Annotated in this window: 54 protein-coding genes (2 of these 54 cut by a window edge); 29 read left to right on the top strand and 25 right to left on the bottom strand. The window is 68.8% G+C overall.

The features are described from left to right. Window positions 1-1214 carry the 3' portion of a M23 family metallopeptidase gene (locus EJL01_RS10585; RefSeq protein WP_125107623.1) on the top strand. It extends 202 nt beyond the left edge of the window, so only the last 1214 of its 1416 coding nucleotides appear in the window; its start codon lies beyond the left edge, outside the window; its stop codon occupies window positions 1212-1214. An 87-nt stretch (window positions 1215-1301) separates the two neighbouring features. Here the strand turns inward: EJL01_RS10585 and EJL01_RS10580 are convergent, their stop codons facing one another. Continuing rightward, the gene (locus EJL01_RS10580; RefSeq protein WP_125107622.1) at window positions 1302-1790 is read right to left on the bottom strand and encodes an inorganic diphosphatase; all 489 of its coding nucleotides are present in this window, start codon (window positions 1788-1790) and stop codon (window positions 1302-1304) included. 174 nt (window positions 1791-1964) lie between these two features. On the opposite strand from EJL01_RS10580, the gene tilS reads away from it, so the two are divergent. Continuing rightward, entirely contained in the window at window positions 1965-2984 is a 1020-nt protein-coding gene (gene tilS, locus EJL01_RS10575; protein WP_125107621.1) for a tRNA lysidine(34) synthetase TilS, read from the top strand. A 21-nt stretch (window positions 2985-3005) separates the two neighbouring features. Beyond that, window positions 3006-3635, top strand: coding sequence for a hypoxanthine phosphoribosyltransferase (hpt, locus tag EJL01_RS10570; protein WP_125107620.1), 630 nt, complete (start codon window positions 3006-3008; stop codon window positions 3633-3635). A 21-nt stretch (window positions 3636-3656) separates the two neighbouring features. On the opposite strand, the gene yccX is transcribed toward hpt, so the two are convergent. Next, window positions 3657-3932 (bottom strand): acylphosphatase, encoded by a 276-nt coding sequence (gene yccX / locus EJL01_RS10565; protein WP_125107619.1) that lies wholly within the window; start codon window positions 3930-3932, stop codon window positions 3657-3659. Window positions 3933-4036: 104 nt separating this feature from the next. Between yccX and EJL01_RS10560 the strand changes: the two genes are divergently transcribed. Continuing rightward, complete coding sequence (locus EJL01_RS10560) at window positions 4037-4288, top strand: hypothetical protein (RefSeq protein ID WP_125107618.1); 252 nt, start codon at window positions 4037-4039, stop codon at window positions 4286-4288. An 88-nt stretch (window positions 4289-4376) separates the two neighbouring features. Here the strand turns inward: EJL01_RS10560 and EJL01_RS10555 are convergent, their stop codons facing one another. Continuing rightward, a complete protein-coding gene (locus tag EJL01_RS10555) occupies window positions 4377-5930 on the bottom strand; it encodes a PTS ascorbate transporter subunit IIC (protein ID WP_125107617.1) in 1554 nt (517 codons plus the stop codon). A gap of 94 nt (window positions 5931-6024) precedes the next feature. Next, the gene (locus EJL01_RS10550; protein WP_125107616.1) at window positions 6025-6843 is read right to left on the bottom strand and encodes a PTS sugar transporter subunit IIA; all 819 of its coding nucleotides are present in this window, start codon (window positions 6841-6843) and stop codon (window positions 6025-6027) included. Between the two features lie 187 nt (window positions 6844-7030). Here EJL01_RS10550 and EJL01_RS10545 point away from each other — a divergent pair, with 187 nt between their 5' ends. Then, a complete protein-coding gene (locus tag EJL01_RS10545; protein WP_125107615.1) occupies window positions 7031-7324 on the top strand; it encodes a YciI family protein in 294 nt (97 codons plus the stop codon). Between the two features lie 54 nt (window positions 7325-7378). Here EJL01_RS10545 and EJL01_RS10540 read toward each other — a convergent pair whose 3' ends face one another. Together EJL01_RS10540 and EJL01_RS10535 are read right to left on the bottom strand one after the other, a co-directional pair. Then, the gene (locus EJL01_RS10540) at window positions 7379-8575 is read right to left on the bottom strand and encodes an MFS transporter (RefSeq protein WP_125107614.1); all 1197 of its coding nucleotides are present in this window, start codon (window positions 8573-8575) and stop codon (window positions 7379-7381) included. A gap of 108 nt (window positions 8576-8683) precedes the next feature. Continuing rightward, window positions 8684-9727, bottom strand: a complete 1044-nt coding sequence (locus EJL01_RS10535; RefSeq protein ID WP_125107613.1) for an FUSC family protein — start codon at window positions 9725-9727, stop codon at window positions 8684-8686. Window positions 9728-9793: 66 nt separating this feature from the next. Between EJL01_RS10535 and EJL01_RS10530 the strand changes: the two genes are divergently transcribed. Beyond that, window positions 9794-10651: an aminotransferase class IV gene (locus EJL01_RS10530; RefSeq protein WP_164509802.1), complete on the top strand. Its 858-nt coding sequence runs from the start codon at window positions 9794-9796 to the stop codon at window positions 10649-10651. 67 nt (window positions 10652-10718) lie between these two features. Here the strand turns inward: EJL01_RS10530 and EJL01_RS10525 are convergent, their stop codons facing one another. Further along, window positions 10719-14672, bottom strand: coding sequence for a DUF7937 domain-containing protein (locus tag EJL01_RS10525; RefSeq protein ID WP_125107611.1), 3954 nt, complete (start codon window positions 14670-14672; stop codon window positions 10719-10721). Between the two features lie 273 nt (window positions 14673-14945). On the opposite strand from EJL01_RS10525, the gene EJL01_RS10520 reads away from it, so the two are divergent. The 3 genes from EJL01_RS10520 to EJL01_RS10510 all read left to right on the top strand — a co-directional run bounded on the left by EJL01_RS10520 (window position 14946) and on the right by EJL01_RS10510 (window position 19257). Beyond that, a complete protein-coding gene (locus tag EJL01_RS10520; protein WP_125107610.1) occupies window positions 14946-15245 on the top strand; it encodes a rhodanese-like domain-containing protein in 300 nt (99 codons plus the stop codon). Between the two features lie 89 nt (window positions 15246-15334). Continuing rightward, window positions 15335-17143 (top strand): DNA helicase RecQ, encoded by a 1809-nt coding sequence (recQ, locus tag EJL01_RS10515; protein WP_125107609.1) that lies wholly within the window; start codon window positions 15335-15337, stop codon window positions 17141-17143. Between the two features lie 632 nt (window positions 17144-17775). Further along, window positions 17776-19257: an HNH endonuclease signature motif containing protein gene (locus EJL01_RS10510; RefSeq protein ID WP_125107608.1), complete on the top strand. Its 1482-nt coding sequence runs from the start codon at window positions 17776-17778 to the stop codon at window positions 19255-19257. A 59-nt stretch (window positions 19258-19316) separates the two neighbouring features. Here EJL01_RS10510 and EJL01_RS10505 read toward each other — a convergent pair whose 3' ends face one another. From EJL01_RS10505 to EJL01_RS10480, 6 genes are all read right to left on the bottom strand, one after another. Continuing rightward, window positions 19317-19703 (bottom strand): hypothetical protein, encoded by a 387-nt coding sequence (locus EJL01_RS10505; RefSeq protein WP_125107607.1) that lies wholly within the window; start codon window positions 19701-19703, stop codon window positions 19317-19319. A gap of 6 nt (window positions 19704-19709) precedes the next feature. Beyond that, window positions 19710-20594 carry a KPN_02809 family neutral zinc metallopeptidase gene (gene ypfJ / locus EJL01_RS10500; protein WP_125107606.1) on the bottom strand — a complete coding sequence of 295 codons (885 nt, stop codon included), beginning with the start codon at window positions 20592-20594 and terminating at the stop codon, window positions 19710-19712. A gap of 47 nt (window positions 20595-20641) precedes the next feature. After that, window positions 20642-22726 (bottom strand): acyl-CoA dehydrogenase family protein, encoded by a 2085-nt coding sequence (locus EJL01_RS10495; RefSeq protein WP_125107605.1) that lies wholly within the window; start codon window positions 22724-22726, stop codon window positions 20642-20644. Between the two features lie 216 nt (window positions 22727-22942). Continuing rightward, window positions 22943-24136, bottom strand: a complete 1194-nt coding sequence (locus tag EJL01_RS10490; RefSeq protein ID WP_125107604.1) for an ABC transporter permease — start codon at window positions 24134-24136, stop codon at window positions 22943-22945. Further along, on the bottom strand, window positions 24136-25032 hold the full coding sequence (locus EJL01_RS10485; RefSeq protein ID WP_125108030.1) for an ABC transporter ATP-binding protein: 897 nt from the start codon (window positions 25030-25032) through the stop codon (window positions 24136-24138). Before EJL01_RS10485 ends, EJL01_RS10490 begins: the two co-directional genes overlap by 1 nt. 43 nt (window positions 25033-25075) lie before the next feature. After that, on the bottom strand, window positions 25076-25471 hold the full coding sequence (locus EJL01_RS10480; RefSeq protein ID WP_125107603.1) for a response regulator: 396 nt from the start codon (window positions 25469-25471) through the stop codon (window positions 25076-25078). 159 nt (window positions 25472-25630) lie between these two features. Between EJL01_RS10480 and EJL01_RS10475 the strand changes: the two genes are divergently transcribed. The 3 genes from EJL01_RS10475 to EJL01_RS10465 are packed head-to-tail and all read left to right on the top strand — an operon-like array spanning window position 25631 to window position 28625. Then, on the top strand, window positions 25631-26188 hold the full coding sequence (locus EJL01_RS10475) for an ECF transporter S component (RefSeq protein ID WP_125107602.1): 558 nt from the start codon (window positions 25631-25633) through the stop codon (window positions 26186-26188). Continuing rightward, entirely contained in the window at window positions 26185-27858 is a 1674-nt protein-coding gene (locus EJL01_RS10470; RefSeq protein WP_125107601.1) for an ABC transporter ATP-binding protein, read from the top strand. Before EJL01_RS10475 ends, EJL01_RS10470 begins: the two co-directional genes overlap by 4 nt. Continuing rightward, window positions 27855-28625 carry an energy-coupling factor transporter transmembrane component T family protein gene (locus EJL01_RS10465; RefSeq protein ID WP_125107600.1) on the top strand — a complete coding sequence of 257 codons (771 nt, stop codon included), beginning with the start codon at window positions 27855-27857 and terminating at the stop codon, window positions 28623-28625. The genes EJL01_RS10470 and EJL01_RS10465 overlap by 4 nt, the downstream gene beginning before the upstream one ends. A 64-nt stretch (window positions 28626-28689) precedes the next feature. Here EJL01_RS10465 and EJL01_RS10460 read toward each other — a convergent pair whose 3' ends face one another. From EJL01_RS10460 to EJL01_RS10450, 3 genes are all read right to left on the bottom strand, one after another. Beyond that, window positions 28690-31989 (bottom strand): lamin tail domain-containing protein, encoded by a 3300-nt coding sequence (locus EJL01_RS10460; RefSeq protein WP_125107599.1) that lies wholly within the window; start codon window positions 31987-31989, stop codon window positions 28690-28692. A gap of 110 nt (window positions 31990-32099) precedes the next feature. Continuing rightward, window positions 32100-33485: a DEAD/DEAH box helicase gene (locus tag EJL01_RS10455; protein WP_125107598.1), complete on the bottom strand. Its 1386-nt coding sequence runs from the start codon at window positions 33483-33485 to the stop codon at window positions 32100-32102. Window positions 33486-33523: 38 nt separating this feature from the next. Further along, window positions 33524-36694 (bottom strand): efflux RND transporter permease subunit, encoded by a 3171-nt coding sequence (locus EJL01_RS10450; RefSeq protein ID WP_125107597.1) that lies wholly within the window; start codon window positions 36692-36694, stop codon window positions 33524-33526. A 56-nt stretch (window positions 36695-36750) separates the two neighbouring features. On the opposite strand from EJL01_RS10450, the gene EJL01_RS10445 reads away from it, so the two are divergent. From EJL01_RS10445 to EJL01_RS10425, 5 genes are read left to right on the top strand one after another with little or no spacing between them, the layout of a single operon-like run. Next, window positions 36751-38007 carry a GNAT family N-acetyltransferase gene (locus EJL01_RS10445; protein WP_125107596.1) on the top strand — a complete coding sequence of 419 codons (1257 nt, stop codon included), beginning with the start codon at window positions 36751-36753 and terminating at the stop codon, window positions 38005-38007. A 32-nt stretch (window positions 38008-38039) separates the two neighbouring features. After that, complete coding sequence (locus EJL01_RS10440) at window positions 38040-39017, top strand: DUF4097 family beta strand repeat-containing protein (protein ID WP_125107595.1); 978 nt, start codon at window positions 38040-38042, stop codon at window positions 39015-39017. Continuing rightward, window positions 39014-39565 (top strand): PadR family transcriptional regulator, encoded by a 552-nt coding sequence (locus EJL01_RS10435; RefSeq protein ID WP_125107594.1) that lies wholly within the window; start codon window positions 39014-39016, stop codon window positions 39563-39565. The genes EJL01_RS10440 and EJL01_RS10435 overlap by 4 nt, the downstream gene beginning before the upstream one ends. 10 nt (window positions 39566-39575) lie before the next feature. After that, window positions 39576-39959 carry a fluoride efflux transporter FluC gene (locus EJL01_RS13010; protein ID WP_164509801.1) on the top strand — a complete coding sequence of 128 codons (384 nt, stop codon included), beginning with the start codon at window positions 39576-39578 and terminating at the stop codon, window positions 39957-39959. Continuing rightward, complete coding sequence (locus EJL01_RS10425; protein WP_164509800.1) at window positions 39952-40335, top strand: fluoride efflux transporter FluC; 384 nt, start codon at window positions 39952-39954, stop codon at window positions 40333-40335. Before EJL01_RS13010 ends, EJL01_RS10425 begins: the two co-directional genes overlap by 8 nt. Here the strand turns inward: EJL01_RS10425 and EJL01_RS10420 are convergent. Then, window positions 40332-41465: an NAD(P)-binding domain-containing protein gene (locus EJL01_RS10420; RefSeq protein ID WP_125107591.1), complete on the bottom strand. Its 1134-nt coding sequence runs from the start codon at window positions 41463-41465 to the stop codon at window positions 40332-40334. The two genes, EJL01_RS10425 and EJL01_RS10420, sit on opposite strands and share 4 nt — an antisense overlap. Before the next feature lie 169 nt (window positions 41466-41634). Between EJL01_RS10420 and EJL01_RS10415 the strand changes: the two genes are divergently transcribed. Next, entirely contained in the window at window positions 41635-41871 is a 237-nt protein-coding gene (locus EJL01_RS10415) for a DUF3073 domain-containing protein (RefSeq protein WP_125107590.1), read from the top strand. 42 nt (window positions 41872-41913) lie between these two features. Next, complete coding sequence (locus EJL01_RS10410; RefSeq protein WP_164509799.1) at window positions 41914-42261, top strand: SdpI family protein; 348 nt, start codon at window positions 41914-41916, stop codon at window positions 42259-42261. Here EJL01_RS10410 and purM read toward each other — a convergent pair. Further along, window positions 42258-43361, bottom strand: coding sequence for a phosphoribosylformylglycinamidine cyclo-ligase (gene purM / locus EJL01_RS10405; protein WP_125107588.1), 1104 nt, complete (start codon window positions 43359-43361; stop codon window positions 42258-42260). The genes EJL01_RS10410 and purM overlap by 4 nt on opposite strands. Window positions 43362-43371: 10 nt before the next feature. Then, window positions 43372-44139: a tyrosine-protein phosphatase gene (locus EJL01_RS10400; RefSeq protein WP_164509798.1), complete on the bottom strand. Its 768-nt coding sequence runs from the start codon at window positions 44137-44139 to the stop codon at window positions 43372-43374. A gap of 107 nt (window positions 44140-44246) precedes the next feature. Here EJL01_RS10400 and purF point away from each other — a divergent pair, with 107 nt between their 5' ends. The 3 genes from purF to EJL01_RS10385 all read left to right on the top strand — a co-directional run bounded on the left by purF (window position 44247) and on the right by EJL01_RS10385 (window position 46437). Then, entirely contained in the window at window positions 44247-45704 is a 1458-nt protein-coding gene (purF, locus tag EJL01_RS10395) for an amidophosphoribosyltransferase (RefSeq protein ID WP_125107586.1), read from the top strand. A 77-nt stretch (window positions 45705-45781) separates the two neighbouring features. Next, the gene (locus EJL01_RS10390; RefSeq protein ID WP_125107585.1) at window positions 45782-46132 is read left to right on the top strand and encodes a type II toxin-antitoxin system RelE/ParE family toxin; all 351 of its coding nucleotides are present in this window, start codon (window positions 45782-45784) and stop codon (window positions 46130-46132) included. Continuing rightward, window positions 46132-46437, top strand: a complete 306-nt coding sequence (locus EJL01_RS10385) for a helix-turn-helix domain-containing protein (RefSeq protein ID WP_125107584.1) — start codon at window positions 46132-46134, stop codon at window positions 46435-46437. Before EJL01_RS10390 ends, EJL01_RS10385 begins: the two co-directional genes overlap by 1 nt. 19 nt (window positions 46438-46456) lie before the next feature. Here the strand turns inward: EJL01_RS10385 and EJL01_RS10380 are convergent, their stop codons facing one another. Together EJL01_RS10380 and EJL01_RS10375 are read right to left on the bottom strand one after the other, a co-directional pair. Then, entirely contained in the window at window positions 46457-46861 is a 405-nt protein-coding gene (locus tag EJL01_RS10380) for a hypothetical protein (RefSeq protein WP_125107583.1), read from the bottom strand. 17 nt (window positions 46862-46878) lie between these two features. After that, window positions 46879-47247 carry a sterol carrier family protein gene (locus EJL01_RS10375; protein WP_125107582.1) on the bottom strand — a complete coding sequence of 123 codons (369 nt, stop codon included), beginning with the start codon at window positions 47245-47247 and terminating at the stop codon, window positions 46879-46881. A gap of 53 nt (window positions 47248-47300) precedes the next feature. Here EJL01_RS10375 and purD point away from each other — a divergent pair, with 53 nt between their 5' ends. Further along, the gene (gene purD, locus EJL01_RS10370) at window positions 47301-49583 is read left to right on the top strand and encodes a phosphoribosylamine--glycine ligase (RefSeq protein ID WP_125107581.1); all 2283 of its coding nucleotides are present in this window, start codon (window positions 47301-47303) and stop codon (window positions 49581-49583) included. 12 nt (window positions 49584-49595) lie between these two features. Here purD and EJL01_RS10365 read toward each other — a convergent pair whose 3' ends face one another. Further along, window positions 49596-50831 carry an AI-2E family transporter gene (locus EJL01_RS10365; RefSeq protein WP_241209203.1) on the bottom strand — a complete coding sequence of 412 codons (1236 nt, stop codon included), beginning with the start codon at window positions 50829-50831 and terminating at the stop codon, window positions 49596-49598. A 148-nt stretch (window positions 50832-50979) separates the two neighbouring features. Between EJL01_RS10365 and purS the strand changes: the two genes are divergently transcribed. Next, window positions 50980-51243, top strand: coding sequence for a phosphoribosylformylglycinamidine synthase subunit PurS (gene purS, locus EJL01_RS10360; RefSeq protein ID WP_125107579.1), 264 nt, complete (start codon window positions 50980-50982; stop codon window positions 51241-51243). Continuing rightward, window positions 51243-51935: a phosphoribosylformylglycinamidine synthase subunit PurQ gene (gene purQ, locus EJL01_RS10355; protein ID WP_125107578.1), complete on the top strand. Its 693-nt coding sequence runs from the start codon at window positions 51243-51245 to the stop codon at window positions 51933-51935. The genes purS and purQ overlap by 1 nt, the downstream gene beginning before the upstream one ends. Window positions 51936-51947: 12 nt before the next feature. Here the strand turns inward: purQ and EJL01_RS10350 are convergent, their stop codons facing one another. From EJL01_RS10350 to EJL01_RS10340, 3 genes are read right to left on the bottom strand one after another with little or no spacing between them, the layout of a single operon-like run. Further along, window positions 51948-52526 (bottom strand): helix-turn-helix transcriptional regulator, encoded by a 579-nt coding sequence (locus EJL01_RS10350; RefSeq protein ID WP_125107577.1) that lies wholly within the window; start codon window positions 52524-52526, stop codon window positions 51948-51950. An 18-nt stretch (window positions 52527-52544) separates the two neighbouring features. Beyond that, window positions 52545-52724 carry a hypothetical protein gene (locus EJL01_RS10345; RefSeq protein ID WP_125107576.1) on the bottom strand — a complete coding sequence of 60 codons (180 nt, stop codon included), beginning with the start codon at window positions 52722-52724 and terminating at the stop codon, window positions 52545-52547. An 11-nt stretch (window positions 52725-52735) separates the two neighbouring features. Continuing rightward, window positions 52736-53068: a hypothetical protein gene (locus tag EJL01_RS10340; protein WP_125107575.1), complete on the bottom strand. Its 333-nt coding sequence runs from the start codon at window positions 53066-53068 to the stop codon at window positions 52736-52738. 213 nt (window positions 53069-53281) lie between these two features. Here EJL01_RS10340 and EJL01_RS10335 point away from each other — a divergent pair, with 213 nt between their 5' ends. From EJL01_RS10335 to EJL01_RS10320, 4 genes are all read left to right on the top strand, one after another. Next, window positions 53282-54361 carry a DMT family transporter gene (locus EJL01_RS10335; RefSeq protein ID WP_125107574.1) on the top strand — a complete coding sequence of 360 codons (1080 nt, stop codon included), beginning with the start codon at window positions 53282-53284 and terminating at the stop codon, window positions 54359-54361. A gap of 9 nt (window positions 54362-54370) precedes the next feature. Beyond that, window positions 54371-54802 carry a DUF3817 domain-containing protein gene (locus EJL01_RS10330; protein ID WP_125107573.1) on the top strand — a complete coding sequence of 144 codons (432 nt, stop codon included), beginning with the start codon at window positions 54371-54373 and terminating at the stop codon, window positions 54800-54802. A 66-nt stretch (window positions 54803-54868) separates the two neighbouring features. Beyond that, window positions 54869-56305, top strand: coding sequence for a phytoene desaturase family protein (locus EJL01_RS10325; protein ID WP_125107572.1), 1437 nt, complete (start codon window positions 54869-54871; stop codon window positions 56303-56305). A 7-nt stretch (window positions 56306-56312) separates the two neighbouring features. Then, window positions 56313-56420: the 5' end (the start) of a hypothetical protein gene (locus EJL01_RS10320; protein ID WP_125107571.1), read on the top strand. Its footprint extends 441 nt past the window's final position; 108 of the gene's 549 nt are visible here — the first part of the coding sequence; its start codon is at window positions 56313-56315; the stop codon falls past the right edge of the window.

Here is a 56420-nt window from a genome sequence, read left to right as displayed (position 1 = left end):
TCGACGAGATCAACGCCCAGATCGACCAACTCAACAGCGATGTCGCCGAGGCTGAGGTCGTCGCAGAAGAGGCGGGCAACGCCTACTCGGCCGCACAGGCCGCGTCGACCGAGCAGTCCGAGAAGGTCTACACGCTGCAGCAGCAGGCCGAGGAGGCCTCCGCCGAGGCCGACAAGGCCGAAACCGAGGCGGCGTCGTACGTCGCTGCCATCGCGAACCGCGTGCCGGTCGACCCGACCGTCGAACTGCTCACAAACCCGAACGACGCCGACGGCTTCCTCATGGGCATGTCAACACTCTCAAAGCTCGGCACCCAGAACGGCGCCGTCTACGAAAACGCCATCTCGGCCCGCAACAACGCCGACCAGCTCGGCGAGCAGGCGCAGGTCGCCCTCGCGGAGCTCGAAACCCTCGAGGCGCAGGCGCAGTCGAACTACGACGCGGCCGTCGACGCACAGCTCGACCTGCAGAACAAGCGCGACCAGAAGACCGAGAAGGGCTCCGAGCTCGAGGCGATGCTCGCCCCGCTGCAGGAGCACCGCGACGTCGTCGAGGCCGACTACCAAGAGGGCGAGCGCCTGCGCGAAGAAGAGCGCAAGCGCATCGAAGCCGAGCAGAAGAAGGCCGCCGAAGAGGCTGCTGCAGCTGCCGCGGCCGCAGCAGCCGCAGCAGCCGCAGAGGCCGCAGCTGGCTACAACTCGGGTGGCGGAAGCAGCAGTGGCGGCAGCAGTGGCGGCAGCAGCAGTGGCAGCACGAGCACGCCCCCGGCCGAGAGCGGTGGCGCCTCCCCGAGCGCGAGCGGCTACGCGCCACCCCTCGGCTACAGCGCCTACATCTCGAGCAACTATGGCATGCGCCTGCACCCGGTGTACGGCTACTGGAAGCTCCACAACGGCACCGACTTCGTCGTCTCCGGTGGCACCTGCGGCGCCCCGATCTACGCGGTCTCGTCGGGCACCGTCACGTATGCGGCCTGGATGGACGGCTGGGGTAACCGCGTCGACATCCAGATGGACGACGGTAACACCACCGGCAACGCCCACATCATGCCCGGCGGCATCATGGTCTACCCCGGCCAGCGCGTCGCGGCCGGCCAGATCATCGCCTACGCCGGCACCACCGGTCCGTCGACCGGCTGCCACCTCCACTTTATGGTGAACAACGGCGCGAGCGACCCGCTGAGCTACCTCGCCTCCCACGGCATCTACTACTAGACCGAGCGAGGCCGCCGGCCAACACAACGACGAGGGGCGCGCATCCAGCAGGATGCGCGCCCCTCGTCGTTCAGCTGGCTCAGCTGCCTACTCGGCCGGCTTGTAGGCCGCGAGCGAGCGCTCGATGATCGCCTCGGCGTCGGCCGCCGAGCCCCACGAGTCAACCTTGACCCACTTGTTGGGCTCGAGGTCCTTGTAGTGCTCGAAGAAGTGCTTGAGCTGGTCGCGGGTGTTCTGCGGCGCATCCTCGAGCTCCTGGATGTGCGCGAAGCGCGGGTCCTTCGCCGGCACGCAGAGGATCTTGTCGTCCCCGCCCGCCTCGTCGGACATGTGCAGCACGCCCACGGGGCGCACCTTCAGGCCGATGCCCGGGTAGACGGGGTACTCGAGCAGCACGAGCGCGTCGAGCGGGTCGCCGTCGTCGGCGAGCGTGTGCTCGAAGTAGCCGTAGTCGACCGGGTAGACGAACGGGGTGAACAGCACGCGGTCGAGGTAGACGCGGCCGGTCTCGTGGTCGACCTCGTACTTGTTGTGGCTGCCACGAGGAATCTCGATGACGACGTCGTAGGTGCTCAATTCTGCTCCTGGTGTGAAGGGGCGCCCGGGGGCGTTGACGGCACCAGATTACCGCCCGCGAGCGGCGCGAGCCCGAACATCGCGTGACCATTCGCATCCCGGCCCGGGGCCCACTTGCTGAGCGCGATCAGCACTTCCGTGCAATCAGCGGCCTCGCCCGAGTACGATTGGGGTGTGACTGATCGACCCCGCCTCACCCCGCCGGTAGCCGATATTCGGCGCGCTGTGCGCAACTCGCTGCGCGGCGTCGCTGCCGAGGGTGACCTCGTGCTGGCTGCGCTGTCTGGCGGCCCCGACTCGCTCGCGCTCGCCGCGGGCCTCGCCTTCGAGGGCCCGAGGGCCGGGATGCGCGTGGGCGCGGTCATCGTCGACCACCAGCTGCAGCCCGGCTCGGACGAGCAGGCCGAGCGCGCGGCCGAGCAGGCGCGCGGCCTCGGCCTCGACCCGGTCGTGATCGAACGCATCGACGTCGTCGACGACGGCGCCGGTCCCGAGGCCTCGGCCCGCGCGGCCCGCTACGGCGCGATCGACCGCGTGCGCGAACAGCTTGGCGCCTCCTACGTCGTGCTCGGGCACACGCTCGACGACCAGGCTGAGACCGTGCTGCTCGGCCTCGCGCGCGGCTCGGGCGGCAAGTCGCTGCACGGCATGGCTGTCGTCAACGGCCCGCTCGTGCGCCCGCTGCTCGGCATCCGCCGCGAAGAGACCAACCAGGCGTGCGGCGACCAGGGCCTCGAGCCGTGGCACGACCCGATGAACGACGACGAGCGCTTCAAGCGCGTGCGCATTCGCAAGAACGTCATGCCGGTGCTCGAGTCCGAGCTCGGCCCCGGCATCGCCGAGGCGCTCGCCCGCACCGCAACCACGCTGCGCGAAGACTCCGAGACGCTCGACGCCCTCGCGCTCGAGTGGGCGCAGGAGATCGTCGACACCGATGCCGACGGTCGCGTCACGCTCGACGTCGGCGGCCTCGTGACTCAGCCCGCCGCGCTCCGCCAGCGCATCTGCCGCGCCGTGGCCGAGCAGGGCTTCGGCGTCTCGCTCTCGCGAGCGCACACCATGGCCGTCGCCGCGCTCGCCACCGAGTGGCGCGGGCAGGGCCCCATCGACCTGCCGGGCATCCGCGTTGAACGCAGCGCGGGCCGCCTGTTCTTCGGCTTCGCCGAGCAGGGTGTCGACGACACCGAGCACTAACGCCACCGCGAAAGGAACCACGTGCGCGCATCCGACATTGAGGCCGACGTCCGCGAAGTCCTGCTGAGCCGCGAGGAAATCTCCGAGCGCATCGGCGAGTTGGCTCGTGACATCGAGGCCGACTACGCCGACCGCACTCCCCTGCTCGTCGGCGTGCTCAAAGGCGCCGTGATGGTCGTGAGCGACCTCGCACGCGAGCTGCGCATTGCGCTCGAGATGGACTGGATGGCCGTCTCCTCATATGGCTCCGGCACCGTGTCGTCGGGTGTCGTGCGCATCCTCAAGGACCTGGACACCGACCTCACCGGTCGCGATGTACTCATCGTCGAAGACATCATCGACTCGGGCCTCACCCTGAGCTGGCTGCGCCAGAACCTCCAGTCGCGCGGCGCCGCCTCGGTCGAGATCTGCACGCTGCTGCGTAAGCCCTCGCGTCTCAAGGTCGACGTGCCCGTGCGCTACATCGGCTTCGATGTGCCGAACGAGTTCGTCGTCGGTTACGGTCTCGACTACGACGAGCGCTACCGCAACCTCCACGACGTCGTCGTGCTGCGCCCGCACGTCTACGGCGCCGACGAGGCCGACGCCGCGGGCCCCGTTGAACCGGCCCGCAAGGTGTTCCGCCCGGGCCTCGAAGAACCCGCGCAGTAGGGCTCCACCGGCGGTGCCGGCCTAGCCCCGAATCTCGAACTCGGTGTCGCCGCGCGTCGGCTGCTCGCTCGTCTCGACGGCGTCGACGCGCGCCGACCGCGGGCCCTGGTGTGCCCACGCGACGAGCCGGTCGACCGCATCCGCCTCGCCCTCGGCCTCAAACTCGACGCGGCCGTCGAATAGGTTGCGCACGTACCCGCCGAGGCCGAGCCGCTGCGCCTCGTGGGCCGTCGAGTAGCGGTACCCGACGCCCTGCACGACGCCCGACACGTACCCTCGCACTCGCTTCGTAGCCATACGGCCAGGGTACGGATGCGCGCCCGGCGGCGGCTGGACGCGCGGGGTTCGAACTCGCGCTTGCGCTTGCGCTTGCGCTTGACGTTACTTCAACCGGTAGCGTCGTGACCGCACTGAACGAGAAAGAAGACATCATGCCAAAGGACATGTTCGACGGCTTTGACCACACGAAGTACGACGCCGAGGTGCGCGAGCGCTGGGGCGACGAGCCCGCCGACCGCAGCAACAGCTGGTGGGCGGGGCTCGGCGAGGCGGGCCAGGCCGAGTTCCGGGCCGCGAACTACACGCGCACATCCGAGCGCGGCGCCGGGTTCGTACGCGACGCCCTGCTCGCCTACGCCGACACCTCGCTCTAGGCCGGCTCACGCAACGAAAATTCCCCGGTGTGTGGGGCGAATCGCGCGCCCCACACACCGGGGAATTCGTTATTGGGGAAGCTCGCGCCTAGCCCTCGATCGAGGCGGGCGGCCGCGGCGCGCCCTTCGGCGGGGCGATGCGCGCGTAGTTGCCGGCGTTCGCGGATGCGGTGGCCGAGCCGGCCGACTCGCTCGAGCCGTCCAGCCCGCCGCGGCGGTTCGGCGCAGCATCCCAGTCGCGCTCGACGACGCGCTTCTGCACGATGATCGCGGCGACGAGAATGACGAGGCCGATCACCGCGAGCAGCCCGGCACCGAGCACCGCGCCGGCGTTCGCGCCGTAGCCGATGAGGATACCGAACCAGCCGAAGTCGGCGTCACCGAAGGTCGTGTTCGCCGAGCCGAAGCTGCCGAGCACCTGCATGAGGAACGCGGGCAGGAACGTGATGAGCAGACCGTTGACGAAGCCACCCGCGATCGCACCGCGGCGGCCGCCGGTCGCGTTACCGAAGACGCCCGCAGCACCACCGGTGAAGAAGTGCGGCACGAGGCCAGGCAGAATCACGGCGAGGCCGAATGCCGGGCCGAGCCAGGCGGCGAGCACGAACAAGCCGCAGAGGCCGGCGACGAACGACGACAGGAAACCGATGAGCACGGCGTTCTGCGCGTACGGGAACACGATGGGCGCGTCGAGTGCGGGCACGGCGCCCGGCACCACCTTCGCCGCGATGCCCTGGAACGCGGGCACGAGTTCGCCGAGAATGGTGCGCACACCGAAGAGGATCACAGCGACCGCGATGCCGAAGCCGAGGCCCTGTGTGACCGACTGCATGAGGAAGTTGCCGACGTTCGTCGCGCCGCCGAAGGCCTCGAACGCCTCGGTCTCGCCGACGCGGATGAGGTAAATCACCGCAACGATGACGTACATGAGCACCATCGACAGCGCGGTGGCGACCATCGAATCGCGGAGGAAGCGCAGGCCCTCGGGTACCTTGATGTCTTCGGTCGAGCGGCTCTTGCCCTTCGGGTCGACGAGGCGGCCGACGGCACCCGCAGCGACGTAGCCGGCGGTGCCGAAGTGGCCGATCGCGACCGAGCTGTCGCCGGTGACCTTCTTCATCCACGGGTGCGCAAGCGCGGGCAGGGCGACCATGAGGATGCCCAGGAGCACAGCGCCGAGAATCACGACGACCCAGGTGTTCATGCCGGCCGAGGCCATGACGATCGTGATCATCGTCGCCATGAACAGCATGTGGTGGCCGGTAAGGAACACGTAGCGCAGCGGTGTGAAGCGCGCGAGTAGCAGCGCGACGACGAAGCCGAGAATCATGAGCCACGACACCTGCGCGCCGTACTCCTGCTGCGCGATGCCCGCGATGGCCTCGTTCGTCGGCACAACACCCTGCGCGCCGAGCGCGCCCTGAATCATGACGCCGAGCGGCTCGAGCGAGGCGGTGACGAGGCCCGCGCCGGCGCCGATGAGCATGAAGCCGAGGGTGGCCTTGATGCCGCCGCCGATGACCGCGCCGGCGCTCTTGCGCAGCGCGATGAGCCCGACCGCGGTAATGATGCCGATGAGGTACGCCGGCACGCTAAGAATTTCGTTGACGAGGAACTGGGCGATCGCGTAGATCACGTCCATGGTGCTCTCCAATACCTAGAAGCTGAGGATGCGCTGGTCGAGTGCCGCGGTGCGCGAGCGGATGCGCGCCCCGGCCCGACTGCCTGGTCGCGCGTTAGACGGCGTAGCGGCGGCGCAGGGCGCCGTCGATCTCCTGTTGCGAAGTGAAGTCGCCGATGATCTCGACGGGCACGCCGAGGTCGCCGAGCGACTCAGCGATGGCGCCGGAGGTGAGCACGAGGTCGGCTTCCTTCGACTTGCCCTTGGCCGAGATCGTGTCGGTCGCCTCGACCGTGAAGTACGGCGCCCAGCCCCACTTGCCGAGTACCTGCTCGAGCGTGTTTTTGAGGAAAATGCTCGTGCCGACGCCGTTGCCGCACACGGTAAGGATGTGCCCCTTCGACGCGACGGTGCCGCTGAGGTCGACCTCGCCGTCGTCGGCCGCGTGGCGGGGTGTGGGCTTCGCGGCGGCCTGCACCTGTGCCGGCTCACTCGTGAGCACCTCGAGCACGGCCTCGGGCGTATTCGAGGTGTCGAGCGCGGCCCGGCGCACCGGGTCGCCGAGCACGCCGGCGAGGGCGGCGAGCGCCTGCTGGTGCGCCGTCGAGTCGGCGGCGGCCAAGCCCATGACGATCGTGACCGGGTCGTTGGCACCGGCACCGAATTCGACGGGGTTCGCGAGTCGAACGAAGCTGAGGCCAGTGCGCTTCACGGAAGCATCGGGTCGAGCGTGGGCGAGCGCGAAGCCAGGCGCGATGACGATGTACGGGCCGTGCTCGTCGATGGTCGCGAGCATCGAGTCGGTGTACTCGGGTTCGGTCGCACCGGTCTGCACAAGCAGCTCGCCCGCCGCGATGACGGCCGAGCGCCAGTCTTCGGCGGGAACGTAGAGTTGCACGGCGTCGGTGGATATGAGAGAGCTGAGCTTGCTCACTTGGTCTCCTTTGTACGGTCCTCGCCGGGCGGGCGCCGGTTCACAGGACACTTTGTGCTACTCCAAGTCAACGTTGAAAAAATGCCCCCCGCAACTTTTCCTGTTGCGATCGCAAGTGGTAGGCGGCCAAGGCCGCCCGGATCGGCGCGCGCTACGCTGCAAGGGAAGCCATTACGAAGGAGCCCAGGTGCCGTACGCCATCAACTCAGACGACCTCCCCAACAGCGTCGACAAGCGCCTCGAACTACGTCCCCAGCACCTTGCGTGGCTGCGCGAGAACACCCCCCGCCTGCTCGCGGCAGGCGCCAAGCGTAACGAGGCTGGCGACCCCATCGGCAGCCTCGTCATCGTCGACGTCGAGACGCTCGACGAGGCCGAGTCGTTCGCGCAGGCCGACCCCTATTCGCAGCAGGGCCTGTTCGCAAAAGTCGAGATCTCGGCGTGGAACAAGTCGTTCTTCAATTTCGAAGACCTGATCTAGCCGGCCCATCGCCGCAGACTTGCCGCCCGCATCCTCGCCGAGGGTGCGGGCGGTTTAGCGCTCAGCGGCCGACGCACCGAGCGTACGGTCGCGGCCCGCGGCGAGCCCCGCGAACACGAGGCCTGTGACGCAGGCGAGCAACAGACCGAGGGTCGCCATCCAGCTACCCGTCGCCTCGAACAGGCCGCCGCCGACGATCGGGCCGAGGCCCGCGCAGAAGTAGCCGATCGACTGCGCCATGCCCGACATGCGCGCGGCATCGCCCGCGGTCGCGGCGCGCTCCGAGATGAGCCCGAGCGCGACGGGCAGCATCATGCCGGTCGTGAGGCCGATCATGACGGTCCACACGGGCATGAGGTGCGGCAGGAACATCCCACCGAGCAAGGCAATGGCGGTGATCGGCAGGAAGCCGACGGCGATGATCCGCTGGTCGCGCGAGCGGTTCATGAGCCAGGCGACGAGGAAGCCGAGCGGCATGCCCGAGACCTGCGCGATCGCGAGGTGCAGGCCCGCGTTCGCCTCGCTCACGCCGCTGCTCTGTTCGATCGTCGGCATCCAGTTCACGAAGGTGTAGAACACGGTCGACTGCAACGCCATGTAGGCCGTGACCGACCACGCGATCGGCGAGCGCCAAATGTTCACGTGCGGCGAGTGATCGCTCGACGCGACGCCGAGCCGGTCGCGCCAGCCGCGCACCGCGAAGAGTGCGATCGCCACGACGACGACGGGCAGGGACGCTGCGAGCGCGAGTCGCCACTGGCCGCCGGTCGTGTCGGTGATCGCCACGGCAAGGCCGGCGCCGAGGGCCGCGGTGCCGGTCATGGTGCAGGTCGTGATGCCGAGCACGAGCGGCGCGTTCGGCGCAAAGTCGCGCTTGACGAGCACCGGGAGCAGCACGTTGAGGGTCGCGACGCCAACGCCGAGCAGCGCGGTGCCAATCCAGAGCGACCACTCGGGCATGAGCAGGCGCAGCCCGAGGCCGACGGCGAGCACGATGAGGCTGAGCAGCGCCAGCCGGTCGAAGCCCAGGCGCCGGGCCAGCGGCGCGGTCGGCACCGCGAACAGGCCGAACGCAAGCACCGGCGACGCCGCGAGCGCCCCAACCTCGGTCGCGCTCAGGCCGACGTCGGCACCTATGCGCACCGCGAGTGGGCCGAACGCCGTGACGCCGGCGCGCAAGCTGCCCGCGAGCAGCACGACCGCGACGAGCGAGAACACGCGCGAGCCGCTCCAGAAACTCGCCTGCGTCATCTACTCAACCGCTCTCTCCCCTGCCGCGCGCCCCGTGTGGCCGCGACGCCCATAAGCATTCAGTCTCCCACCCCTTTGAGGCTCGGGTGACCACGTGCGATGATGCGGCTAGTCGTCGTCCCCATCGGTAAGCAGCGTCTCGCGGATGCGGCGCAGGTCTTCCATGAGCGAGCCGATGAGAATCCAGCGCTGGCCGCGCGGCGCCGAGAGCTCGAGCGGTGCCGTGAGCGCCGGAATCGCCGAGGTGAGCGGCTCGGGGTCGACCTCAGCGAGGTGCACCGCGAGCCGCACGTCGTGGGCGCAGCGGCGCAGCTGTTCGGCGATGTCGTGCGCCATCGGCTCCTCGGGCAGCGAGTCGTCGTAGTGGTCGTAAAACGCGCGGGTCATGCCGATCACCTCGGTGACGATCGACTGGAGTTTCGTCTCGAGCAGCGCATCCATCTCGTCAAGCTGCTCGCGGTTCCTGCGGCCGCGCGGGTTGAGCGCGAGCGACTCCCGCGCCTCTTCGATGGCCGTGCGGCTCACCTCGACCATGTTGCGCAGCAGCCGCGCCTCGAGAATGAGGCCCTGCAGATCGCCGGGGCTCTGGGGCACCTCGAGGGCGTCAGCGAGGCGGCCGAGCGAGGCCGCGAGCTCGGCACCGAGGTCGGCGACGCGCTGGCGCGCGGGCTCAACGTGCACCGGCGCGACGATGAGCATGTTCACGAGGAAGCCGATGATCGCGCCGATGATCGTTTCGATAATGCGGTCGAGCGCGAACTCGACGCTGCCGCCGCCCATGACGATGACGATCATGCCGCTAATCGCCATCTGGTTGAGCATGCCGAGGCTGAGGCGACCAGCCCAGCCGATGAGCAGGGCGACGGCGATGGCCGCGATCGCGGCGATCGCGTTGTGGCCGAAGATGCCGCCGAACACGGTTGCAATGATGACGCCGGCGATCACGCCGAGGGTGCGTTCGATGCCCTTCGACGCGGTCTGATTGAGGTTCGGGGCGACGATGAGCAGCGCCGCGATGGCGGCGAAGATCGGCATGTCGACCTGGAGCGCGAACATCGACACAACCCACGACAGCGCGATGGCAATGAAGGTCTTTACCACCTGCAACCACGGGATGCGCTTGGTCGCGAGGAGGGGCGAAAAGAAGCGCATGACTTTCAGCTTAGGCTGCCCCGCCGAATGCCGCGCGAGAGCGGATGCGCGCCCTACGCTGGTGACATGACCGCTTCTGTTCCTCAGTTGGTCGCGCTGCTCGATGGCTCGCTCGTCGATGTCGAAACTCCATTGCTGCGCGCTGACGACCTCGGCGTCGTACGCGGCGATGGCGTCTTCGACGTCGCTTCGTGCCGCTCCGGCCACGTAATCGACCTGCCCGCCCACCTTGACCGCCTCGCCACGTCGGCGCACATCCTTTCGCTGCCCGAGCCCAACCGCGCCGGCTACGAGCGCGCGGTCGCCGCGCTCGTCGTCGCGTGGGACTGGGATGCGCATCCCGAAGCGACCGTGCGCCTCGTCGAGACGCGCGGCCCCGAGTTTGGCGGCGACGCAACTTGCTGGGCGATGATGCAGCCGGTTTCTGCGGCGGTGCTGCGTGAGCGCGAGGGCGTGCGCGTCGTCGTGCTCGACCGTGGCCACGAAGCCGAAGAGACGAGCCAGCTGCCGTGGCTGCTGCCGGGCGCGAAGAGCCTCTCGTACGGCATCAACATGGCGGCGAAGCGCTGGGCGAAGGCGAACGGCGCCGACGATGCGATCTTTGTCACGCCCTCGGGTCGGCTGCTCGAGGGGCCGACGTCGGCGCTCGTGGTTGACCTCCACGGTGAGCTCGTAACGCCGAAGCAGGACGGCATCTTGCCGTCGACGACGCTGCGCGCGCTCATGGATGCCGCCGCCGAGGACGGCCTCAGCGTGCGCTTCGACGAACTGCCCCGCGAGGTGCTGTCGCGGGTGCAGGGCGCCTGGCTACTGTCGTCGGGTCGCATCCTCGCGCCGATCGAATCGGTTGACGGCGTCGACGTGCCGCGCTCGCCGCTGCACGGCCGGGTCGCGCGGATGCTGCGCGTGCCCGGATCCGCGTAGCTCGGCTTGTCGCTGAACGACGAAGCGGGGCGCCTCCTGTTGGAGACGCCCCGCTTCGTCATTGGTGCTAGGCCTGGTGGCCGCGGTTGCGCAGGTACGCGAGCACGGTCGGGTCGTTCGTCTGGCCAAGCCAGTCGAGCAGTTCGGGCGACGCGGCGGGCGCCGCCGCGAGGTACGGCCACAGCTCGCGGTGCTCCTTCATCGCTTCGAGCTCGGATGCGCTGGCGTCAGACTCGAGCGCCCGGCGTGCGAGCGAGGGCAGGTCGACCCGCGCGGGCTCCTGCGGCGCGTCCTGCGCCTCGGGCGCCTCGACGCCGGTCGGCGCCGACTGCTCGGGCTGCGAGAGGTAGCCATAGCCCTGCTCGGTGTTCGCCTCGGTGGCCGACGATGCGGGCACGGATGCGCTGCTCGCGTCGGTCTGCTGCGAGGTGTCGCCGCCGAAGTTGACGCTGGGCTGGTAACCGTAGCTGTACCCCGAGTCCTGCGCCGGAGTCTCAGCGCCGGCCGACTCGGTCGACTCAACTGAGGCGTCATCGCACGTCGCCGACTCAGCTACCGCCTGATCGTCGCCACCACCGAAATTGACGCTCGGCTGATAGCCGTAGCTGTACCCCGAGTCCTGCGCGGGGGCCTCGTCGCTGACCGACTCGGTCGACTCCGTGGCGTCGCCGAAGTCGGCGCTCGGCTGCTCACCGTAGGTCGAGCCGTACGACTGCGAGTCATCGGTCGCCGCTTCGGTGGTCACGGTTGCAGTCTCGCTCGTCTCGGCCGCCGTGGCGTCAGTTGCCGAGCTGTCGGTGCTCCAGCCCGGGGTCCAGCCGCTCTCGGTCTGCGCTTCCGGCTCGCCCGATGCGCCATCGGTCACGGTCGAGTCGACCGTGACCGCGTCGTCGGTCATGTCGGCGACGGGTGCGTCACCGTAGCTGGCCGCGGGTGCGCCGTAGCCGGTCGAGTCAGCCGAGGCCTCGTCGCTCGCGGTTTCCGTACCCTGTTCCGTTGCGGTGTCGGCGTCTGCCGACTCCGCAAGCGGGCTTTCGGAACGCGTCGGGGTTGCGCCGGTCTCGAGCGAGCCCCAGGCCGACGACGACTGCTGCGTGGACGACTGGAAGCCGTAACCGCCCGACTGCTCGGTGCTGGCCACGGCTGCTTCAGGCTCAGTCGAGTCTGCGGTGTCGGCGCTCGCCTCGTCGGCGTTGGCCGAGTCGGTGTTCGCTTCGTCGGTGCTCGACGCGCTGGTGCCGTAACCGGCGTAGCCGCCGAAGGGCGCGGCGTCGGTCGTCGACTCCGATGCGGGTTCGTCGTTCGATGCCTGCTCGGCGGCGGAATTGCTCGAATCGGTTGCGCCATACGCGGCGTACCCGGTCGAGGTCTCGGCCTCGGTCGTGGCGCCCGAAGCTGCGTCCGCGTTCGACTCGGTCGACTCGTCGTCGTTCGACGAGGCGGCGGCCGCGCCAAGGGCGGCCGTGCCGGCAGCCGCCGCCCCGAAGCCGGCCCACGCGGGTGCGCCGAAGCCGGAGTCGGCTGCGTTCTCGTCGCGCTGCGTCTCGGCGGTGGCCGAGTCGCTTGCGATCGCGGAGTCGTTCACGATTGCCGAGTCGGACGCGGCCTCAGTTGCGCCGGCCCGCTCGCTTGCCGCGGGCTGGCCGTAGCCGCCGAACGGCGACTGCTGCTGCGCGGCCCCGTGCTGGCCGAACGAAGCCTGCTCGTTCTGCGCTGGCGCTGCGTCGGCCTGCTGCTGGCCGTAACCGCCCTGCGCGGGCTGGCCGAATGCACTGCCCGGCTGCGGGGGCTGGCCGTAGCCGCCCTGCGGCTGGTTCGGCGCATCCTGCTGGCCGTACTGGCCCTGCGCACGGGCCGCGTCGCGCTGGCCGTAGCCGCCCGACTGCTCAGCGCCGGACTGCTGCTGGCCGTACTGACCTTGCTGCTGACCGAACGACTGCTGTTGGTTCGACTGGCCGAAGCCCTGCTGCGGCTGCTGGCCGTAACCCTGGTTGCCCTGCTGCTGGTCGAACTGCTGCTGACCGAACTGCTGGCGCTGCTGGCCGTAGCCCTGTTGTTCCTGCTGGCCGTAGCCCTGCTGCGGGCCGGGCTGCTGCTGGCCATATCCCTGCGCGCCGAAGCCCGGCTGCTGCTGGCCGAACGGCTGGCCCTGACCCTGCTGACCGTACTGACCGCCCTGGGGCTGCCCCTGGCCGAACTGACCGCCGGGCTGCTGGCCAAAGTTCTGGCCGCCCTGGCCGCCAGTCTTCAGCGCGGTGCCAGTGGCCACGAAGTGCTGCTTCAGTGCAGGCACGAAGAGGACTCCCGCGGCGAGAATCAACGGCAGCAGCACGTAGATCGCGAAGATGTAGATGGCAGGCACCGTGCTGGCGCCGATCGCGTTCGACATGCGCTGCTCGATGAGGCCGAAGATCATCGCGATGATGCCGACGCCGGCGATGCCGCCCGTGATGATGAGCAGCACGAGCTGCGAGATGCGCGGCAGCTGACCCGCGGCCTGCTGCTGCGGCTGGCCCTGCTGTGGAAACCCGCCCTGGTGGAGCTGCTGCGGAGGCGTGGCCTTGCCGCGCAGCACGAAGTAGCCGTACACAGCGGCACCCGCGATGACGACCGAGAGCACGAGGATGATCACGGTGAGCGTGACTCGACCGCTGTCCTGCTCTGCACCGTCGTAGACCGGGATAAACGAACCGATCGCGCCAAGCGCCGCCGTCAGAGCGACCGCCGCGATCGCGAGCAGCGAGAGGCCGAGCGCCGAGAACCAACGCACGGTCGGCTCGATCGGCTTGGTCGAGCGCTGTGCCTCGGGCGAAAGCGCGAGGGCACCGAGCGGAGCTGCGGCCACGAGCGCGAAGGGCACAAAGCCTGCGCCGCCCGAGAAGGCGGCGAGCGGCACGACCGACTCGATGCCGGTGATCGAGAAGGCGAGGCCGAAGGTGCCGTCGAGGATCCAGGCAAGCAACGCCGCGGCACCAATCGCGATGGTCGCGATGCGGGCCGGCTCGGAGCCGAGGTTGGCGAGCAGCGCCGGGGCGAGGCCGATCGCAAGCGCAAGCAGGACGCCGAAGACGACCTTGAGGATGATGCCGACCGGGTTCACCGAGCCGAAGCTGCCGAGCGCGTCGGAGAGCGCCGCTCCGAACATGATCGAGCCGATGATCAACACGAGCGCACCAAGGGCAACGACACCGATGAGCAGCCAGCTGAGGACCTTCGTCGCGGTGACCGCGATCGGGTTGACCTGGTCGCGGTTCGGGCCGGCCTCGTAGTCCCGGCTCTGCACGTTGAGCGCGGCACCCGCGAGAGCAACGGCGGCACCGGCACCGAGGCCGATGAATGCGACGTCGAGGCTGCCGTCGAACTTGCTCGAGGTCGTGATCGCGTTGACCACATCAAAGACGAAGTACACGACGAACGTCACGATGAACGGCACCTGTGCGCCGGCGCGAATGAGGTAGAGCGTGTTTTGCGGCATGCCGACGATGCCGAAGCGCGTCACGATCTGCAGGATGCCCGCGAGCGCCGCGACGATCGAGGTGAGCACGGGCGCGATCTCGGTCGCGGTGAGCGCGATGCCGCTGCGGGTCTGCGCGACGTGCCACACCATGACGAGCGCGATGAGGGGCAGCGCGGCGCCGCCGATGTCGCGCACCCAGTCGAGCTTCGAGCTCTTGAGCAACTGCGGGCGCGGGCGAGGCTGCGGCGGGGGCGGGGCGAACTGCCCCTGCTGGTTGAACTGGCCCTGCTGAGCGGGCTGGCCCGCGTATCCGCCAGGCTGCTGCTGGCCGTAGTCGGGCTGACCGTGCTGGCTGCCAAACTGACCCTGCTGGTTCTGACCGTACTGACCGGGCTGGCCCGCGTATCCGCCAGGCTGCTGGCCCTGCTGACCGTAGCCCTGCTGCTGGCCAAACTGACCCTGCTGCTGGTCGTAGCCCTGCTGGTTCTGCCCTGGCGCGCCCTGGCCGTAGCCTCCCGAGGGAGCTCCGTACCCGTTCGGCTGATTCGAGTAGCTGTCGCTCACTGCTGCTCCTTCGCGCGCGGCGGCGAACTGTCACCACGCTCATGAGTTCTGGTGGGTTCGACCCCGCAGCGCACCGCCGTTGAGCAGCCCTCACTGAGGAGATCGTGTGAAGCCTATCCGCCGCTTGCGACAAAACCCCGGGCCTCGACGAAATCTGCGTAACGCGACGACGAATCTCAACCGCAGGTTGGACTCGGCGGTGGGTCGATGCCATCGAATGGCTGATGTTTCGCCGGGGAGATTCCCCCAAGAAATCGCGTCTAAGCTCACTTCATGGAGAACATTTCCGTTGCAGAACTGCACAAACTGGGTGAGAACATCACGCTCATTGACGTGCGTGAGAACGACGAGGTCGCCGAGGTGCGCATCCCGTTCGCGACGGTGATTCCGCTGAGCGAGTTCGCGGATCGCATGGACGAGGTGCCCGATGAGGGCGCCTACATCATGTGTCACGCGGGCGGCCGTTCGGCGCGCACCGTCGACTTCCTCGAACGCTATGGCAAGCACGCGACCAACGTCGATGGCGGCATTTCGCAGTGGGAGGCCGAGGGCTTCCCCGTCGAACGCGGGTAGCGCGGCGCCCTTCTGCGGAAACGTGACCACGGCATCGGGGCTGTGGAGAACTGAGCTGCCCACTTCGGGCAGTGCCTAGGCTTGTAGGTATGACAACGGCACAGCAGGTCCTCGAACAGGTATGGGGTTACCCAGAGTTTCGTGGGCAGCAGGCCGAGATCATCGACGCGGTCGTGCAGGGCAGAGATGCCCTCGTGCTCATGCCCACCGGCGGCGGCAAGTCGCTGTGTTACCAGGTGCCAGCGCTCGTGCGCGAAGGCACGGGCATCGTCATCTCGCCGCTCATCGCGCTGATGCAAGACCAGGTGGATGCGCTCGGCCAACTCGGCGTGCGGGCCGCCTACCTGAACTCGACCCTCGACATCGACGAGCGTCGCCTCGTCGAGCAGCAGTACATCGCCGGCGAGCTCGACCTGCTCTACCTCGCACCCGAGCGGTTGCAGGCGACTATCCCGCTGCTCCAGCGCGGCAACATCTCGCTGTTTGCGATCGACGAGGCGCACTGTGTGAGCCAGTGGGGCCACGACTTCCGCCCCGACTACCTGCAGCTCAGCGTGCTGCACGAGCAGTGGCCCGACGTCCCACGGGTGGCCCTCACGGCGACCGCGACGCTCGCGACGCGCGACGAGATCATCGAGCGGCTCGGCCTCGACGGCGCCGCGAAGTTCGTCTCGAGCTTTGACCGCCCGAACATTCAGTACCGCATCGTGCCGAAAGACCGCGCCCGCGATTCGCTGCACAAGTTCATCAAGGCCGAGCACCCGGGCGACGCCGGCATCGTTTACTGCCTGTCGCGTAAGTCGGTCGAGCAGACGGCCGAGTACCTGAGCGACCGCGGCATCCCGGCACTCGCCTACCACGCGGGCATGCCTGCGGCGACGCGCGCGAGGAACCAGGCGCGGTTCCTGCGCGAGGAGGGGCTCGTGATGTGCGCGACGATCGCGTTCGGCATGGGCATCGACAAGCCCGATGTGCGCTTCGTCGGGCACCTCGACCTGCCGAAGTCGGTCGAGGGGTACTACCAAGAGACGGGGCGTGCGGGGCGCGACGGGCTGCCGTCAACCGCATGGCTCGCCTATGGCTTGCAGGACGTCGTGCAGCAGCGCCGCATGATCGACCAGGGCGAAGGCGACGACTTCTATAAGCGGCAGCAGTCGCTCCACCTCGATGCGATGCTCGCGCTGAGCGAGACCGCCGGCTGCCGGCGCCAGATGCTGCTCGACTACTTCGGCGAGCGCTCCGAGCCGTGCGGCAACTGCGACAACTGCATCAACCCGCCGGCGACGTGGGACGGCACCGTCGCCGCGCAGAAGCTGCTCTCGACGATCGTGCGCATCGACCGCTCGCAGCGGCGCGCGTTCGGCGCCGGCCAGCTCATCGACATCCTGCTCGGCCGTGACACCGACCGCATCGCGCAGAACCGGCACAACGAGCTGTCGACCTACGGTATCGGCACCGAGCTCGACGAGTCGGGGTGGCGATCGGTCGTTCGGCAGCTGCTCGCGATGAACGTGATTCAGGCACACGGCGACTACGGCGTGCTGCGCATGACCGAGCGCGGGGCGTCGGTGCTCGGCGGCGGCGAACAGGTGCAGTTGCGAACGGATGTGCGCGAGCAGCGCGTGCGCAGCTCGCGTTCGTCACGCCCCAAGCCCGAGCTCGACTCGCTGCAGCCCGAGCAGCTCGCCCGCTTCGAGCGACTGCGCGAGTGGCGCCGCGACACCGCGCGCGAGCAGTCGGTGCCCGCCTACGTCGTGTTCAACGACGCGACGTTGCGCGAGCTCGCGGTAGAGCGCCCCGACACCATCACCGCGCTCGCCGGCATCTCGGGCGTCGGCCGCTCGAAGCTCGAGCAGTACGGCGAAGAGGTGCTCGACGTGATCGCGTCGCGCGAGTAATTCCGCGATCTTCTCTTCAAGTTGTGGATGTTGCGCTTGGCCCCATTCGAGGCCCGTTTTCGCGTGCGTTTGGGGCTGAACGCAACACCTATGCGTGAGTGAGTCGGTGCGATCGGCATCGTACCCAGGTCGAGCTGCTGGGCGGATGCGGCTGCTCGGTTGATGTGTCGGCTCGGCAAGCGCGACGGCGATAGCACCCGGCGGCAGCAGGCCGGAGGCTGGCCGCCCCTGGCACGGCGCCGGAAGCTGTCCCATCCACCGCACGCGCGCCGGAAGCGGCCACGTCGGCGACGCTGGCGTCGAGGACCCGGTACCGCAGAATGCCAGCCAGGTGAGCGCCACGGACCCCCACGTGGCCGCTATGTCGGAGGCTCATGGTGGACTGAAACCAGTCCCCAAACCGTCGCGATTCCACCCACGCCCTCAATGTCGGAGGGTCGTGGTGAAGTAAAGCCAGTCCCCAAGCCGTCGCCGACTCGTCCTCGCCCGCATCGTTGCGGTCAGGAAACTCCCCGCAAAAAGATCGCACCCAGGGGTCACGTTTTGGCCCGCTCACGCGTCTTCAAGACAACGACGAACAGTTCCGCAGGCTCCGATCAAACCGACGCTCGTGCTCGAGGAGGTGACACCCGATGACCGCTCCCAACCACGCCACGCCGCCCGACGATGACGACGACTTCGAGCCCACGCGCAGCGCGAACAGGCACCAGCCCGACGGCACGACCCCAGAACCACAGCACGACGACCTCACCGAACGCGCCCGACACGTCGCCGACAATTACGTCGACTTCAATACGCTGCGCCGCCAAGCCGACCTCGGCGAGTGCCGCATGCTCGCCGAGGCGTACGACATCGCCGAAGAACACACTCGCCGCGACGCCGAAGCGGGCGCTCACATCATCTCCGACGAGAACCGCCTCCAGTCCCACCTGCGCTCCACCGTCGCCAGCCTCGGCATTCGCACCAACGAAAGCGATATCGCCCTCACGAACCGCGCTCTCGACGCGCACCGGCTCACCACGCAGTTTCCGATCTGGATGACCGCGCTCGATGAGGGCGGCGTCACCATGCGACATGCGGGCGCGCTCCTCCGGTTCGAGCGCAAGGTTGGCGAGGAGCGCCGCGACGAGTTCAGCAAGAAGGTGCTCGACTACGCCCGCACCCACACGCATGGGCAGACCGAGAGTTACGCGAAACGACTCGCCGCCCGCTTCAACGCCGCCGAGTTCGAAGCCGCGTTCCAGCGCGAGTACGAAGAGCGCACCGTCACCATCCAAGACTTCGGCAGCGGCATGTCTCGCCTCACCGCCGACATGCCCACCGGCATGGCCCACGCCAGTTACGACCTCATCAACAAGCGAGCCACGCAACTGCGCGACGAGCACCAGGACGACGCGAAGCAGCATCGCGCCCGGGTGCGCGACGCCGAAGGCCGAGGCGAAGAGCTCTCCCCCGAGGACACCGAGTTCATCGAAGACCCGCGCACCGTCGCGCAACTGCGCTCCGACGTGCTCGTCGAGACGCTCCTCACGACGGTGCCGCAGAGCACGCTCGAGTCCGAGGCCAAGGGCAACCCTCACGTCAGCGCGACCGTGAGCGTTATCGTGCCCGTGACCACCCTGTTCGACCCCGACGCGCCTCGCGACATCGCCCTCATCGACGGCACCGAACCCATCAGCGCGTTCGAGGCTCGCGAGCTCGCCGGCAGCGTGACCTGCTTCGACCGCATCCTCACCGACCCCATCAACGGGCACGTGCTGACCGTCGACACCCGCATCGCGACCCCGCAGATGCGCAAGTTCCTCCAGGCCCGCGACCGCACCTGCCGATTCCCCGGCTGCCGCCGCCCCGCCAACCGCAGCGACCTCGATCACACGACACCGTGGGCCGCGGGAGGCCCCACCAGCGTCGACAACCAGGCACACCTGTGTCGGCGACATCACACGCAGAAACACCAACAACCGTGGAGAGTCAGGCATCTCGGTGGCGGGGTACTCGAATGGACCTCGCCGATTGGTGACGTCTTCATCACCCGACCCGAACCACCCGGGCCGATCTTCAAGCCCGTCGACGAGTTCGTCTACGACCCCGCCGTCGATCCCGCTCCCTTCTAGCGAGGGAGGACGCTGCCAATTGCCGGCGCCAGTGCTTCGCCTCGGCGTCAGGCGTTAGCTCAGGCCAGCGCGGTCCAGGTCTGCGTCACGAAGACCAGACCGACGAGGAACAACACAATGCCGCCAGCAAGGAAGGCGATGCCACTGCGGCGAACGGCGTGCAGGTCGGCATTCGAATAGCGCGCGACGTGCGAGGAGGCGCCCGGCGAGTCGGAAGTGACATCCGCATCCAACCAGCGCGGCGAATCCTCGAAGCCGGCGGGCACCTGCTCGGGGCCTTCGTAGTCAACGGCCTCCGAGTATCCGGGCTCCTGGGCGCGCGGCGGCGCGGGCTTCCGAGCGAGTCGAGCGGCGCCGATGACGATGAGCGCGACGCCACCGATGGTGACAGCTACGGCAACAACAACGGCAACAACTTGCAACGCGAGCAGAAGAGAAAACGTCATAGATTCCTAGAGCTTGCTATCGGGCACGCTAAACGTATCGCACGAGCCAACACCCTGCTCGTAGCCCGTGATCAGCCAATTCACGCGCTGTTCGCTCGTGCCGTGGGTGAACGCCTCGGGCTGAACTTCCATGCCCTGCTGCTCCATGATGTGGTCGTCACCGATCGCCTCGGCGGCCGAAATGGTGGTCTCAATCTCGGCACGCGTCGGTGCCTCGAGGATCGCATTGCCGTCGGCGTCGGTCTGCGAGGCGGCCTCGCCCATCCAGGCGCCGGCGTAGCAGTCGGCCTGCAACTCGATGCGCACCTGGCCACCGTTGTCGCCGGTGTCGCGCTGGCGGTCGGCGGTGAGGGCACCGGCTAGGTTCTGGATGTGGTGGCCCCACTCGTGCGCGAGCACGTACATCTCCGACAGCGGTCCGCCCGAGGCGCCGAACTGCTCGGTGAGGATGTCAAAGAACGAGGTGTCCATATAGATGGACTGGTCGGTCGGGCAGTAGAACGGCCCTACGGCGTTCGACGCGGTGCCGCACGACGACGAGGTCTGCCCCTCGTAGAGAATCACGGTCGGGTCGACGTAGTCGCGAATGCCGACCTCCGAGGATGCGTCGGCCCAGTACGCCTCGAGCGTCACGGCAGCGCCCTCAACGCGGCAGTCTCGCTGCGCATTCGCCTCTGCGCCGGTGCAGACGAGATCCTCGTCACTGGCCGACTGCTGCTGCTCGGTGCCGGCCCCGCCGAAGAACTGCGTCAGGTCGACACCGAACAGCTGCGTCGACAGCAGCCCGAGTATAAGCACGACGACACCACCGCCACCAACGGCAGCGGTGGTGCCCCCTCGACGCTTGCGAACATTGCCAGAATCGAGATTTGAGTTCTCGTTGAACGTCATGTCGCTACAGTAACCCGCCCACGCGAGGCAGGCGACCACTCACGAGGCTAGCGGCGCGAGCCTCGCTTCATGCGGTAAATGTCGCGCTCATCCTTCGGTTCCTCGCCCGAGGCGCGAAGCTGCTCGTAGTAGGCGTTCGCCTCTTCCTGGCGCTTCTCCTCGCGGTCATCCTCGATGATCTTCGCGCGCAGCTGCGCGTCGGTGTAGCCGAACGAGCTCACGAGGTCCTGCGCGAGCGGGCGCAGGCGCACGATGAGGCGGTCGATGTACGAGGTGACGAGGCGCGCACGCTTCGCGGTGAGGCGACCGGCGAGCAGGTACCACTGCAGGTCGCGCTCGATGAGGCGAAGGCCGAACAGGTCGCGCAGCCAGGTCATGACGCGCTGCGTCTCCGAGCCCTCCTCAAAGTCGGCGAGCTTGCGGGTGAAGGCGTCCCACTGCGTGAGTTCGGCATAGGCACGCGCGGCGTCGATGAGCTTGCTCTGATTCGCGTTGAACACGGCGTTCTGCTCTTCAGCCGAGGCCTTCGCGACCTTGCCGATCTCCATGCCGATCTCGGCGATGACCTCTTCGACCCGGGCCTCGAGCAGGGCGCGCTGGTTCTCGGGCTCGCGCAGCCAGCCCACTGAACGCGCCGACTGACCGAGGTCGCCGACGTTGCCGCCGAGGCGGGCAAGGCCGATCTCGCGGAACGCCTTGCCGGCGAACTGCGTGGCGACGATGCGAGCCTGGCCGCGCGCATCCACGCCCTTGAACTTTGCGGCGAAGTCGTCGAGCAGGCGCTTGCCAACGAGCTGGTGCAGCACCGTGTTGTCGCCCTCGAACGTCGTGTAGACGTCGAAGTCGTGGTGCAAGCCGACGATGCGGTTCTCCATGAGGAAGCCGGCGCCACCGCAGGCCTCACGGGTGTCCTGCAACGTGTCCATCGCCTGCCAGGTCGACAGCGGCTTCAGCGCGGCGGCGAGCGTCTCGAGGTCGGCGCGACGCTCGGGAGTGTCGCCCTTGCCCGAGAACACGGCGTCGAACTCGCGCAGCAGTTCGTCGTGCGCGAAGGTGGCGGCGAACGCGGTAGCGATACGGGGAATCAGGCGGCGCTGGTGGCGACCGTAGTCGAGCAGCACGGTCTCGCGGCCCGACTTCGTGTTGTCGAACTGTCGGCGCTGGTTCGCGTAGGTCACGGCAATCTGCAGCGCAGCCTGCTGCGCGATGGTCGAGGCGCCGTCGAGCGAGACGCGGCCCTGCACGAGCGTGCCGGTCATGACGAAGAAGCGGCGACCGGGCGACTCGATCGGCGAGGTGTAGTTGCCCTCCTCGTCGACGTTGCCGTAGCGGTTGAGCAGGTAGTCGCGGGGAATCCGCACATGGTCGAAGTGCAGGCGGCCGTTGTCGATGCCGTTGAGGCCACCCTTCTCGGCGTCGTCGTCGCCGCCGACGCCAGGCAGGAACTCGCCCGCGTCGTCGCGAATCGGCACGTAGAACGCGTGCACGCCGTGGTTGACGCCCTTCGTGATGAGCTGCGCGAACACGACCGCGGCGATGCCGTGCTTCGCAGCGTTGCCGAGGTAGTCCTTCCACGCGTTGCGGAATGGGGTGTTGATGACCCACTCCTGGGTCGCCTCGTCGTACGTGGCGGTGGTGTCGAGGCCGGCGACATTCGAGCCGTGTCCCGACTCGGTCATGGCGAACGCACCGGGAATGCGCATCTCGATGACGTCGGGCAGCCAACGCTTGTGGTGCACCTCGGTGCCGAGGTGCATGATCGCCGAGCCGAACAGACCGAACTGCACGCCGGTCTTGATCTGCAGCGACGGGTCGGCGAGGGTGAGCTGCTCGAACGCCGCCAGGTTGCCGCCGTGGTTGTTGCCACCGCCGACGCTCTCGGGAAACGCGAGCTTCGGGGTGCCAAAGGCGACGAGCTTGTGCGACTGCTCGAGCACACGCTCGCGGTGTTCCGCCATGCTCAGGCTGTCGTCGCGCCAGAAGTCTGGGGTCGCCGACACCTTGCGACCGAGCGCACGCTGCTCGGGCCAGGTGCCCATGATGGCGGTGAAAATCGCTTCGCGGTCGATGCCGGATGTTCCGGTTGCGACCTCGAGGTCGTGGTCAAGATCTTCGAGGTGCTGGTCAGTCATGTGTCACCTTTTCTCTGCCGCTGCGGGATGCAAGTGGCTGTCGCGACAGTGCAACAGCGCACGTGTTCCCCACGCTAAGACAGCGCCGGAAGCGACCGCCCGCGGCCTGCGCCCTCGACACAATGGGGCGACGCGACCCCGCGCCTGACTTGGCGCAACCCCACAAACCTGAGGGTGCATCCTGTTCGCTCACGCACAAGGATGCACCCGGTCAGGCTACGAGCGCAGGGCGTCGGCGAGCTTCACCCGCTTGCCGGTGCGCAGCACCGAATTGCGGTAGATGCGCCCCGCGAGCCAGATCACGACGACGACGAACACCACCATGACGGCGGTGGCCGCGAGCGGCTCCCACCACGCGGCGTTGCCTTGCAGAATGCGCAGCGGCATCGCCACCGGCGACGACACGGGAATGTATGACAGCCAGGTCATGAGGGTGTCGTTCTGGAACCCGAGCATTGGCCCGATATACGGAATCATGAGCAGGTAGGTGAGCGGCGCGGTGACGCTCGCGACGTCCTCGGGGCGCGACACGGTCGCCGAGAGCGCGGCGTACATGCTCGCGTAGAACATGAAGCCGAGCAGCGTGAGTACCGCGAACCAGACGAGCGAGACACCGATGTCGGGCACCTGCCCCAGTTGGCCGGCGACCGCGAGGCAGACGAGCGCGGCCGCGACGATGACGATGACCTGCACCATCGCGAGCACGGTGCCGCCGACGATCTTGCCGGCGAGAATCGTGCCCGGCTTCACGGTCGACACGAGCAGCTCGACGATGCGCGAGGCCTTCTCTTCGACGATCGACTGCGAGAGCCGCTGCGCGTAGAGCATGATCGCGAGGAAGAATACGAGGCCATAACCGAGGGCGACGAACATCATCATGAACTGCGGAATCTGCTGCTGGTCGAACTCGAGCGAGCCAGTGAGCGGCGACAGTGTGAGGCTCTGCGCGAGCGAGTCGGGCACTGAGTCGTTGCCAACGACGACGTAGCTCGGGGTGTTCGCAACGGTCTCGGGCGAAATGACCTCGCCGTCCTCCGCGTGCAGCTCGAGGCCCTCCGCGTCGGCACCCGACAGCACCAGCGCATCCAGCTCGCCCGACTCGAGCTGGGCGACGGCGTCATCGACCGTGTCGATGCGCACGAGGTCGCCCGCGATCGCATCGGCGGGCAGCGCCGACTCGGGCAGGGTCGTGCCGATCTGCTGGTCTTCGCCGTTGCCTCCGGCAATCGCCGACATGACGTCGCCGAGGAACCGGCCGCCGAGCAGCACGACCGCGATGATCGCCACGATCGAAGCAAGGCCCCACCACATGGCCTTCGCGCGCACGGCGGTCGAGATCTCGCGACCGGCGACGAGGCGCACGCCCTCCATGACACTGATGGTGCGTGGGGATGTGTTCTGCTGCGTCATTAGCGCACCTCCCGGAAGATCTGAGTGAGTCGGGTGAGTTCGCGCTGGAAGCGGCGCACTTCGCCTCGCTGAACGCCCTCGCGCAGCAGCTCCTGCGCCCGGGTCGCGGCGGCCTGTTCATCGGCGGCGAGGATGCGAATGACCTGGCCCTCGCCGAGCGCGTCGACGAGTTCGACGTCGGGATGCGCGGCCAGCCACGTGACGTCGTCGACGTCGATGCGGTAGAGGCCCTGCGAGTGCTGCTCCTGCAACTGGCGCCGCGAGCCGGTCGCCTTGATCTCGCCCTCGGAAATAATCACGAGCTCGTCGCTGAGTCGCTCGACCACGTCGAGCTGGTGCGAGGAGAACAGCACGGGCACGCCGTTCGCGGCCTCCTCCTGCAGCACCGTGAGCACCGCATCGACCGCGACCGGGTCGAGGCCCGAGAACGGCTCGTCGAGCATGAGGAACTCGGGCGAGTGCACGAGCGCGACGCACACCTGCGCGCGCTGCTGATTGCCGAGCGAGAGCGACTCGACGTTGTCGTTCGCGCGCTCGTGCAGGTTGAGCCGCTCCAGCAACTCGTCGGCGCGACGCTTCGCGGCGCCCTGACCAACGCCGTGGAGGCGGGCGAAATAGACGATCTGCTCGCGTACCTTCATCTTCGGATACAGGCCACGCTCCTCGGGCATGTAGCCGAAGCGCGCCCGATCGGCGTCGTTGATCGGCTTGCCGTCGAGCAGCACGCGACCCTCGCGGGGCTTGAGTAGCCCGAGGATGGTGCGCATCGTCGTGGTCTTACCTGCGCCGTTCGCGCCAACAAAGCCCGTCAGATGGCCGTCGGACACCGAGAAACTGACGTCCTTGAGCACCTGCCGATCGCCGTACCAATGACTTACGTGTTGGACTTCGAGCAGCATGCTCCCCCAAGATTCGACTGCGGAAAGGTCGTACTCGAAGCTACGGAAGTCGTGTAACAGCCCCCTGGGCGGCGGTACGGACGGCGTCGACGATGTCCTCCGGCGTCGCGAACTTCGAGATCGCCGCGGCGACCCCGCGGCTCGTCGCCACGTCGACGATGTCGGCGTCGTGCTTGCCGGTGAGCAGCAGCACCACGGGCCGGTAGCTCTCGACGCGCGTGAGTGCCTCCAGCGCATCCATCATGGTCGTGCCATCGGCGAACTTCGCGGCGACGCACACCACGTCGGGTCGCTGTTCGTTAGCCAGCCGCATGAGGTCGTCAACGGTTTCGCCCTGCCCCACGATATCGATGTCGGCCGGGGCATCAAGAATGAGCGAAAAGCCAGCACGAACCAACAGGTGCGGCTCCACCACGACGACGCTTGTCGACGACATAGCCACCTCCCCTTCGGCGCCGGAGCGCGGTTGCTTTGCCCGAACGGTACCTACCCCCGGTAACGCGCACCTTGAGCCGCGGCAAATTACAGGTGTGTATTCCTGTTCCCCACGCCCATCAGGTCAGGCGACCCTTAGAATTACTTGAAGAGGTGCCCCATGAAGAACATCAGTACGCGTCTGCTCATGACGTGCGCCGCCATTGGCGTCGCCGGCGGTGTCCTATTCACCGCCCATGCCTGGCTTGGGCTCATCACGGTGAACACGGTGCCGTTCGTCTACGGCCTCACGATGGGCCTCTATTTCTTGCCTGGGGCGCTCGCCCAGTCGCTGTTCCACCGGCCCGGCATCGCGCTGCTCACAACGGCGCTCTCGGGTCTCGTCGCGAGCCCGTTCCAGCCCATCTTCTTCATGGCGTTCCTCACGAGCCTCATGATCGGCGTGGTGCAGGAGATCCCGTTCCTCGTCACCCGCTACCGCATCTGGCGGCCGTGGCTCTTCGTGGTGAGCGGCGTGCTCAGCGCGGGTATCACGGCGGGCGCGGCCTTCGGCATCCTCGGCGGCGAGGACTACGGCACAGCCGGCACGATCCTCATCGTCGGCTGCTTCCTCATCTCGCCGCTCGTGTTCACGATGATCGGCGTCTGGCTCGCGGGCGCGCTCGACCGCGCCGGCGTCGCGCGCGGCCTGCAGCAGGACGAGCGCCGGCAGCGGTGACCGCCCCGCTGCTGCGTTGCGACCAGCTCTCCGTCACGCACCGCGACGCCGCGCGGCCCACGCCGGCCAGCGTGAGCTTCGAGGTCGCCACGGGCGAGGCGCTGCTCGTGCTCGGCCCCTCGGGCAGCGGCAAGTCAACGCTCGCGCTCGCGCTGAACGGCCTCGTGCCGAAGAGCGTGTGGGCGGATGTGTCGGGTCGCGTCGAGCTTGGCGGTCGCGACCTCGTCGAGTTGCGGCTCGCCGACGCGAGCGCGCACATCGCGATGGTGTTTCAGGATGCCGACGCGCAGATCGTCGCGGGCACCGTCTATGACGAGGTCGCCTTCGGGCCCGAGAATCTCTGCGTGCCCGTCGACGAGATCGAGCGCCGCGTCGAGGCCGCCCTGCGGGCCGTGCGCCTCTGGGATCGCCGCGACGACGCCCCCGAGGTGCTCTCGGGCGGCGGGCGCCAGCGGCTCGCGATCGCCGCGGCAATCGCGCAGGGCTCGCCCTGCATCGTGCTCGATGAGCCCACCGCGAACCTCGACCCGCGCTCGGCCGCCGAAGTCTACGACGTGCTCGGTGAGTTGCTCGCGCGCGGTGACGTCGGCATCGTGCTCGTCGAGCACAACCTCGATCAGGCGCTGCGCATCGCCACCCGGGTGCTCGTGCTTGACCACGAGGGGCGCGTCGCCGTCACGGGCTCGCCGCGCGAGGTGCTCGTCGACCACGCCCACGTGCTCGCCGAGCTCGGCGTCTGGCTGCCCGTCGCGACGCAGATCGGCGCGCGACTCTGGGGCGCGGGCGTGCACTTCGACGAGCTGCCGCTGACGATCGACGAGCTTCGCCGCACACTCACGGTCACGTCCGCGCTGCCCGAGGTTGCCGAGCGCCCGTCACCGGCCCCCGCCGACGCTCCCGAAGCCATCGGCGCCCGCGGGCTCTTCGGCCAGCTGTCGTTCTCGCTGCCCGCCGCATCCTTCACCGCGCTCGTTGGGCCGAACGGCGCCGGCAAGTCGACGCTGCTGCACGCGCTCACGGGCATCACTCCCCCGGGCCGCGGGCACGTGTTCGTCGGCGGCGACGACCTCACTCGGCTGCCCGAGCGCGAGCTGCGCGACCGCATCGGCATCGTCTTCCAGAACCCCGAACAGCAGTTTCTGACGGGGCGGGTTTGGGACGAGCTCGCGCTCGAGCTGCGCAGCCGCGGGCTCGACGAGGCCGAGGTTGAGGCGCGGGTTCGCGCATCCCTCGAGCGCTTCGACCTCACGGCGCACGCAGAGCAGCATCCGTTCGTGCTCTCGGGCGGGCAGAAGCGCCGGCTCTCGGTCGCGACGGCGCTCGTGTCGGGCGCGAGCACCCTCGTGCTCGACGAGCCGACGTTCGGGCAGGACGAGGCGCGCGCCGCCGAGCTTGTCGGCATGCTGCGCGAGCTTGTCGCCGGGGGCACCACGGTGCTCATCGCGACCCACGATCTGCAGCTCGCGGCCGAGGAGGCCGACCGGGTGCTCGTGCTCGACGACGCGCGGCTCGTCGCCGACGGCGCAACGCACGATGTCATCGCCTCGGGCGTGCTCGAGCGCGTAGGTCTTGGGCTGCCGCCGGTCGCTGCGGCGTTCCGCGGTATCGCGGGCCCGCACGGCGCGATCACGCGCATGCGCGAGGTGCCCGGGCGCGAGGTGTGGCGATGACCGCCGAGCGCCAGCCGTTCCTGCGCCGCATCCACCCGCTCAGCAAGTTCGTGGTCGCGCTCGTGCCCATGGTCGCGCTGTTCTTTGTCGACGGCTGGCGCGTGCCCGCACTCGTCGGGGTGGTCGCGCTCGGCACGGTGCTCGTCGGCTCGCGGATGCGCTGGCGCCAGCGCATAGCGCTCGTGGTCGGCCTGCCCGTGCTCGCGTTCATTCTCTCGATCACCCTCGGCGTCTGGGTGAACCCCGTGCTCGGCGAGGGCACGCCCGTGATCGCGCAACTCGGCGAGTGGCAGTTCACGCTCGGCACCTGGGAGCACGGGCTTGCGAACTCGCTGCGCCTCATCGCCTTATTCGCGCTCGCGCTGCTCAGCGGCTCGTCGACTTCCGGCGACGACTTCGTGCGCGCGCTCGTGCAGCACCTGCACGTGCCCTATCGCTTCGGTTACGCGGGGCTCGCAGCGTTCCGCTTCGTGCCGCGGTTCCGCACCGAGCTCGAGAACATTCGGCGTGCGCACCGCGCCCGCGGCATGGTGTTCGGGCGCGGGCTCGGCGGCTGGTTTCGCCGGCAGCGCGCGTCGCTCGTGCCGCTGCTTGCCGCCTCGATGCGGCACGCCGACCGCGTGGCACTCGCCATGGATGCCCGCGGCTTCGGCTACGCCGCCACCCGCACCGAGCGCCACCCGCTGCGCATCGTCGCGACGGACTGGCTGTTTCTCGTCGTCGGACTCGCCGTCTTTGCCGCGTGCTTCGTCGTTGGACTTGCCTAGCTACTGAGCAACAAGAAGGCGGGCGCCCCATCGGGACGCCCGCCTTCTTGTTTGTTAGCGCTCGCTACTCCGCGTGATTCCCACGACGGATGCGCATGAGCACCAGGCTCGCCGTGAGTAGCACGCCGCTCAGCGCGAGCAGCGGCACGATGCCGTCGACGCCAGTGGTGGCGAGGCCGTTGGTACCGGCTTCGGGAGTGCTGGTCGAACCAGTGCTCGAAGTCGAACCGGAGCCATCCTGCGTTCCCGTAGCGACCGGCGTCTCCGAAGTACCAGGCTGCTCCGGCTCCTCCAGCCCAGTCGGCGTCGGGGTCGGGGTCGGGGTCGGGGCAGGGGTCGGGGCAGGGGTCTCCCCGCCGCCATTTTCGACCTCGCAGTCGAGCATGCCCGAGCGCAGGGCCTCCGGCTGCAGGCCGTCGGCGAACCACCAGACGGGGCGCTGGCCGTCAACGCAGAAGTCGATCGACGAGACGGCGAAGCCCTCGTTGTTCAGGTTCTCCATGCCGGTCGGGCGGTCGATCTGCACGACGTCGGGCGTGGTGGTGCCGTTCAGCGTGAGCTGCGCGAGGCGGCCGTTGTAGCCGTCGTCAGCCTCAACCCAGAGCACGCCGAGCGCCTCGTCGTAATCGAGGCCCATGGCACCGCCGATCTGCGGGTCGAGGTCAGCGACGAGCTCAGCCGAGCCGTCGGCGTTGAAGACGAAGGCGTACACGTGGCCGTTGTCTTCGAGCGCGACGAAGAAGACGCCGCCGGAGACCGCGTTCGGGTAGTTCGCGGGGTCGTAGACGCCCGCGTCGCCGACGAGCTGGTCACCTAGAGCATCGTTCGAGACCCACTCGACGGCCTCGATGCCCACGTTCGCGTTTACGGACGGCAGCAGCTCGGTGAGGTCCCACTCGTTCTGCGCGATCAGATCGGGGCCTGCCGCATTCGGGTCGACGACGAGCACGCTGTCGTAATTCACGCCCTTTGCACTGTTGTCGCGCTCGGAGGCAACGTAGACCAGGCCGTCGCCGTCGACCGTGATGCCCTCGGTGTCGGGGCCCGCGGCATCGGGGTTGTCGGCGTCCTTGGCGTAGCGCACGCGCTTTCCGTCGGCCCAGCCGTCAGCGACCGTCACGGTGCCATCGGCCTGCGCGTCCGCCTTCCAGATGGTGCCGGTGCCATTGTCAACCGCCCAGAGCGCGCCGTCGGCGAAGTCGAGGCCCGAGGAGTCCTCGAGGAACGTGGGCTCGAGGTCCTGCACCGTCACGTCCTGGCTACCGGGCCAGGCGATGACGTCGGGAATGCCGGCGCACTTGTTGCGCTCGCCCGGGGTGGGCTCACTCGTGACGCCAAAGTCGCCGGTCGCGTCGGGGCAGCGGCCCCAAGTCTCGGCGGCGTGCTCGGTCCACGCGGTCTGCTCGACGACGGTGTCGCCATCGACGATGCGCACCTCGTCGCTGCCGCCGAGGCCGAAGCCGAAGTCGCTCTCGGTGAGCACGAGGTAGTCGTTCGCCTCGATGACAGTGCCGGCGGCGATCGTGTAGTCGCGGTCGTTGCCGTCCATCACGCCGAGGCCCGACACATCGAGGGGCTCGTCGAGCGGGTTGTACAGCTCGATCCAGTCGTCGCCGCCCGCGGCGTCAGACGACTCGACCTCGTTGAGCACAACCGGGTTGCCGCACGAGTTCGCCTCGCCCTTCGTCGCCACCGCGACGTCGACGAAGTCGCCGGTGCCATCCGGGCAGCGCGCGAGCACACCATCCGCGTGCTCGGCGTAGCTGTGCTCGGCGACCGTCTGGCCAGCCGCATCGCGGATCGTCACGGTGTCGCCATTGCCGAGGCCGAAGGTGAAGTGCTCGCCGCCGTCGAAGACGAAGAACTCGCCCGGCTGCAGCGTCGTGCCGTCGGCCAGCGGGGTGACGGCGGCCGCGTGGCCGATCGGGTCGTTGTCCATGAGCGTCCAGCCCGAGATGTCGACGGCGGTGTCGCCGGTGTTCACGATCTCGGCCCAGTCGGTGACGTCGCCGTTCGACTCGATCTCGTTGATCGCGACGCTCGGTGCGACGCCCTCGTTCGCGGCGCCCGGGGTGGCGTAGCTCAGCGCGAAGTTGCCCGTCGCATCCGGGTAGCGCGACCACGTCGCGGCGGTCTCGTCGCCGTCGATGGCCGGGTGTTCCGTCCAGCTGTAGTTCTGAATGAGTGTGCCGGCGGCGTCGTAGACGCGGATGCTGTCGCCCGAGCCGATTCCGATGGCGGCCTCGAACGTGCCGGGCACGTAGGTGTCGGTCGCGTCGTCGAAGTACTCACCCTCGCTCGCCGCGTCGACGACGAGGTACTCGCCCGGCGCGATCGAGGTGCCGGCGGGGAAGCGCCAGCGGTGGTCGTCGGAGTTGTCGCGAATCTCGTAGCCCGAGATGTCGAGCGCCTCGTCGCCGGGGTTCGTGAACTCGACCCAGTCGGCGGGCGACGAGTCGATCTCGTTGAGGATGAGCTCGGCCGGGGTCGGCTCGACCTCGACGGGCTCGCAGTTGTTCGCGGCGCCGAGGGTCACCTCGGTGCCGGGGGCCCAGTCGCCCGTGCCGTCTTCGCAGCGCGACCAGTCGGCGAGCGGGGCGGTGTTCTCGTAGTCGAGGCGGTCGACCTCGGCGCCCGAGGCGTCCTTGAGCACGACCGAGTCGCCCTTGCCGAGGCCGAAGGTGAAGTCGACGTCGGCGTTGAGCACGAGGTACTCACCAGGCGCGAGGCTGCCGCTGAGGTCGCCCTCGCCCGGGCGGTCCTTGTCGTCGTGCACGCTCCAGCCGGCGAGGTCGACAGCGGCCGAGCCCGCGTTGAACAGCTCGATCGCGTCTTCGCTGCCCGAGACGTCGTCGTAGACGACCTCGTTGATGACGACGCCGCTGAAGTTGTTCGCGGCGCCCTTCGTCGGCACCGCGGTCTCGGCGAAGTCGCCGGCGGCGTTCACGCCGTAGCTCACCTCGGCGTGGCCGTCCCAGCTCTGCTCGGTGACGAGGGTCGTGCCGTCGGGCGCGAACAGGCGCACGCTGTCGGTGCCGCCGAGGCCGAAGTCGAAGTCACCGGCGCCGTCGTTGAGCTCGTCGAACACGAGGTAGCCACTCGCGGCGACGACGGTGCCGGCAGGAATCACGAAGGTGTGGTCGTCGTCCGAGTCGCGCAGGATGTAGCCCGAGAGGTCGACCTCGCTGTCGGCCGGGTTGAACAGCTCGATCCAGTCGCCGGGGTTGCCCCCGCTCGACTCGACTTCGTTGATGACAATGTTGTTATCGACCGGCGCGGCCAGGGCGATCGAGGGCGCGGCCATGAGGCCGGCGCAGCCGATCGTCGCAGCAGCGAGCAGCGAAAGCGGGCGACGAGCGCGCATTCATACTCCTGGGGCAGGGGCGGGGGTTGAACCCAGCTACCCAATCCCGCCCACCTAAGCGGCAGGTGTCGCCTCAGTGAACGCGAGGCAAACCCCGCCCGGCCAAGGGGTTAGAACTGCGCGAATTCGTCGAGCTCGCGGCCGCCCGGCGACGCGGGCTGCACGTGCGCCTCGACGCCGGCCTCGGCGAGCATGTCGCGCATCCGGTCGCGGTGCGAGGGCGTGACGAGCGTGATGACCGTGCCGCTCGCATCCGCGCGGCCCGTGCGGCCCGCACGGTGCACGTAGGTCTTGTGGCCGATCGGCGGGTCGAACTGCACCACGAGACGAATGTCGTCGACGTGAATGCCGCGCGCGGCGACGTCGGTCGCGACGAGCACGTCGACCTTGCCCGACTGAAACTTGTCGAGGTTCGCGGTGCGCTCCTCCTGCGTGAGGTCGCCGTGCAGCGCGAGCGAGGTCACGCCGTGCTCGGCGAAGGCCTCGACGAGCCGGTCGGCACCGAGCTTCGTGCGCACGAACACAAGCACGCGGCCGCCCGAGCCGGCGAGCTGCGCGGCCACCGCATCCTTGTCGTCGCGGCGCACGGTGAGGATGCGGTGGTCGATCGCCGCTCGGTCGTCGGCGACCTCGTAGACGGCCGGGTTCGGCAGGTAGCGCTCGACCAGGCCGCGCACCTGACTGTCGAGCGTGGCCGAGAAGAGCATCCGCTGGCCCGAAGGTCGCGTGCGGAACAGGATGCTGTTGACCTGCTCGATGAAGCCCATGTCGCTCATGATGTCGGCCTCGTCGAGCACCGTGATGACGACCTGGCTGAGGTCGAGGGTGCCGCGGTCGGCAAGGTCATTGATGCGCCCCGGCGTGCCAATGACGATGTCGACGCCGCGCTTGAGGCCCTCGCGCTGACGCGCCGCGGGCACGCCACCGTAGAGCTGGGTCGTGAAGAAGCCGATCGCGCGGGCGAAGGGCTGAATGGTGCGGTCGATCTGCAGCGCGAGCTCGCGGGTCGGTGCGAGCACGAGCGCCCGCGGGGCGCGGCCCTCAACCCGACCGCGCTTGCCGCGCAACAGGAACAGTCGCTCGACGAGCGCAGCGCCAAACGCGATGGTCTTGCCCGAACCCGTGCGACCGCGGCCGAGCACGTTGCGACCGGCCAGCGCATCTGGAATCGTCGCCACCTGCAGCGGGTAGGGCGTCTCGGCGCCCTGCTTCGCGAGCTCGCGGATGATGCGCGGCCCAAGCCCGAGGTCGGCAAACGTCACACCCTCAGCCTCGGCGGCCGTGATGGTCGTGGCGGGCAGGGGCGCGTAGACCTCGTCGGTCTTGAGCCGCGGGGCGCGCCGCTCGGGCGCCTCGCGCTTCGGCTCAGCCTTCTCGGCCGGCGTCGGCGCGGGGCGCGCGGACGGCTCGGGCCGGTAGCGCTTGTTATTGAACTTGCCCGCGCCCTTTTTCTTGCGCGGGTCATAGTTCGAGGGGGCCTTGTAGCCGCGGGCCATCTGGCACCTCCTGGTTTCTGACTCCCCAGCCTAGCGAGCTACGCCAACCCGGCCTCCTGCAGCTTCTGCTCGTTGCGCTCGGCGCGGCGGTTGGCGCGCTTCTCGCGGCGGCCCTCGACGAGCACGTAAAGCGCGGGCAGCACGACGAGTGTGAGCAGCGTCGACGAGAGCAAGCCGCCGATCACGACCACCGCCATCGGCTGCGAGATGAAGCCGCCGTGGCCCGTGATGCCAAGCGCCATCGGGGTGAGGGCGAGGATCGTGGCGAGCGCGGTCATGACGATCGGGCGCACACGGCGCGTGGCGCCATCGAAGGTCGCCTCTCGCACGTCGTTGCCTCGGTTCCTGAACTGATTCACGAGGTCGATGAGCACGATCGCGTTCGTCACGACAATGCCGATGAGCATCAGCACGCCGATGAGCGAGGCCACGCCGAGCGGCAGACCTGTCGCGACCTGCAGCAGGATCGCGCCTGTCGCGGCGAACGGCACCGACACGAGCAGCAGCAGCGGCTGCAGCAGGCTCTTCAGCGTCGCCACCATGACGATGTAGACCACGAGAATCGCGGCGAGCATCGCGAGGCCGAGCTGCTGGAATGCCTGCTGCTGGTCGGCCGCGCTGCCGCCGAGCTCGGCGGTCGCGCCGCCCGGCAGCTCGATGCCGTCGATCGCCTCAGTGATCGCGCTGCTCATGCCGCCAAGGTCGTCGCTCTCGCTCACGATGGTGAGGTCGGTGTAAGGCGTGCTCGACTCGGCCGTGATCGACACGGGGCCGTCAGTGACCTCGACGTCGGCGAGATCACTCAGCGGCACGACGCCGGTGCCGGTCTGGATGTCGAGCTCGCGCAGCTCGTCGACGCTCACGGGCGGCTCCTCGTCGCCGACGAAGTAGACCTGCAGCGAGCTGCCGTCGATCATGATCGAGCCAGCGGGCACAGGCTGAAGCGCCTGCATCACCTGCCCGCCGATCGCGACCTCGTTGAGGCCAGCCTCGGCCGCTGCGGTCTGGTCGATGTTGAGCTCGATAAACGGGCGGGTTTCGTCGATGCCGGTGTTCACCTGCTGCACTCCCTCGACGCCCTCGACCGCGGGAGTTACGGCATCGACGGCCTCGCGCAGCGCGTCGGCGTCGGGCGCGCTGACGCGCACCGTGACGTCGGTGCTAAAGCCGGCGCTCGCGCCGATCTCAACGTCGCCGAGGTCGTCGCGGGCGTCGATTTCGTCGCGCAGCTGCGACTGAATCGCGTCGGCGTCGGCGTCGGCGTCGGTCGTGATTGACCAGGTGATGGTGTTCGAGCCGCCGCCCGTGAACATCGAGATGAGGTCGCCGCCGCCGTAGCTCACCTGCACGATGTCGATGCCCTCGGTGTCGTCAAGCACGCTCTCGAGGCGCTCGGCGTACGCCGTCTTCGCGTCGAGCGAGGCGTTGACGCCGACCTCCTGCGACATCTGAAAAGTGTTCTGCCCGGCCGAGCCGAGGAAGTTCGTCTTCATGAGTGGAATGAGCGCGATCGTTCCGGCGAGCACGACGACGGCACCCACGAGCACCCAGCCCGGGCGCACGATGATGCGGCGTAGCAGCGGCTCGTACAACTTCTGCAGCCAGTTGCGCGGCTCGTCGGCCTCCGCATCCGCCGCGTGCGCGGCGTGCGTCTCGACCTCCGACGCGCGCACCTTCGAGCCGCCCATGAACCAGTACGCGAGCACGGGCACGATCGTGAGCGAGACGAACAGCGAAGCGAGTAGGGCGACCGCGCTCGTCAAGCCGAAGGGCCGGAACAGTTCGCCGGTGACGTCGCCGACGAAGATCACAGGCAGGAACACCGCAACGGTCACGAGTGTCGACGCGGTGATCGCCATGCCGACCTCGCGCACCGCCTCGGTGATGACCTTGACGCGCTCGCCGCCGCGCAGGGCAGCCGACGGATTCATCGTGAGGTGTCGGCGGATGTTTTCGACCACCACGATCGAGTCGTCAACGACACGACCGATCGCGATCGTCAGCGCGCCGAGCGTGAGCACGTTGAGCGAGTAGTCGAGGAAGTAGAGGGCGATGAACGTGACGAGCAGCGACGTCGGAATCGAGATCGCGGTGATCAGTGTCGCGCGCACCGAGAAGAGGAAGAAGAAGATAACGAGCACGGCGAAGACGAGGCCGAGCAGGCCCTCGGTGACAAGCGTGTCGATCGACTGCTGGATGAACGGGGCCTGGTCAAGCGCGACGGTCACGGTGACGTCGTCGCCGAGCGCCGCCTCGATTTCTGGCAGCACTGAGGCGACGGCCTGCGACACCTCGACGGTGTTCGCCGAGGGGCGCTTCGTGACCGAGACGGTGAGCGCATCCTCACCGTTCACGCGCGAGATCGAGGTGATCGGTGCGTAGTCCTGCTCGACGTCGGCGACGTCGCCAAGGGTCACGACGGTGGGGGTCGCGGCCGGCGCCGTCGGGTCCTGCTGGGTAGTCGCATCCGCCGACACCGGCATCGGGATCTCGCGGAGCTCGTCGACCGACGCGAGCAGATCGCCTGCCTGCACCGTCAGCGTCTCGTCGCCCTCGGTGATCGTGCCAGCGGGTACGAGTACGCCGGCGTCGTCGAGGGTGTCGGTGATGTCCTGCAGCGACAGGCCGTTCGCCGCGAGCGCCTCCTGGTCGGGCGCGATCGTGATGCGCTCGGCGCGGTCGCCCGAGACGTCGGCGGCGCGCACGCCGTCCAGGCCGCGCAACTCGGGCACGGCGAGCTGCTCGACGCGCTCGGCAAGCTGCGTCGGGTCGCCGCCCGTGAAGGCGAGCTGCACGACGGGAAGGTCGTCGATCGAGCCCGAAAGCACGCTCCAGTCGGCGTCTTCGGGCAGCTGCGCGTCGATGCGGTTGAGGGCCTGCTGGATGCGTTGCTCGGCATAGACAATGTCGGTGCCGAACTCGAAGCTGGCCGAGACAACCGACTGGCCGTCGCTCGACGTCGTCGTCGTCGATTCGAGGCCCTGCAGGCCCTGCAGCGCCGACTCGATCGGCTGCGAGACGTCCTCGTCGACGATCTCGGGCGAGGCACCCTGGTAGCTCGTCACCACAGAGACCTGCGGGAGCGAGATCGAGGGGATCAGCTCCTGCTTCAGGTTCGTCATGAGGAGCGCGCCGAAGATCGCGATCGACACGGTGATGAGAGCGATGAGGGCGCGGTTGGCGAGACTGAGCTTGGCAAGGGCGTGCACGAGTGCAAGTTTTTCACACTTGGGCAAACATCGGGGCGGTTCGCTAGCCTCACGCCGTGGACGATTCTTATCAGTACGGCCTACTGCCCCTCGACGCGCCCGATGACGACCCGCGCTGGCGCCAGTACCTCGACGTGTTCCGCCTCACCCTGCTCGACGAACCGGCGGGCGACGCGCAGCTCGCGTTTTTCCGTCGCAACCGCCGCGCCGACGACGCCCGGCTTGCGATGATCACGACACGCACGCACGTCGGTGACACCGTCGTGGGCGGCTGCTCGTCGATCGTCGGCCGCTACAACGCGGGCGCCGAGGACGCGGCGACGCTCGTCATCAACACCATCGGCGTCAACCCCGCGCACCGCCGCCGCGGCCTGCTGCGCGAACTCATGACGCAGCAGCTGCAGCAGGCGAAGGCCGACGGCATTCCGTTCGCGACGCTCTCGGCGAGCGAGGCGACGATCTACGGCCGCTTCGGCTTCGCGCCGAGCACCCGCATCGGCGAGGTGACGATCGACGTCAACAAGTTCAAGCTGCGGCCCACCGCCCCGGTAGCCGCGGGCCAGGTCGAGTGGATCGAGCCTGGCTTCCTTGCCGAGCACGTCGACCGCGTCACTGATGCTTTCCATGCCCGGCAGCTCGGCTCGGTCCGGCCGTACGCGCGCACGAAGATGGAGATCCTCGGCGAGTGGTCGGGCGAGGCGCAGGGCCCCGCGAAGAAGCTCCGGGCCGTCGCCCACTTCGACGAGTCGGGGCAGGTCGACGGCTTCGCGACCTTCGAGCACACGGGCTGGGAGCAGCCACGCCGAGTCAAGGTCTTCTCGCTGTTCGGCAGCACGCTCGGCGTCGAGCTCGCGCTCTGGCAGGCACTCGCGAGCATGGACCTCATCGGGCAGCTCGGCTTCTACACACACCCCGGTGACCCGCTGCCGCTCGCCCTCACCGACGAGCGGGCCATGGAGATTAAGGACTTCGGCGACTGGACCTGGCTGCGCATCCTCGACCTCCCCGCGGCCATCGCGGCCCGCTCGTTTGACCGCGACGGCGAGGTGATCGTGCGCGTCGAAGACGGCCTCGGGCTCGCGGACGGCGTCTGGCATATCACGGTGCTCGGCGGGCGTGGCTCGGCGGTGACGACGGATGAGGCGCCGCACGTCGCGCTCGACATTGCCGAACTGGCGCGCATCTGGGAATCGAACGACTCCCCCGTCGCGCTCGCACACGTCGGCCGCGTCGAGGGCGAGCCCGGCGCGATCCGCGACTTCGCGAGCCTCTTCTACCGCGCCGAACCGGTGCGCAACCTCACGGGCTACTAGGCCCGCGCATCCCACACCCGATTGGAGTCACCGTGACAAGCGAAACGTGGCAAGTAAATGGGCCCGAGTCGATCGACGTCGGCCTCGTGCGGCGTGTGCGCGCGAACCTCATGGGCGGCAGCGTCAACGTCGTCGCCCACGACGACGCGAGCTGCCGGGTCGAGGTGGATGGGCTGACGGGTCGCGACCTCAAGGTCGAGCTCGACGGCGACACGCTCACGATCGACCACCCGCAACTCGACTGGCAGCAGTTCGGCACCTCGGTGCGCACGCTCGTCGACAGCCCGAGCGCGGAGGTCTACGTGCTCGTGCCACGGCGCTGCGACGTGAACGTCAAGGCCACCTCGGCCGAGGTGCTCGTCGCGGGCGTCGAGGGCGAGGTGTCGATCTCGACGGTGAGCGGCGAGCAGTTCGCCGACCAGACCGGCGGCACCCTCGCGCTGAGCTCGGTGTCGGGCAACGTCACCGCGCGCGAGCATGCCGGTCGCGTCGACGCGAAGACGACGACGGGCGACATCACGGTTTCGGGCACGCTGCTCGAGTACACGGGCAATACCGTCTCGGGTTCGGCGGTCGTCGACCTGCTCGATGCCGGCACCCGCCAGTTCACCCACAACACGGTGTCGGGCCGGGCCACGGTGCGACTCGCGGCGGGCACGAACCCGAGCTACAACATCCAGACCGTCACCGCGACGACGCACATCGGCGATGACACGATCGACCCGCTGCACGGTCGCCGGCACCGCGAGCAGGCGACCGGCGACGGCGACTCGCTCTTCCTGCGCCTCAACTCGGTCGCCGGTTCGATCACCGTCGTCGAGGCCGAGACCAACGAACCCGCCGCGAGCGCCGCACACCGCGTCGACGATTCCCCCGTTGATTTCAGCAACGCCCCCAAGGTGCAGCGCGTGAACGAGCCCGAGGCCCAGGCCGCGCGCGAGCCGAGATCCGAGGGCGAGCGGCCCGACGTCACAGGCTTCCGCACTGCGACCGGAACGGAGGAGTCATGACCCCGGTACTGCGAGACGACGAGCTGCGCCTCGTCACGCTGACGCTGTTGCACGAGCGGCCGCGCGAGTTCACCGAGCTGCGCGAGGCCCTGCGCGAGCGCCTCGGCGGCAACTACAACGTCGCGGGCTCGGTGCTGTCGCGGCTGCTGCACGACCTCGAGCGCGACGGCTCGGTAACGCCGAGCCACGGCGCGACGAAGCTGCTCTACGCGACCACGCTGCAGGGCGAGGCCGAGGTGCGGTCGCGGACTGACGAGGCAACACGCATCACCGGCGCCGCCGACTCAGTGCGGGCGCGAGCGGATGCGGTGCGCGCGTCTGCCGCCGAGGCGCGCGACACGCTGCGGGCCACGCTCACGCCCGCCCTCGAACGGGGCGAGCTCGCGCAGCGTCTCGACGCGGCGGCCCAGTCGTTCCGTCAGCAGCTCCGCGCCGCGGCACGCACGGCGGATGAGACGGGTCGTCTCACGCCCGAGCTGGTCGCACGCGTCGAGGCCGAGATTCTCGGGGCGCAGGCGCGCATCCGCGAGGAGCTCGCCGGCGCGTAACGTAGTGGGGGTGACCGTCACCCCCATGCCCACGTCGCGCCTGTTGCGCAACGCGGCGCTCGTGTTGGCCGGCGGCACGGTCGGCGCGGGCCTACGCTTCGCCCTCACGAGCCTCGTGCCGCTCGACGCGGTGTGGACGACGCTCGTGATCAACCTCGTCGGGGCATTCGCGCTCGGCGTGCTCACCGCGATCGCGCTGCGCCGCGGCACCGAGCAACTGCGCCTGCTGCTCGGCAGCGGCCTGCTCGGGGGCTTCACCACCTACTCGTCGTTCGCGTTCGACGTGAGCACGCTCGCCGCATACGGCGAGTTGACCTGGATCGTCGTCGCCATGACGTCGCTTTTCGGTGGCTTCGCCCTCTCGGCGCTCGGTTGGAGGCTCGGCGGTGCCTGAGTTCACGCCCCTGTTGCTGCTCGGCGTCGCGCTCGCCGGCGGCCTCGGCGCGGCCGCGCGCTACGTCACCGACACCCTGCTGCGCGAGCGGCGCGAGTGGACGGCGCCCGCCGCGACGTTCCTCATCAACGCCACGGGCTCGTTTCTGCTCGGCCTGTTCACGGGGCTCGTGACCGACGGCACCTGGCACGCGCTGCTCGGCGCCGGCTTTTGCGGTGGCTTCACCACCTTCTCGACCGCGATGCTCGACGCCGTGCGGCTCTGGCGCGAGCAGCGTCGCGGCCGCGCCGCCGTGTTCCTGTTCGGGCAGTTCACCGTCTGCGCCGTGTTCGCGGTCGCCGGCGCGCTGCTGTTCGTGACGCCGCCGTCGGCCTAGCTCTCGAGCCGGTCGATCGCATCCTCGCCGATCACGAGGGCCTCGTCGAGCACGTCGGCCGGGTCCATGCCCGGGCCGTAGCCGAGGAACGCGATGCGGTCGTCGCGGCGCGACCAGCCGCCCGCGATCTTCGGCGTGCCGCCGGCATCGCGCAGCCCGAGCGGGGCGAGGTGGCGCAGCGACTCACGGCCGCCCGTGGCCCAGATGATCGCGTCGACCTCGACCTCGGCACCGTCGACGAAACGCACGCCCCCGGGCAGCAGCCGCTCGAGGGGACCCGCGGAGTTCAACGTGCCACGGCGGCGCGCGTCAAAGATCTCGCGGGTCAGCGGAATGCCGCGCACTGAGACGTCGCTTGGCATGCGCTTGCCGCGCTCAATCATGCGGCGCACCTTCGAGAGGTTCGCGTCGGTGAGCTCCCTCACGGTGAGGGTGCGGCTCGGCAGGATGCCGAAGCTTGGCCGCTCGTGAAAGTCGGGTTCGCGCCGGGTCGACCAGAGCGTGTGCGCACCCCGGCGCTCAAGCTCGAGCAGCACCGAGACCGCTCCACGGCCGCCGCCGACGACGAGCACGCGCTGCCCTCGGAACTGGCCGAAGTGGTCGATGCGATACGCGTGCAACTGCGTGCCCCGGTACTCGAGCTGCCCCGGGTACCAGGGCACGAACGGGTTCGACCAGCTGCCGGTCGCGTTAATGACGATGCGCGTCGACATCTCGATTTCGCCGCCCACCGGGCCCTGATAGAACACGCGCAGGTCGTCGCGGCGCGGCTTCGAGCGCACCTGGTGCACGCGCATCCCGTGCGCGACGAAGAGCCCGTACGCATCTTCGTAGCGCCGCCACGCCGAGCCGACCGCCTCGTGCACCCGCCGCGCGGGGTCGAGGTCGCGAAAGCCGAGGCCGAGGTCGGCCTGTCCGGCGAGGTCAATCAACTCGCCGAACTGCAGGGCGCGCCCAATCGTCAGCGAGTTCCAGGCGTGCTGCCAGGTCGAGCCGGGCTGCGGCTGCGCATCCAACACGACGAAATCGCGCAGGGCCTCCAGGCCGAGCGCGCGCAGCGAATAGGCGGCCGTGAGTCCTGCCGCGCCCGCACCGATCACCGTGATATCGATGCTGCGGGAGGCTGGCACGCGGGCTCCTGAAGTGAAGAGGGACGCTTAGTGCAAAGGATACGGAACGCGCGCTGCAAACTCGGCGTCCTCACCGTGCGTGGTAAAGTTGCCCCACAATATTTATGTATGTCATTCCGTGCTGCGTCGGTACATCCGACCAGCACGATAGCTATTAGGGGGGTTACGCATGGGGCGTGGCCGTCAGAAGGCAAAGCACACCAAGGTCGCTCGGGAGCTGAAGTACAACATCCCCGAGACCGACTACGAGTCGTTGCAGCGCGAACTCCAGGGCAACCACGACGAGCCGGTGGTGACTTCGAGCGACGAGTCTGAAGAAGACGAGCTCTCGAAGTGGGCTGAGTACATCGACGACGATGGCGAGTACGAGGCCGGGGACGACCTCGACCAGCGTCGCCGCGCGTAGCGCACTTCCCGTATGGAAAACCTGCAGGCCCCGGGGATCGCGATGTCGATCATCCTGGGGCTCATGCTTGTCGTCGGTAACTTCACCGCGCTCGCCGCGATCCGCCTCGCGATCTCGGGGCGCATCCTGCCCGGCACCCTCGGCGGCATCCGCACGAACGCGACCCGCGCCTCCGACGAAGCCTGGCACGCGGCGCACGAGGCGGCATGGCCGTGGGCGCTGGTGTGCAACGGGCTCGGCATGGTCGCCGGCATTGCGACGATGGTGCTCGGCAACACCGTGCTGCCGTTTCTCGTGGCGGGCGGCACGGCAGTGATCTGCACCGCGATCGGCGCGCTCGGCCAGATCGTCATTGGCCACCGCGCCGCGCAGCGCACGCTCGAGCGTTAGTTCGCGTAGCTGCCGACGAGCTGCACCGCGCCGCCGTCGACGCCCTTCGCACCCTGCTCAAAGCCGGCAAGGTCGCGCTCGCCGATCGTGACCTCACCCGCGATCCAGGCCTCGTGGCCCTCTTCGCGCACGGCGTCGATGACCGCGTCGGCGCGTGCGGCGTCGACGATGGCAAACATGCCGATGCCGAGGTTCCAGGTGCCCTCAACCGACTCGAGCGAGGCCCCAGCGAGCTCGGTGAGTACGCGGAAGACCGGCAGCGGCGACCAGCGCGAGCGCTCGAGCTGCGCCCAGCTGCCGCGGGGCAGCACGCGCGCGAGGTTCGCGGCGATGCCGCCGCCGGTGACGTGCGAGAACGCGTGAATCGCGCCGTCGAGCTCGGGCCGGCGCAGCACGCGCACGAGCTCGCCGGTGTAGAGGCGGGTGGGCTCGAGCAGGGCCTCGCCCCACGTCGTGCCGAGCTCGTCGGAGTGCGCGCGCAGGTCGACGCCGTGGTCGGCGATGAGGCGGCGCACGAGCGAGTAGCCGTTCGCGTGCAGGCCGGATGCGCCGATCGCGACGATCACGTCGCCGTCGGTCACGCGCTCGGCACCGAGCACGCGGTCGGCCTCGACCACGCCGGTCGCGGCGCCCGCGACGTCGTACTCGTCGTCGCCGAGCAGGCCCGGGTGTTCGGCGGTCTCGCCGCCGGTGAGGGCGGTGCCGGTCGCGGCGCAGGCGCGCGCGATGCCCTCAACGATGTTCGCGATGCGCTCGGGCACGACCTTGCCGCAGGCGATGTAGTCGGTCATGAACAGGGGCTCGGCGCCGACCACGATGATGTCGTCGACGACCATGCCGACGAGGTCTTGGCCGATGGTGTCGTGCTTGTCGATGGCCTGCGCGAGCGCGACCTTCGTGCCCACACCATCTGTCGAGGTCGCGAGCAGCGGCCGCTGGAACTTGGTGAGGCGCGACGCGTCGAAGAGCCCCGCGAAGCCGCCAAAGCCGCCGAGCACCTCGGGGCCATGGGTGGCCTGCACGGCCTGTTTCATGAGTTCAACGGCGCGGTCGCCCGCGCGCGTGTCGACACCGGACGCCGAGTACAGCTCATCGCTCATGCGCTCAAGCCTAGGCGACGAGGCGGCCCCGCAACGTCTCGAGCTCCGCGTCGCTCAGGCCGGCACCGCGGAGGGTGGCCCACGCATCAAATCCGTCGAGCTGTTCGGCGACGGCCGACTCGATCGTGAAGCCGTTGCGCTCGAGCGCCGCGTCGATGAGGTGCGACTGGTCGGGGAAGTCCATGCGCTCGAAGAACGGCGTGAGCGCGGCGGTCGAGATGCGGTAGTCGGCGGCGATCGCCTCGGGCTCGACGTCGGCGAGGGCGAGCAGCGTGAACGCGACGAGGCCGGTGCGGTCGCGGCCGATCGCGCAGTGGAACAGCACGCCGCCCGGCGCCTGGGCCATCGCCCGCAGCACCGCGACAACCCGCTCGGGCTGCTCCCGCAGCACCGGAGTGAAAAAGCGGGGCGAGCCCAACCGGCCCTCTTCGCGCATCCGCTGCCAAAACGCGTGGTCGCGCGTGTTGTCGAGCGGCACGCGCACGCCGAACACGCCCTCGGGCAGCTCGGCCTCGGGAGTCGGCGGCACGCGGTAGGCGTTCGCCCGCTCCTCGTCGGCGTTGCGGGGCTCGACGTGCGTCTCGAAATCGTTGCGCAGGTCGAAGACGGTGCGGATGCCCGCCTCGGCCATCTGCCCCAGGCCGGCCTTGGTGACGTAGCGCAGGTCGGCCGAGCGAACGTAGCCGCCGTGGGTGGTCGTGCCGCCGCCTCGCGTCGGCAGCCCGCCGAGGTCGCGCGCGTTGTAGAAACCGTCCCAGCCGAGAAGTCGTTCGCTCATGGCTCCATGGTCGCCCATGTGAATGTCGTGGACGCTGCGCGAGGGGCGCAGAAAGTGGGATGATGGAAGTCGCCTTGTTTCGCTGCCAGTCAGGAGCGCCCCATACCGTGTGCGGCATCGTCGGTCATGTTTCGACCAACCTCGTCAACCAGCAAATCTACGACTCGCTCCTGCTGCTGCAGCACCGCGGCCAGGACTCGACCGGGATCGCGACCGCCGAGGGCAGCACGCTGCACCAGGTCAAGCTGAAGGGCCAGGTGCGCGAGGGCTACCGCACTCGCGACATGCGCAACCTGCTCGGCAACGTCGGCCTCGGCCACGTGCGCTACGCCACCTCAGGCTCGGCGAAGAGCGAAGACGAGGTGCAGCCGTTCTACGTGAACGCGCCATACGGCCTGGTGCTCGTGCACAACGGCAACCTCACGAACACCCGCGAGCTCACCGATGAGCTCTTCAACATCGACCGCCGGCACCTCAACTCGCCGAGCGACACCGAGATCCTGCTCAACGTGCTCGCGAACGCGCTGCAGGAGCAGATTTCGGGCGCCGACCTCACGCCCGACGAACTGTTCGACGCCGTCGCGAACGTGCACCAGCGCGTCGAGGGCTCGTACGCCGCGATCACGCTCATTGCCGGCCACGGGATGCTCGCGTTCCGCGACCCGTTCGGCATCCGCCCGCTCGTGCTCGGCCGTCGCCTCGACGAGGTCGGCCGCGAGGAGTGGGTCGTTGCCTCCGAGAGCCTCGTGCTCGACTCGGGCGGCTACGAGCTCGTGCGCGACATCGAGCCCGGCGAGGCCGTGTTCATCACGAACGCCGGCCGCATGTACTCGCGCCAGTGCTCGACGTCGACGCAGCTGTCGCCGTGCTCGTTCGAGTACGTCTACCTCGCGCGCCCCGACTCGACGATGTCGGGCATCTCGGTCTACGACACCCGCCTGCGCATGGGCGAGAAGCTCGCCCACAAGGTCGAGCGCGAGCTCGGCGTCGATGAGATCGATGTCGTCATGCCGATTCCCGACTCGGCTCGCCCCGCCGCGATGCAGCTCGCCGAGACCCTCGGTATCCCGTACCGCGAGGGCTTCTACAAGAACCGCTACGTCGGCCGCACGTTCATCATGCCGGGCCAGAAGGCCCGCAAGAAGTCGGTGCGCCAGAAGCTCAACGCACTGCCGAGCGAGTTCGAGGGCAAGAACGTGCTGCTCGTCGACGACTCGATCGTGCGCGGCACGACCTCGAAGGAGATCGTCGAGATGGCCCGCTGGGCCGGCGCGAAGAAGGTCTTCTTCGCCTCCGCGGCCCCGCCCGTGCGCTACCCGCACGTCTACGGCATCAACATGCCGACGCGCGGCGAACTCGTCGCCTCGGCCCGCACGGTCGAAGAGGTCTGCTCGGTCATCGGCGCCGACGCGCTGATCTACCAGGACGTCGACGACCTGTTCGACGCCATCACCCAGGGCTCCGACGTAACGAGCCTCGACATGTCGTGCTTCACCGGCGAGTACGTGACCGGCACAGTCACGCCCGAGTACCTCGCCTGGCTCGAGACCTCACAGACCTCGTAGCCAGCGCTTCGGCCGCCGCTCAGGCACCTCCGCAAAACCCTTGCGTTATATAACGCAGAAGTTTTAGACTGGACGTGATGTGGAGCGTAGACATCGAGTTGATTGAAGACTGGCTGACCGCACTGGACGACCGAACATACGAACAACTCGTCGCCGCCTTCGAGTTGCTCGCTGAGCAGGGCCCCAACTTGGGTCGCCCACTCGTCGACACCGTGTCGGGCTCCCGTCATCGAAACATGAAGGAGCTGCGACCAGGTTCGAGCGGGCGCTCAGAACTGCGAGTCCTGTTCGCGTTTGATCCCGAGCGGAAAGCAATCGTGCTGGTCGCCGGCGACAAGGATGGCAACTGGAAAAAGTGGTACTCGAAGAACATTCCGTTGGCAGATGACCGCTTCGACGGTCATCTTGAGCGGCTGAGGAGGAAATAATGGCCAAGAGTCTCGATGAACTACTGCAGAAGCGCCCCGTCGACCGCGCGCGCGTGGACGCACATAAGAAGCGAATGCTGGACGAGGTTCGTGCCCACCGACTCAAGGAACTCCGCCAGGCATCTGAACTCACTCAGGTTCAGTTGGCCGAGCGACTTCAGATGAGCCAGAACCGCGTTTCGATGATTGAGAGAGGCGACATCGAGCGAGCAAAGGTCGACACGTTGCGCCGCTACGTCGAAGCGGTCGGCGGAGAGCTCCGCATCGAGGTTGAGCTCGGTGACGAGCGCATCCAAATCGCCTAACTCGAGGCCGAGGCCGCCGCTACTGCTCGCGGGTCAGCGTGATCTTGCGAGTGCGGCGGCCGATGACGAAGTCGACGATGGCGGCGATGCCGACGACGATGATCGTCGTGAGCGCCGTGACGAAGACGAGCAGGAAGCCGAGCACCTGGCCGCGCGAGAACTCCTCGTGCTCGGGGAACACGTAGGTGAACACGAACGCGAGGATCACGCCGAGGCCCAAGCCGAGCGCGATCCAGCCGCGCATGTTCACGCCGCGGCGCACCTTCGTGGTGACGGCGGTGGGGCCCCGCTCGTCGACCTCGGCACCCTCGGCGACCTCGAGCTCGACGTACTCCGCCTCGGGCTCCAAGTAGTCGAGCTCGGCGGGAGCACCGGATTCTGCAGGCGCTGCGGGCTCGGCGTCGGGGGTTTGGGGGTCAGACATGGCTTCTATTCTCTCACTCACCGACCGAACAGCGGCAGCGCGGCCGACACGTCGGCGCGAACGCCGGATGCGCGCACCGCGGGGCCCGCGTCGGCCCACGCGAGCACGCCGGTCGCGAGCGCGAGCCAAGTCTGCGCATCCGTCTCAATCACGTTCGGGGGCGTGCCACGCGTGTGGCCCGGGCCGGGCATGCACTGCACCGCGCCGAACGGCGGCACGCGCACCTCGACGGCGTGGCCGGGCGCGCGCTCGGCGAGCAGCTGCAGCGTGTAGCGCACTGCGGTCGCGAGCTCGGCGCGCGTGAGCGTCTCGCCGGCGTCGCGCGCCGCCCGCCAGGCGGCGATCGCGGCGTTGCCGTCGGGGTCGGAAATCGTTGCACGAGCCATGCCTCCATTGTCGCAACCACGACATCCGGGCTGCTGGCCGGTACCCTGGAGCAGTGAAGATTCTGGTACTCGGCTCGGGTGCTCGCGAACACGCCCTCGTGGCGTCGCTCGCCCGCGAAAACGCCCACGAAATCGTCGTCGCTCCCGGCAATGTCGGAATGGAGGCGCTGGCAGAGCGCATCCGCATCGATCAGACGAACCCTGAACTCATCGCTGACTTCGTGAAGAACGAGCAGGTTGAGCTCGTCGTGATCGGCCCCGAGGCGCCGCTCGTCGCGGGTGTCGCGGATGCGGTGCGCGAGCTGGGCGTGCCGGTGTTCGGCCCATCGAAGGCCGCGGCCGCGCTCGAGGGCTCGAAGTCGTTCGCGAAAGACATCATGCAGCGCGCCGGCGTGCCCACGGGCCGCGCGGTGAAGCACAGCGAGCTCAGCGAGGTCATCGCGACGCTCGACGAATACGGCGCCCCCTACGTGATCAAGGCCGACGGCCTCGCCTCGGGCAAGGGCGTCATCGTCACCGAAGACCGCGGCGACGCGATCAGCCACGCCGACCATTGGCTCACGCACGGCCCCGTGCTCATCGAGGAGTTCCTCGACGGCAGCGAGGTCTCGCTGTTCTGCTTCAGCGACGGCGAGACGGTGCGCGCGCTGCCGCCGGCACAGGACTTCAAGCGCCTCTTCAACAACGATGCCGGCCCGAACACGGGCGGCATGGGCGCGTACACGCCCGTGCCGTTCCTCAACGACCAGTTCGGTGGCGAGCGCGACTTCATGCAACTCGTGGTCGACCAGGTGGCGCAGCCGGTCGTCGACGTCATGCGCGCCGACGGCGTGCCGTTCCAGGGCCTGCTCTACTGCGGCCTCATCGTGACGGCCGCGGGCATCCGCGTCATCGAGTTCAACGCGCGCTTCGGCGACCCCGAGACGCAAGTCGTGCTGCAGCGCCTCGCCGAGCCGCTCACGCCCCTGCTCTACGAGTCGGCGAACGGCACGCTCGGCAGCCACGCCCGCGAGCTCGAGCTCAACGACGCGTCGGCGGTCACCGTCGTGCTCGCGTCGGAGGGCTACCCCGACAAGGTGCGCTCAGGCCGCGAGATCACCGGCATTGCCGACGCCGAGGCCACCGGCGCGCAGGTGTTCCACGCCGCGACCGGCGTCGCCGACGAGGCGATCACCGCCACTGGCGGCCGCGTGCTCAACGTGGTCTCGACCGCCGAGACGATTCAGCAGGCCCGCCGCGGCGCCTACGCGGCGCTCGGACTCATCCGCCTCGAGGGCGGCCAGTTCCGCACCGACATCGCCCAGAACGGCGCCGCGCTGCAGGACAGCCAGCTCGCCCGCACCGGCGCGATCTCGCTGAGCGAGGCGCGCGATGTCGCGGCGACGACCGACTCGCTCGCGGTTCAGGCGGCCGAGCAACTGCCGACGCCCGCGGCGGCACTCGCCGAGCCCGAAGCATCCGACGAGCTTGCCGGCTGGCGCCACATCTACTCGGGCAAGGTGCGCGAGGTCTACGAGTCGGAGTCCGACGCCGAGGTGCTCCTCGTCGTCGCGAGCAACCGCGTCTCGGCCTTCGACCACCTGCTCGAGCCCGAGATTCCGGGCAAGGGCCGCATGCTCACCGAGCTGAGCCGCTGGTGGTTCTCGCAGCTTCCGGCCCCGAACCACCTCCGCGAGGCCGAGGGCTGGGGTGCGCAGCTCGACCCCGAGCTCGCCGCGCGCTCGATGCGGGTCGCGAAGCTACAGATGTTCCCGATCGAGTGCGTCGTGCGCGGCTACCTCACGGGCTCGGGCCTCGCCGAATCCCGCGAGACCGGCAGCGTGTGCGGCGTGCCGCTGCCCGCTGGCCTTGAGGACGGCGACCGGCTGCCCGCCCCGATCTACACCCCCGCCTACAAGGCGCCGCAGGGCGAGCACGACGAGAACATCAGCTACGCTCGCACCGTCGAACTCGTCGGCGAGCAGCACGCCGCGCAGCTGCGCGAGCTCTCGCTGCGCCTCTACACCGCGGGCTCGACCATCGCCGCCGAGCAGGGCCTCGTGCTCGCCGACACGAAGTTCGAGTTCGGCCTCGACTCGGCCGGCCACGTCACGCTCGCCGACGAAGCGCTCACCTCCGACTCCTCGCGCTACTGGGACAAGCGTCGCTACAGCGACGAGTCGCGCCCGCTGCCCGAGCGTCTCGCCTCGTTCGACAAGCAGATTGTGCGCAACTGGCTGCGCGAGAACTGGAACGGCGAGGGTACTCCCCCGCAACTGCCGAACGAGATCGTCGAGCAGACCGCGGCGAAGTACCGCGAGCTCATCGACCGGCTGACCGCCGAGCCGGCCGACTAGCTCGCCGGCAAGCTAGCTTTCACGTTCGGCGCGGCGCCAGCGCTCGCGCAGGCGGGCGCGAATCGTGTCGTCCTCCTGCTGCGCCTCAAGCTCGGGCAGCGACTCGTTCCAGGCCTTGATGAGCGCCCAAGCGACGGCGGTCAGCGGCACGGCGATGAGCGTGCCCATGATGCCGCCGAGCACGGTGCCGGTGGTCAGGGCGATCAGCACGACGAGCTCGTGCAGCTTGAGTGACTTGCCGAGCACGACCGGCTGCAGCAGGTTGCCCTCGAGCTGGTTGACGAGCACGACGATGCCGGCGACGACGAGCGCCGGCACGAAGCCGTTCGTCACGAGCGTCACGAGCGCCGCGATGATGCCCGCGAGCGTCGCGCCGACGACCGGGATGAACGCGCAGATGAACACGACGAGCGCGAGCGGCAGCCACAGCGGCACGCCGAGGAACACCATGCCGAGGCCGATGAAGACGGCGTCGACGAGCGCGACGATCACGGTGCCGCGCACGTAGCCGCCCATGACGCCGACCGCGCGGGCGCCCATGAGTTCGGCGCGACGGTGCTGGTTCGTCGGCAGCGGGCGCACGATGAAGCCCCAGATCGACGGGCCATCCTTGAGGAAGAAGAACAGGATCACGACGAACAGCACGGCCGCCATCGCGAAGTTACCGAAGGCCGACAGGCCAGAGGCGAGGCCGCTGCCGACCGCGCCGAAGTTGATGTTCGACAGCAGCGACTGGATAGTCGCCCAGAGGTCGTCGAGGCGAGTGTCGTCGAGCGCGAACTGCGGGAATTGGTTGTTCCACCACGACACGAGCTGGTTGAAGCCCTCGGCGGTGGTCGACACGAGGTTGTCCCACTGGTCCATCACCTGCATCACGACGATCCAGATGAGACCGCCGAACACGACAACGACGAGCAGGAGCACGACGACGGTCGAGAGCACGCGCGGCCAGCGGTAGCGGCTGAGTGCCGAGATCACCGGCTCAAACGCCGAGGCGATGATGAGCGCGAGCAGAATCGGCACGACGACGATGGCCACGTGCAGCAGGCCGAAGATGAGGATGGCGAAGGCGGCGAGGATCAGCAGGCCCTGCAGCGAGCGGGTCGCGACGACGCCGACGCTGTCGGTCCAGAGCTGCGCCGGACGGCGCGGGCTCACGAGGCGACCCTGGCGTTCCTGCTCCTGCGCCTTTGCCCGCAGCTGCGCATCCAGCTCGCGATCTTCGAGCGCGGAATCAGCTAGGGGCACCCCCGCAGCATCGGTCTCCGGCTTCCGTAGACGTCCAAACATGCTTGCCTCCACTAATTCGAACGCCATTCTTGCGCAGGCCGCCTGTACGGCGGCGCGCCACGAGTAGGATTGGGCGAAGATCCCCCAAACGTTGCAAGGAGATTCGATGCCCAAGATCGTCGTGCAGGTCATGCCGAAGCAGGAGCTGCTGGACCCAGCGGGCAAGGCCGTGCAGCGGTCGCTCGCCGCCGGCGGCCGCGAGCACTTCACGGATGTACGTATCGGCAAGCGCTTCGAGATCGTCACCGACCGCGAGGTCACGCCGGAGCTCATGGACGAGGTCGCGCAGATCGCCGACGACCTGCTCTCGAACGGCGTCATCGAAGACGTGATCTCGATTGAGGTCGCGAGCGACGAGGAGCTCTCGTAGTGCGCGTCGGCATCATCACCTTCCCGGGCTCGCTCGACGACCGTGACGCCGCGCGCGCGGTTGAGATCAGTGGCGGCGAGCCCGTCATGCTCTGGCACGGCGACCACGACCTGCAGGGTGTCGACGCCGTGATTCTGCCCGGCGGCTTTAGCTATGGCGACTACCTGCGCTGCGGCGCGATCGCCTCGCACTCGGCGATCATGCGCGAGGTAAAGGATGCCGCGGCCAAGGGCCTGCCCGTGCTCGGCATCTGCAACGGCTTCCAGATGCTCATGGAGGCGCACCTGCTGCCCGGCGGCCTGATCCGCAACGACCACGGCCGCTTCATCTGCCGCGACCAGGGACTGCGCGTCGAGAACATCGACACCCCGTGGACCCGCGGCTACGAGCAGAACGAAGAGATCGTCATTCCGCTCAAGAACGGCGAGGGCTCGTTCATCGCCGACGACGAGACGCTGCGCCGCATCGAAGGCGAGGGCCAGGTCGCATTCCGCTACCTCGGCGTCAACCCGAACGGCTCGATGAACGACATCGCTGGCCTGCGCAACGAGGCCGGCAATGTGGTGGGCCTCATGCCGCACCCCGAGCACGCGGTTGAGCCGGGCTACGGCCCCGACATTGCCGAGCGGATGCGCTCGGGCATCGACGGCCGCGGCATGTTCATGGGCCTCGTGCGCGAACTCGTCGGCTAGCGCCCTCCGAGGCTAGAGCCAGCCGCGGCGGGCGGCGAGCACGCCCGCCTGGAATCGGCTGTCGGCGCCGAGAATCTCGAACAACTGCGAGATGTGGCGCCGGCACGTGCGCACGCTCATCTGCAGGCGGCTCGCGAGGGCCTCGTCGGTCATGCCGATCGAGAGCCCCTCGAGAATGGCCTGCTGCGTCGCCGACAGCTTCACCGCGTCGGCCGACTCAGCCTCGTCGGGGCAGATCTCGAACGGCGTCGCATAATCCCACACCGTGTCGAACAGGCGCGCGAACACCATCGCGACGTCGGGGTCGCGGATGACGAGCGCGGCCGGGTCGTTCTTCTCCCGGTGCCGCGAGACGATCGCCTTGTTGCGGTCAAACACGAGCAGCCGCACCGGCAGCGACGGTACGGTGCGGAACTCGGCGCCGAGCTCGCCAAGCCGTTCGACCGAGCGCCGCGTCGGCACGTGGTCACGCCGGCGGTCATGCATCAGGGTGCGGCGCGAAATGCCCGCCTCGAGTAGCTCGGCGTCTTTGAGGTCGGACTCCTCTTGCAGCTCGACGGTCGAGCCGCGGCCGGGCTGCACGATGAGCACCTCCCTCGTGACGCGGCGTCAGGTGAAGGTCTCGGCGTCCTCGTAGGCGGGTGTGATGAGGCGGCGGTCGGCGAGCTCTCGCCAGGCCTCCTCGGTCTCGGTCATGCGCAGTGCGAGCGATACTGACGCCTGTTGCACGGTGGCGTCGGCCTGCGAGCTCACGTATTCGTAGAGCGTCGTGGCGTGCTTGCTCAGCATCCACGCCCCCTTCATTCGCCGCTGGTGTCGTGGCCGTAGTAGCCATTCGCCCCAGCGAGGCGGTCACCGACGGCGAGCGATACAAGCGAAGTCACGAGTCCCGGCGTCGCCGGCCGTTTGCGCACGAAGGTGACGACGACGTAGACCGTCGCGGCAACACCGACCAGCAGGCTGAGGTACGTAAGCGGAGGCACCTGGCCCGTGACGATCGCGCTAGTTGGCGCCGTCGCGAAAGCGAGGACACCGATGATGCCGACGGTGAGCTGGAGGGTTCGGTTCTGGGTGGTCGTGCGAGCTCCTGTTCTCGAGGTGGTTAGAGGTTCGCCCGGCGGCGGGGTGGCCAACAAGATCAGCTTCGAGCCGTGTCCGGATGCTGCAACGGGGTGCGATCTGGCACCCCCGCATCCCTTGCAATCACTGGGAAGTCAGCCGTTTGGATGAGCGAAAATTTCTCGTGGCAGGTAGTTCGCGTGGCAGCTTCGTGCAGCCAGATTTCGGCCGTTTTTGGTCGCGAAACGTCGGGGTGACATCATTCATTCGTCGAGAAAGAGGGAGACATGGTGGAGCAGCCGGAGCGCAGCAACAGGTCGCACTGGGCGAAGCCGAACGAGCGGCAGGAAGAGCCGGTCAGCGATGTCCTCCCCGTCGTGCCGACGACGACGATGCTGCTCACCACGGCGATCCCCGCCGCCGAACGCCGGCGCCTGCGCGCAGCCGGCAAGCGCGTACCGAAAGACCTCTTCGCGTTTCTCACGAAGCTCGACGCCCGGCTCGTGGTCGTGCTCGGCTCGCTCGCGGTCGGCATGGGCCCGCTGCTCACGAAGATGTCGGGCGAGAATGCGGCGACGACGATCTTCTTCCGCTTTAGCATCGCCCTCATTCCGCTCGCGATCTTCGCGGTGCTCGAGTGGCGCCTCAACGGCCGGATGCGCTGGAAGGGCATAGCGATGCACCTGCTCGCGGGCGTGTTCTTTGGCCTCGACGTGGGCCTGTTCATCCCGGGCGTCTACCTCGCCGGCGCGGGCATCGCCACCGTCGCGGGCAACCTGCAGGTCATCATCGTGCCGCTCATGGCGATGCTGTTCTTCCGCGAGCGCATGGCGCGCCCGTTCGTCATCGCGATTCCGTTCATGCTCGCCGGCGTCGTGCTGCTCAGCGGTGCGCTCGAGCAGGGCTCGTTCTCGGGCGAGGTGTTCTTCGGCGTCATGCTCGCGGTCGCTGGCGGCTTCGCGTATGCGGGCTACGTCATGGTGATCGCGCGGGCGCGCCCGACCGGCCACGCGTGCACGCAGGTGTTCCTGTCGACGACGGCGGCGATGGTCGTCGGCACGCTCGTCGCGGCGCCGTTCGGTGCGCCGAACTTCACGCCGCCGCTCGATCACCTGCTCGTGCTCATTGCCCTCGCACTGCTCGCGCAGGTGGTCGGCTGGATCGCGACGTCGAGCGCACTCCCCCGCGTCGACGGCACGACCGGCCCGATGCTGCTGCTCATCCAGCCGCTCGTCGCGATCGTCGGCGGCGTCGTGTTCCTCGCCGAGCAGATCACGGTGCTGCAGTGGCTCGGCATCGCGATCGTCATCGCGGCGATCGGCTTCACGACGGTCGCGAACGCGCGGCGGGCTGCCGCGAATCGATAGGCTAGACGGGTGCATCCCGCTCGCCTGCTTCGCGTCACCTCGATCATCGAGGCGTGCACGTGGGCACTGCTCATCGCGTCGATGCTCATCCGCACGCTCGGCGACGCAGAGCTCGGCGGCACGCTCATCTCGTGGGCGGGCTCGCTGCACGGCACGGCGTTTCTCGCGTATGGCTTCGCGGTGATCGTCGCGTGGGTGCACGCGCGCTGGCCGTTCCGCGTCGCGCTGCTCGGCGGGCTCGCGGCGCTGCCGCCGTTCTGCACGCTGCTGTTCGATTGGTACGTGCACCGCAAGGGCCACGTGCCGCCGTCGGTGCGCGACGAAGGCGAGGGCGCGGATGCGCGCGGCCTCGTGCGCTGGACCGCGACGCATCCCTTCACCCTCGCCTGCAGCACGCTCGCAGTGTTCGCGTTCGTGCTGACGTCGTCGCTGTCGGCTTAGCGCCTCTCATCGCCCTCTCATAGTTGCCTCACGCCCGGCTCATGACCGGGCGAAACAGTGTTGGGTATGCACACCCACCACGGGCGCCGCGCGAACGTCGTCGGCGCCGGCCCAAACGGGCTCACTGCGGCCGCCGTGCTCGCGAAAGCGGGCTGGCAGGTCGACATCTACGAGCGCGCCGACCGCCCCGGCGGCGCGGCCGCCACCACCTCGGCGCTCGGGCCCGGCACGCTCGTCGATCTCGGCGCCGCCGCGCATCCCTTCGGCGTCGCGAGCCGCGCGTTCCGCGAGCTCGAGCTCACGAACTACGGCCTCGAGTGGCAGCACTCGGGGCTCGCGCTCGCGCATCCGCTCCCCGGCGGCGACGCGGGGCTGCTCCACCACCAGCTCGGCTGGACGGCCGAAGACCTCGGCGCCGACGCGGCCGCCTGGCGCCGCCTCCACCGCCCCGCGACCGACGACATCGACGCGCTGCTCAACGAGGTGCTCCAACCGCTCGCGCACCTGCCCCGTCACCCGGTGCAGCTCGCGCGCTTCGCGCCGGCAGCGCTCGCACCTGCGTCGACGATTGCCCGCCGCGCTCTCACGACGCCGGCCGCCCGGGCGCTGTTTCTCGGCTCGGCCGCACACGCCTTCGCCCCGCTGCAGCAGCCGCTCACGGGCGCGTTCGGCGTGCTCTTCGGGGCGCTCGGCATGACGGATGGCTGGCCGGTCGCGGCCGGCGGCAGCCAGGCGATTACGGATGCGCTGCTCGCGGTCGCGCGCGCCCACGGCGCCCGCCTGCACCTCGACCACGAGGTCACCGACTTGCGCGAGCTGCCGCCCGCCGACGCGACGGTGCTCGCGCTCACCCCACGCCAGATCGCGCGGCTCGGCGGCGCGTCCGAGCTCCCCCGCGGCCTGCGGCGGTGGCGGCACGGCGCGAGCGCGTTCAAGGTCGACTACCTGCTGCGCGAGCCGATTCCGTGGACGAACCCGCGCGTCGCCGAGGCCACGACGGTGCACGTCGTCGGCACCGCCGAAGAGCTGCTGCTCGCCGAACGCGAGGTGGCGCGCGACCGCCTGCCCGAGCATCCGTTCGTGCTGCTCACGCAGCAGCAGGCGGCCGACCGCGTGCGCGCCCCGGGCGACTCGGTCGTCGTGTCGGGCTACGCGCACGTGCCGCACGGCTACGCCGAGTGGCGCGAGGACGAGGTCGTCGACCGCATCGAGCGCCAGCTCGAGCGCTTCGCGCCGGGATTCTGCGACACCGTCGTGTTCCGCCGCACCACCTCGCCCGAGCAGCTCGAGGCGTGGAACCCGAACCTCGTCGGCGGCGACATCGCCGGCGGCGCGATGACCGGCACGCAGCTGCTGCGCCGCTTCGGCGTCGGGCCGAACCCCTACCGGCTCGCGCCCGGCACCTACCTCGCCTCCGCTTCCGCCCCGCCCGGCGCCGGCGTGCACGGCATGCCGGGCTACTGGGCCGCAAAGACCCTTATCGCCGACACCCGAGAGACGTGAGCCACCCGTGAAATCGCCCGTCACCGGCCGAGATGCCCTGCCGCTGCTCGGCTACGCCGCCCTCGCCGGCGTACTGCTCGCCCCGCTGGGCCACTACCGCGGCACCCGCGCCGAG

The organism is Gulosibacter massiliensis, assembly GCF_900626105.1.
In the GTDB taxonomy this organism is placed as follows: domain Bacteria; phylum Actinomycetota; class Actinomycetes; order Actinomycetales; family Microbacteriaceae; genus Gulosibacter; species Gulosibacter sediminis.
The sequence above is the reverse complement of the archived record's forward strand: the minus strand, read 5'-3'. Positions and strand labels throughout refer to the sequence as shown.

What these genes read in the sequence shown, in the direction of transcription:
- purM (WP_125107588.1), bottom strand. Translation starts at nt 43,361, where the DNA reads ATGAGCGATGAGCTGTACTCGGCGTCCGGTGTCGACACGCGCGCGGGC.
- EJL01_RS10375 (WP_125107582.1), bottom strand. Translation starts at nt 47,247, where the DNA reads ATGGCTCGTGCAACGATTTCCGACCCCGACGGCAACGCCGCGATCGCC.
- EJL01_RS10410 (WP_164509799.1), top strand. Translation starts at nt 41,914, where the DNA reads ATGTCGATCATCCTGGGGCTCATGCTTGTCGTCGGTAACTTCACCGCG.
- EJL01_RS10400 (WP_164509798.1), bottom strand. Translation starts at nt 44,139, where the DNA reads ATGAGCGAACGACTTCTCGGCTGGGACGGTTTCTACAACGCGCGCGAC.
- EJL01_RS10435 (WP_125107594.1), top strand. Translation starts at nt 39,014, where the DNA reads ATGACCCCGGTACTGCGAGACGACGAGCTGCGCCTCGTCACGCTGACG.
- EJL01_RS10390 (WP_125107585.1), top strand. Translation starts at nt 45,782, where the DNA reads ATGTGGAGCGTAGACATCGAGTTGATTGAAGACTGGCTGACCGCACTG.
- EJL01_RS10490 (WP_125107604.1), bottom strand. Translation starts at nt 24,136, where the DNA reads ATGACGCAGCAGAACACATCCCCACGCACCATCAGTGTCATGGAGGGC.
- EJL01_RS10460 (WP_125107599.1), bottom strand. Translation starts at nt 31,989, where the DNA reads ATGCGCGCTCGTCGCCCGCTTTCGCTGCTCGCTGCTGCGACGATCGGC.
- yccX (WP_125107619.1), bottom strand. Translation starts at nt 3,932, where the DNA reads ATGGCTACGAAGCGAGTGCGAGGGTACGTGTCGGGCGTCGTGCAGGGC.
- EJL01_RS10535 (WP_125107613.1), bottom strand. Translation starts at nt 9,727, where the DNA reads ATGCGCTTCTTTTCGCCCCTCCTCGCGACCAAGCGCATCCCGTGGTTG.
- EJL01_RS10335 (WP_125107574.1), top strand. Translation starts at nt 53,282, where the DNA reads ATGGTGGAGCAGCCGGAGCGCAGCAACAGGTCGCACTGGGCGAAGCCG.
- EJL01_RS10530 (WP_164509802.1), top strand. Translation starts at nt 9,794, where the DNA reads ATGACCGCTTCTGTTCCTCAGTTGGTCGCGCTGCTCGATGGCTCGCTC.
- EJL01_RS10510 (WP_125107608.1), top strand. Translation starts at nt 17,776, where the DNA reads ATGACCGCTCCCAACCACGCCACGCCGCCCGACGATGACGACGACTTC.
- EJL01_RS10345 (WP_125107576.1), bottom strand. Translation starts at nt 52,724, where the DNA reads ATGCTGAGCAAGCACGCCACGACGCTCTACGAATACGTGAGCTCGCAG.
- EJL01_RS10455 (WP_125107598.1), bottom strand. Translation starts at nt 33,485, where the DNA reads ATGGCCCGCGGCTACAAGGCCCCCTCGAACTATGACCCGCGCAAGAAA.
- EJL01_RS10555 (WP_125107617.1), bottom strand. Translation starts at nt 5,930, where the DNA reads ATGGACGTGATCTACGCGATCGCCCAGTTCCTCGTCAACGAAATTCTT.
- EJL01_RS10380 (WP_125107583.1), bottom strand. Translation starts at nt 46,861, where the DNA reads ATGTCTGACCCCCAAACCCCCGACGCCGAGCCCGCAGCGCCTGCAGAA.
- purS (WP_125107579.1), top strand. Translation starts at nt 50,980, where the DNA reads ATGCCCAAGATCGTCGTGCAGGTCATGCCGAAGCAGGAGCTGCTGGAC.
- ypfJ (WP_125107606.1), bottom strand. Translation starts at nt 20,594, where the DNA reads ATGACGTTCAACGAGAACTCAAATCTCGATTCTGGCAATGTTCGCAAG.
- EJL01_RS10495 (WP_125107605.1), bottom strand. Translation starts at nt 22,726, where the DNA reads ATGACTGACCAGCACCTCGAAGATCTTGACCACGACCTCGAGGTCGCA.
- EJL01_RS10325 (WP_125107572.1), top strand. Translation starts at nt 54,869, where the DNA reads ATGCACACCCACCACGGGCGCCGCGCGAACGTCGTCGGCGCCGGCCCA.
- EJL01_RS10540 (WP_125107614.1), bottom strand. Translation starts at nt 8,575, where the DNA reads ATGACGCAGGCGAGTTTCTGGAGCGGCTCGCGCGTGTTCTCGCTCGTC.
- recQ (WP_125107609.1), top strand. Translation starts at nt 15,335, where the DNA reads ATGACAACGGCACAGCAGGTCCTCGAACAGGTATGGGGTTACCCAGAG.
- EJL01_RS10505 (WP_125107607.1), bottom strand. Translation starts at nt 19,703, where the DNA reads ATGACGTTTTCTCTTCTGCTCGCGTTGCAAGTTGTTGCCGTTGTTGTT.
- EJL01_RS10465 (WP_125107600.1), top strand. Translation starts at nt 27,855, where the DNA reads ATGACCGCCGAGCGCCAGCCGTTCCTGCGCCGCATCCACCCGCTCAGC.
- EJL01_RS10475 (WP_125107602.1), top strand. Translation starts at nt 25,631, where the DNA reads ATGAAGAACATCAGTACGCGTCTGCTCATGACGTGCGCCGCCATTGGC.
- EJL01_RS10480 (WP_125107603.1), bottom strand. Translation starts at nt 25,471, where the DNA reads ATGTCGTCGACAAGCGTCGTCGTGGTGGAGCCGCACCTGTTGGTTCGT.
- EJL01_RS10520 (WP_125107610.1), top strand. Translation starts at nt 14,946, where the DNA reads ATGGAGAACATTTCCGTTGCAGAACTGCACAAACTGGGTGAGAACATC.
- EJL01_RS10415 (WP_125107590.1), top strand. Translation starts at nt 41,635, where the DNA reads ATGGGGCGTGGCCGTCAGAAGGCAAAGCACACCAAGGTCGCTCGGGAG.
- EJL01_RS10385 (WP_125107584.1), top strand. Translation starts at nt 46,132, where the DNA reads ATGGCCAAGAGTCTCGATGAACTACTGCAGAAGCGCCCCGTCGACCGC.